Source organism: Rhodohalobacter sp. 614A (genome assembly GCF_021462415.1).
Lineage (GTDB): Bacteria > Bacteroidota > Rhodothermia > Balneolales > Balneolaceae > Rhodohalobacter.
Map to the genome: position 1 here is coordinate 220273 of NZ_JAKEDS010000001.1, position 57671 is coordinate 277943.

Sequence of the window (57671 nt, forward strand, 5' to 3'; positions counted from 1 at the left end):
TTTCGGGTTTCGGGTTTCGGGTTTCGGGTTTCGGGTTTCGGGTTTCGGGTTTCGGGTTTCGGGTTTCGGGTTTCGGGTTTCGGGAATGAAAATTATGAATCTTATTTGAAATCGATATTTTTGATTAACTGATTTCGATATCTTCTCACTGTTTCGTTTTCACTTTTCACTCAAATATTCATGAACATTCAACCTGCTTCCAATAACCAGTTAAAAAATTGGAAAAAACTGCAAATGGGAAAATACCGGAAGAAATCCGGGTTCTTTCTGGCTGAAGGCGTACGGTGTGTGGAACAGATTCTGGCAAATGGCCGGGTTGCCATTCACGAACTCATCATTCAAAAAGGATGGGATCTGAATCAAATGTCTGCCCAAAATGATCAGCCGATCTATGAGCTTGAAGCGGCCGATTTTGAATTGGTTTCGGATACGGATAATCCCCAGGGAATTATTGCCGTTTGTAAAATTCCCGAGGAAATTTCTGTTCATGAACTCTCTCAAAAAAAGGGAATTATTTTAGCTACAGATGCCATTCAGGATCCGGGAAATCTTGGAACTATTATCCGTACCGCCGCTTGGTTTGGGGTAGCAGGAATTCTTTTGGGAACGGGAACGGTGGATTTATTTCATCCAAAAGTGGTTCGAAGTACAGCAGGCGCCACGGGAGTCTTACCTTATATGACCGGGAATCTTGATGGTCACTTACAATCCCTTGAAAAAGAGCACTGGAAAACTTATCTGTTGGATGCCGGGGATAACTCAAAAAACCTTGGCGATATTTCTCCATCCAAAAAAAGCATTCTCGTTGTCGGTAACGAAGGAAACGGCATTGATTCAAACCTATTTGCTTCCACCAGGCAAGCGGTTCAAATAAGTGGAAAAAATTCAAACGTAGAAAGCCTGAATGCGGCCATTGCTACAAGTATCGTTTTACATTATTTCTCCTGAAACCCTTTTTCTCTCAACACCTCCATTTTTTTATTGACTTAAAAACTTAAAACAAAAACTTTATAATATTAAAAAATTAAATGCTTTATAAACAGATTATTTAAATAATCTAAGACACTAGTACTGTTTGGACATTTTTTTTATTCTTGTTACTGGTTTTTTATCTAAATATTTGATTTTTTATACGACTGAAAAAATTTTTGATATAAATCTATTCAATGGACAGAAAGCAGTTTTTAAAAATCGCAGGAATTGGCAGTGCGGGTGTAGCTTTTCTCCCTTTCATAAATGCTGAAATTTTTGCCCGGCAAATTCCTAAAAGTGAAAAGAAAAGACTTGCCGAAATTGCTCTTGAAACGGCACGACAAGCTGGGGCTTCTTATGCCGATATCCGCATTGGGAGATACCTGAACCAGTACATTTCAAGCCGTGAACAACGGATTAACAACATCACAAATACAGAATCGTTCGGTTTTGGCGTACGTGTTCTCGTCGATCAAACCTGGGGATTCGCAGCTTCCAATCAAGTCAATGAAAGTGCTATCCGCCAAACCACCAACCAGGCAATAGCCATCGCAAGGGCTAATCGAGGTATCCAATCCGAATCCGTTCAGCTTGCTCCGGTGGAAGGATATGGAGATGTAACCTGGAATACACCCATCGAAACCAATCCGTTTGAAGTGCCGATGGATGAGAAAGTGGATCTGCTGATGCAAATCAATGCTGCAGCAAACGATGCCGGAGCTGATTTCTGCTCATCCAATCTGTTTTTTGTGAACGAACAAAAATACTTTGCATCGACTGAAGGAACGTTTGCCGATCAAAATATCCATCGATGCTGGCCAACATTTACAGTGACCAGTATTAACAAGGAACAAGGCGGGTTTGAAACAAGAAATTCACTGGCTCAACCAATTGGGATGGGATATGAATATGTGAAAAATTTCGGTTTGGTTGAAGAGGCGCGCGAAGCGGCCGAACAGGCTATAGAAAAACACTCGGCAAAAAGTGTGGAGCCGGGGCAGTATGATCTTGTGTTAGATCCCACACATCTCTTTTTAACCATTCACGAATCGGTAGGCCACCCTCTTGAGCTGGATCGTGTGCTTGGATATGAGGCCAATTATGCCGGCACCAGTTTTGCAACGCTGGATAAATGGGAATCCGGTGATTTCCAGTATGGAAGTGACATCGTAAATATTTTTGCTGATAAAACACAGCCAAATGCTCTGGGAACCATCGGTTACGACGATGACGGTGTAAAAACAAAAGAGTGGGATTTAATTGATGACGGAGTCCTGGTGAATTACCAGGCAATTCGTGACCAGGTTCACATGATCGATCAAAACGAATCGCATGGTTGTTGTTATGCCGACAGTTGGTCGTCTATCCCTTTTCAACGGATGCCGAACGTTTCTTTAAGACCCGGCACTGAGGACCGTTCAGTAGAAGACATTATCTCAAACACCGAAGACGGTATCTATATCAAAGGACGCGGATCGTATTCGATTGATCAGCAGCGATATAATTTCCAGTTTGGCGGACAATTATTTTATGAGATAAAAAATGGTGAAATAACGCAGATGCTGAGTGATGTTGCCTACCAGTCCAACACACAAGAGTTCTGGAATTCATGTGCAGAGTTGGGTGGCCAGTCCACCTATGAACTGGGTGGAACCTTTTTTGATGGAAAAGGGCAACCATCACAGGTAAGTGCCGTAAGCCATGGATGCCCGACAACCCGTTTTGAACGTGTGAACGTTATTAACACGGGCCGAAACATCTAAATAATTGTTCGTTTTCACCAAAATACGGTTTGGTGAAAATGAGCGGGTACTCAAACAATAAAAAGGAGGTTACTTGAAAAGGAAAGACTTTTTGAAAATTGCAGGGTTTGGCATGGGGGGAATGATGATTCCTCTAACCGGGCGCACGGTAGATAAATTTACCTCGCTTGCATGGCTGCCAAACAGCGAAAAAAAACAACTTGCCGATACGGCGCTGAACGCAGCAAAAATGGATGGCGCAACCTATGCCGACATTCGCATAGGACGATATCTTAACCAATACGTCATTACTCGGGAAGACAAAGTACAAAACACGGTAAACACCGAATCCTATGGAGTTGGAATCCGCGTTATAGCCAATGGTACCTGGGGATTTGCCGCCACCAATGAAGTAACTCCGGAAGGAGTGGCCGCCGCCGCCAAGCAGGCCGTCATGATTGCAAAAGCAAATTCGAGCATCAATTCTGAGCCGGTTGTACTTGCTCCTGTTCAAGGCCACGGTGAAGTTTCCTGGAAAACCCCGATTCAAAAAAATGCCTTCGAAGTACCTATTGAAGAAAAGGTAGACTACCTTCTTGAAGTGAACGACACAGCCATGCAAAACGGCGCCCAGTTTGCAAGCAGCTTTCTGTTTCTGGTCAATGAACAGAAATATTTTGCATCCACCGAAGGATCTTACATCGATCAGGACGTTCACAGAATTTATCCTACCCTGAATGCTACCATTGTAGACAGAGCCAGTGGCAAGTTCGAATCAATCCAAAATTTGTCTGCCCCGGTTGGAATGGGTTATGAATACCTGGATGGAAACGCAGCAGATAAATACGATGGTATTGTAACACGATACGGCAACTCATATGATATGATTGAGGACGCCCGACAAATAGCTACTGCCGGTCAGGAAAAACTTACGGCCAAATCTGTAGAAGCCGGTCAATATACTTTGGTTCTCGATCCAACGCATTTATGGCTGACTATTCACGAGTCGGTTGGGCACCCACTTGAACTCGACCGGGTTCTGGGTTACGAAGCCAACTACGCCGGAACAAGTTTCGCCACTCTGGACAAATGGGAAGCCGGAGATTTTAATTATGGGTCCGAGTTGGTAACACTCTTTGCCGATAAAACCCAGCCCGGTTCTCTTGGATATGTTGGATATGACGATGAGGGAGTTAAAACCAAACAATGGGATCTGGTGAAAGACGGAACCCTCGTTAACTACCAGGCTATTCGTGATCAGGTGCACATTATCAACCAAAATGAGTCACACGGTTGTTGTTATGCCGATAGCTGGAACAGTGTTCAATTCCAGAGAATGCCAAATGTATCGCTTGCTCCCGGCAAACAACCACTGTCGGTAGATGATATGATTAAGGATGTGGAAGACGGTATTTATATCGTAGGTGATGGTTCGTACTCCATCGACCAGCAACGCTATAACTTCCAGTTTGGCGGACAGTTGTTCTATGAAATCAAAAACGGTGAAATTACCGGGATGCTCCGTGATGTTGCGTATCAATCCAACACACAGGAATTCTGGAATTCATGTTCTGCAATTTGTGATGAATCCGATTACAGGCTTGGCGGATCTTTCTTTGATGGAAAGGGCCAACCCGGACAGGTGAGTGCGGTTTCTCATGGAAGTTCTACCACCCGTTTTGACGGAGTTAATGTGATTAACACAGCCCGAAATATCTAACCTTCTATCAATAAACACGAAAGACATTATACGATTATGGCCATTCTTACAGAAGATCAAGCTCGCGAAATCATGCAGAAAGTTGTTAAACTTTCAGAAGCAGATTTCTGTGAAGTGAACCTAAGCGGAAGCAAGGGCGGCAACATCCGCTACGCCCGTAATACTGTAACAACCAGCGGCGAAGAAGATAATACCTCTCTGGTCGTGCAATCCTCGTACGGGGAAAAAACGGGAACGGCAACCATCAACGAATTTGATGAGGCTTCCCTCGAGAAAGTCGTTCGCCGTTCAGAAGAGTTAGCCGAGCTGGCTCCAGAGAACCCGGAATTTATGGAACCTCTTGGACCACAGGAATACAAGCAATCAAATACCTGGTCTGATTCCACAGCAAACATCAGCCCGGACTATCGCGCCGAAGCTGCTGCAAACAGCATCAATCCAAGTAAAAATCAAGACCTCGTTGCAGCCGGATTTTTAGAAGACGGCGCCGGTTTCAGCGCTATCATGAACAATAAAGGGCTTTTTGCCTACAATCGGGAAACAGATGTTGAATTTTCCGTAACAATTCGAACCCGTGATGGACGAGGGTCCGGCTGGGTTTCCCGCGACTTCAATGATGTAAGCAATCTTGATACGGCTTCCGCTTCTCAAATTGCCATCGACAAATCGATTGGTTCTGCCGATGCCGTAGCACTTGAACCCGGGCGTTACACAGTTATTCTTGAGCCACATGCTTCCGCAGGTCTGCTACAGAATATGTTCTATTCTTTGGATGCAAGATCCGCCGATGAAGGACGAAGTTTCATGTCGAAAGCCGGTGGTGGTTCCCGCCTGGGTGAAAAAATGTTCGACGAACGGGTTACAATCTATTCTGATCCCTTTGATCCAAATGTTCCCGAAACACCCTGGACCGGATCAGGCCAACCTGTTGAAAAAACCATGTGGATTGAAAACGGTGTGGTTAAAAACCTGTCCTACTCACGCTACTGGGCGAAAGAAAATGACCGGGAACCTCTGCCGGGGCCTGTAAACGGAATCATGCTGGGTGGAGATAAATCTACGGCAGATCTTGTTGCCGAAACCGAACGTGGTATTTTGGTTACCAGAACATGGTACATCCGGATGGTAGATCCGCAGTCTCTGCTGTTAACAGGACTTACACGTGACGGTACATTCTATATCGAAGATGGCGAAATCAAGCATGCCGTTAAGAATTTCCGCTTTAATGAAAGTCCCGTTATTATGCTGAATAATGTGGAAGAAATAGGCAAGCCGGTTCGAACAAGTGGAAATATGATTCCGCCCATGAAGATTCGCGACTTTACATTCAGTAGTCTGTCAGACGCTGTCTAAGAAAAAAATAAATGATTCATGAGCCACATTCGTTATCCGTTTGTGGCTCTTTTCATTCAGATACTATGAGAATCCTTATCTGATATCATGAACCATTTGTTTTAAAAACCGTAGTTCTTTATAGTCAATACTTCTTTGACTCTCCATTTATGCTTAACCGAAAAGAATTCCTGAAGAAAACTGCTCTATTTGGAGCTGGTGCAACGCTTATGCCGGTAGCGTCGTTTTTTGCACGAAATCATTCGGATTTCTTTTTTACACGAATTCAATATGAATCAGGCAACTGGTATGTGGATGAACGAATGCCCCGCAACCTGATGCATTCCCTGGTGGAATACACCACGCTGGATGTGGATACCGAAGAGCGTATCATTCCCCTGGCAAGTGATCGAATTTTATCATCTCCATTTTGCTACCTGACGGGCCACCGCCTGGTTCAATTCAACCGAAAAGAACAAGAGCATTTTGAGAAACTGGTATACAATGGCGGGTTTATTTTTGTAGATGATTGCAATCATGACATTGACGGACTCTTCGCAAAATCTTTTGAGGAACAAATGGCTGAGATTTTCGGGCCGGACGCTCTGAAGAAAATCCCCAATAATCATCCCATCTACTCTTCTTTTTTTGAATTTGAGGATGGCCCGCCAACGACCAGCGTAGAGCTGAATGGCTGGGGAGACGATCTGGTACACGATTACCTCAAAGCCATCGAAATCGACGGAAAAATCCGGGTTCTTTACAGCAATAAAGATTATGGTTGTGAATGGGATTATGACTTTAGAAATAAACGTTGGTATGCAAATGACAACACCAAGTTTGGCGTAAACATCATTATGTATGCTATGAATAACAAATCATCATTTAGCTAAACAAAGAAGTGCAGATACAAAAAGAGGATACTGAACAGCTGTTGAATAAGCTGGGTATGCTAAAAAAAGAAATAGGGAAAGTAATTGTCGGACAGGAGCAGATCGTTGAAGAACTCCTGATCACATTTTGTGCGGGTGGCCATGCTCTGCTCGAGGGCGTTCCCGGACTGGCTAAAACGCTAATGATCCGCACCCTCGCCGAAGCCATTGATACGGATTTCAAACGGATTCAATTCACCCCGGACTTGATGCCGACCGACATCGTAGGCACGGAAATCCTCGAAGAAGATCACGGAACCGGTAAGCGGTATTTCACCTTTCAGAAAGGGCCTGTTTTTACGAATATTCTTCTGGCGGATGAAATCAACAGAACGCCGCCAAAAACACAGGCTGCCCTGCTTGAAGCGATGCAGGAATACAGGGTTACCTCCGGTGGAAATACATTTAATCTTGAACGACCTTTTTTCGTACTGGCCACTCAAAATCCCATCGAACAGTCCGGAACATATCCACTTCCGGAAGCACAGCTCGACCGGTTTCTCATGTTTCTAAAGGTTGATTATCCTTCTGAAACCGAAGAGTTCGATGTTCTTAAAAAAACAACCTCAGATGAATTTACCGAAGTAAAACCCGTGATGAATGCTGAGGAGGTTGTTAAGATTCAGAAACTGGTTAGAAAAGTAATGATCAGTGATGATCTGATTTCGTATGTAAATTCCGTGGTCAGAAACACCCGTCCGGGCGAATCCTCCGTGGCTTTTGTTAACGAGTGGGTTGAGTGGGGAGCCGGCCCACGGGCAGGCCAGGCACTTATTTTAACGGCCAAAGCCAGAGCTCTGATCGATCAGCGTTACTCTGTAACATTGAAGGATCTTTCATTTGTGGCAAACGCCGTACTCAGGCACCGGTTATTACTTAATTTCAGGGCAGAATCTGAGGGGATAACCGCTGATCAGGTTACTAAAAATATCCTCAAAGAAATCCATCCGCCTCAAAGCAATATTTAAGCATTCGTTACTTTTTAAAACTCAAAACCGAATTGGTTTCTTTGAAGTTTTTGAAGGAAAATCATGAGCACTCTTTCGTCAGAAATAGAACTTTTAGCAGCCGGAAACAGGCTCTCCATCCTTGCAAAACACATTGTAGATGGCTTTCTGATCGGGATGCACAAAGGTACACGGCGTGGAATCGGCACTGAATTCAGCCAATATCGAAGTTATCAGCCAGGAGATGATATTCGACAGATCGACTGGAAAATGTATTCCAGGAGCGACCGCTACTATATCAAAGAATCGGATGTAGAAACGTCTGTAACACTGCGCTTTTTCCTTGATGCATCGGCTTCTATGTTATATGAAGAAAATGCGTATTCCCGTTTTAAGTACGCTTCTTTGGTAACTGCTGCATTGGGAACTTTTGCACACCGGCAAGGGGATGCATTTGCACTTCACATCGTGAATGATAAAAACCAAGAGCTTCTTCGGGAAAGCAGGAATAAACATCAGCTGAATCGTTTCTACCAGATGATTGAGTCGGCAGAGTGCAAAGGCAAATGGCCTGTCACAGAGGATTGGATTACAGATAATGTGAGTTCTCTTAAGCGGGAATTCTGGGTGGTTTGTTCAGATATGCTGGATAGTATCGATACATGGAAATCATTTGTAAAACTGGCTGAAACAATCGGAAATGAAGTCCATTTTTTTCAAATCCTGGGAGCAAATGAACTGAGTCTGCCTTCACGGGAGATTATGACGGTTAAAGATCCGGAATCAAACCAGGAAAGAAACATTCGAACGTCAGCCGTTCGAGAACAATATCAAAAAAATCTGGCCGCGTATTTGGATGAACTGAAGAGCAGCGTCATCAGCAGAAGAACCCACCTGGATTTGATTTCTATGGAAACACCGGTCACGGAAGCCCTGAGAAGTATTTTACAGCGGAGGCAAACCTCATGATACTGGGTAACACAATGTGGCTTTGGTTATTAGCCGCTTCACTGGTTCCGATTGCGATTCATCTCTGGCAGCGAAGATCGGGAAAACCGCAATTACTGGGAACGTTTCGATTTTTGCCCGACAAATCATTCGCAAAAGCTCAAAAGATTGAGTTGCACGAAGTCCCTCTTTTGCTCGTTCGGATTTTACTGGTTTGCTCCATCGTTTTATTACTCACCGATTTATTTTTTTTGAAGGAGACACCCGAAATCGAATCCGTCATCTTCACTGAAACAAATCAACCAGAGTGGCAGGAACAATTTCTGGACGGAAACCTGGAAATACAGGTACCTTCATCCCAAATTGAATCAATTGGCTGGTGGAATTTGGTTGAGCAGGCCGAAGCTGACCATCATCCCAATGTGATCTATGTGAATGGTGAACTAACCCAAAACTGGTTTTCCGGAAACCGCCCCGGTTTAGGTGCCGATGTTGAATGGAATGGCACCCAGACTCCGCCCGAAAAAGTGTCTGCCGTTTGGCATTCGGAAACCCATAGTTATTCTGCTCATATTCAGTTGAGAGATTCACTCGGAGTGCAGCATTCGATTCAACAAATTCCGGAACCGGCCATTCTCCAAAACTCACAAGCCGTGATCAAACAGGATACGGTCGCGTACGCCGGTTCTCTCCAGGTTTTAATCAATCAAAACATTCCGGGGCAAATCCAAAGCGGATTGGAATATGCTGCTGAATTTTGGAATGCTGATATTCAATTGACTGAGCAGCCCGAACAAATTTTATGTATCGTAATGACCGGAGATCAACAGTGGATTCTCAGAAATGAAACCGGGCGAAACGGCATCGAAGATGTGATTGAGACCGGATCACAAACGGGCGTTGAAATTAAAGTTACCGGACTTGATTCAAGCATTCAATCAACCCCAAATACACTTCTGCAAACAAAAAACGAAATTCCTGTACTATGGTTTTCTGAGGAACAGACCCTTCAGGTAAACGGAACTTTTCCAAATGAAATGGCTGCATGGTTTTATGCCGGCGTTGTCCATCAACTCATACAAAAAAGTCTTGGTATCGATCTTTTTTTGAGCCCTGAAATGCCGGAGCAGCAGAGACAAATCCGGCAAACTCAACAGCAATTGGCTGGAATATCTGAACGGAAATCTGCCCGAAATTGGCTTCTGCTTTTGTTGTTGATTCTTTGGGCCGCGGAACGATTCATTGCACCAAGGAGGGGAATGTAGTGATGAATATTGTTCAGGATCTTACAAATAAATTGCAGAGAAATCGCATTCTCAGTGCGATTTTTATCCTCCTTTCTCTTCTGATTTCAGGAGTTCTTGTGAGCCGATTTATTTTTACAGATTCTCTCTTTTTTTCCATCATTTCCGGTTTAATTTTATGTCTTCCGGGAGTAGGATTTTTCATTCAACAAGGATGGTTTAAAAAGCCTTCTCCCAGCCTTATTGTTCGATTTCTCGACCGAAATTATCCTTTTATGGAGGAATCGAGCAGTCTTTTCGTTCGGACTCCAAAAACAACTTTCGAAAGCTGGCAGCTTGAAAAAATTCAGAGTGAGGTCAAAAATCATCAAAAGCAAATTCAGCTTCCCAATCGTATTCTGATTAAATCCGCCGTTTTTTCTATAGGGATTTTGTTCTTTTCAACACTGATAGGCTTTGCCTTAAAAAATTCATTCCAGGAAATTTCGTCTGATTCTGATCTTATTCTTTCGGAACAGAACATCACAAATAATCCTGAAGAGAGAATTCCGGCCATTCAAAATATTGAGATTACGATCACTCCACCACGATATACAAATCTCCCCGCCGAAACCAAAAGCTTCGAAAACATATCCATTGCTGAGAATGCGGAATTAAAGTGGACGATTTCTGCCAATCAAGCTACAGATTCTGTTTGGATCAAATTTGGCAATCAATCCTCACTGAATCTGGAACCATCCGGTCTATCTTTTGAGGGAGAACTTTTGATTCGTAATAACCAGATCTATCAAATTGGTATTGCCAACTCCGATACCACTATTTTCACAGACTATCGTGCTATTTCAGTGATTGATGATTCACCTCCGCAATTTATTGTGGATTCTCCCCGAGAACTTCGCAGCATGGTTTCACCCGTCAACCGGGAATTTGATCTTGATGTAGAGATCATTGATGATTATGAAGTTGCAGATGCTTTTGTCCAGGCAACGCTTGCACGGGGAAGCGGAGAAAACGTACGCTTTCGTGAACGAACTCTGCACTTTGACACGATCTCCGGTTTGAACCGTTCACAAGCCCGTGGAAACCTAAAGTTAAATGTTGACTCGCTCGAAATGGAACCCGGCGATGAACTCTATTTTTACATTGAAGCTGTGGATAACCGTCCGAATCCTCAGTCGGGCAGATCGGAAACGTATTTTGTAATCTACCAGGATTCAACGGAAGCTGAAACGGCACCTTTCGGATCGATTGCGGTTGACCTTATGCCTGAATATTTCAGAAGTCAACGACAGATTATCATCGATACAGAAGAACTGCTCGAAGATAAACCGAATATTACCGAGCAGGAATTCAAACAACGCTCCAATACTATTGGCCAAAACCAGGCTCTTTTACGGCTTCGATATGGGGAATATCTTGGACTGGAAGATGAATCCGGCGGAATGAGCAGTTCCATTTCATCAAATTCCACAGATGAGTCCGAGACAGCCGATCATGAGCATGATCACCAACATGAAGAAGACATCAATGAACAGGGTTTGGCACGTTCAGAAAGTGAAGCAGCAGCGATTACTCCCGAGGAATTTTTGCATGATCATGGAGCCGCTGAGATGAATACCCTGTATGCCGACAGCCCCCGCGCAATGCTCAAAGAATCTCTGGCCAACATGTGGGATGCCGAACTTTACCTGCGTACTCATCGCCCTGAAACGGCCTTACCATACGAATACCGCGCTCTTGAATTGCTGAAACAGGTACAGCAGGCAAATCGGCAATATGTTCGAAAAGTTGGTTATGAGTTGTCCCCGATTCCGGTTGATGAAACACGGCTTACAGGAACCTATGATGACTTTGTAAATCCCGGAGAAGAGTTTTCTTCAGATTCTGAAAAGTCGGCATTGGCCAAACTCGAACTGATGATCCGTGAAGAAAACGTGGACAATATTGAGCAGGCAACGAACTGGGTGCAACAGGCAGAAATTTCAGATGCCGACAGGCTTTTTATTCTGAATAGATTAAGACAAATTACAGAAGAAGGATTTACAGAAGAGATCAAAAAAAATCTCCTGGAAAGGATCACCGGAATTGAAAATAACAGGGTTTACGATCCGGCTCCTGCCGCTCGTCCGATCCTTGGAGCATTGCCGGAGAACGAGTAGTATGGCGGTATTAACTATCATCGCAATCTGTTTGATTACCATCTTGGCAGCATGGTGGGATTTTAGAACCTACCGCATTCCGTTACGGTTTTTTCTGATGATTCTTTCCGGCTTGATGCTCTTGGGTTTTATCATCCAACCGAAAATTCTGCCTCCAGGTGAATCAGCAAATTATGCTCTGATAGCTGACGGAGCCGACATCTCCACACTCTCTGTTTCAAATTATGATTCGGTCTATTCCATTCAATCAAGAAAGGCATTCGTCAATCAAAGACAGCCGGAAAATGTGCACTGGTTAAGTTCTGTTTCTCTGATGGAAAGATCTCTGCCTGCCGGAAGTGCTGTTGAAGTCTTTGGATATGGAACAGATGAACTACTCAGCGAAAACTACATATGGATTGATAAACTGACTCCACCCGAGCGCGGGCTGGTTTTAAACAACGCCCCTCATGAAGCAGAGATTGGAAAACCGTTCAGTTTCAGTTTTCAAATAGAACCACTTTCTGAGAATGATTCCCTGGTTGTTTTAAAAGACGGGATGATGCTAACCACGGTTCGGGAGGATACTTCTGGTAAGATTGAAATCAGTGATCAACTTTCTTCAGAAGGTCCGGTCCATTATCAAATCGAATGGATTCAGGAAGATTCCGTGATTACTGAAAATTGGAATATCCGTGCAATTCCTCCCGAACGTCTCAGTATCGGGATGCTTTTGTACAGTCCGCTTTTTGAGATGAATTACCTGGCGGAATCACTGAGCGAAAGGAATCACTCCATAACTGTCAGAACAAGAATCGGGCAAAACCGCTTTCGATATGATGATCTGAACACGCCACAAATATCAGCCGAAAATATACTCTCAAATCCGGCGGCATTTGATTTATTAATCCTCGATGTCCGGGAATATCTGCAATTGCAATCATCAGAAAGGAATCGCATCCATGAAGCTTTGGTTTCCGGGCTGGACGTTCTTCTCATTCCACCCTCTGTAGAAAACCTGGATGAATGGACGCGTGCATTTGCGGATATTACTGAACAAGACATCACGTTCCGGGAACTGAACCGACTTGAAGAACGCTTGTGGTCACCGGACTTTGTAGATCCCAGTCTTGTTGAAATGAACCGAATTCCCTTGCTGAATCTTGATTTTCAGTCCCTTCCGGAAAATTCTTATGAGCTTCTTGAGTACCAGGGGGATCTGATTGCTATTCGAACCGATGTACAAAATGGTAGTGTATCCACACACTTGTTTTTCCAGAGTTATAACTGGCTTTTAGGCGGCCATCCGGACATTTATCACCGGTTTTGGGCTGACTATTTAAGCAACCTTATTACACTGGAAAAATCCTTTTTGAATGTAGCGACCCAAATTCCGCGGGTGGATCAACCGGTTACAATTACTTTTACATCCCAAAATAATCCAGTATCGGTTCAATCTGTAGTTGACGGAAACACCATAACTGTACCTTCTTCAAACAGGGTAAATCACCCTAATGTCGGATCGTCTATTTTTTGGCCCAAAAACAGTGGATGGCATGTTGTGCAGCAGGCAGAAAACCGAAGCTGGTTTTATGTCTATGACTCTGACTGGAGCTTTCACAAATCGTATCAAACATTCAGAACTACTCAACAACAAATCGAGAGCCAAAACAAAACCGATAATTTTTCCGATTCATCAAATAATAGAAAAGTGCCGGACTGGATGTGGCTTATCAGCTTCTTAGTTTTTCAGGGGATTCTTTGGGTTGAGAGGAAAATGAAGTAATTCCTTCATCAACCTAAATCTCTCTGTTGATTTGAAGTTAAATAATAAATGCTTACGTTTTACATTAGTATCATGAAACGTAAGTATCAATGATAAAAACTTTCAATGAGAAGGAGGCAGAGTTGATTTGGAATGGAATCCGATCCAAAAAATTATCTTCTGAAATTCAATCCAAATCTCGGCGTAAATTAAGGATGATCAATAATGCTCAAACCATTCATGATCTGCGAATTCCACCGGCAAATCGATTGGAAAAATTAAAAGGTGGTTTGGAAGATTTTTTTAGCATTCTAATCAATCAGCAATGGCGTATCATTTTCCAATGGAAAAATAACGATGCATACAACGTTGAAATTACCGATTACCACTAAGCATACATAAAGATGGAAAAGTTACCGAACATACATCCGGGTGAAGTTTTAAAAGAAGAATTTCTTGATTCCATGGGTATCAGCGCTTACCGCCTTGCCAAAGAAACATTTATTCCACAAACCCGCATCAGTCAAATCATAAACAAAAAGAGAAGTATTACTGCAGATACTGCTTTGCGGCTCTCCAGGTATTTTGGAACCAGCGCCAAATTCTGGCTTGGCCTTCAGGATGATTACGATCTTGAAGAAGAAGCTGAAAACAAGAAAAAGGAGTTGGAAAAAATAAAGATCATAGAAATAAATGCAGTTTAAGTTAGATGATTACTTATGATGGATATCCAATTTATTCATTTCCACTTGGTGAGGCTTTTTATATTCAGATAAATCTCTGAGTCCCCTCTTTTCTCTCACACTTATCAATAATATATTTCTTTCATAAAGAAGAAATTCTTTTCAAAAAGTGTGAACAACCAAATTGTAAAAGCCATGTTAAAAACCCTTCTCATTGCATGCTTTCTGATCGTACTGTTTTCAGGTTGTTTGGATGATCAAGCTCTTAATCCGGGCCATTCTGAAAATGAGATACCAGCTTGGTTGCAAGAGAGAATAAGTGAAATTTCTTCCGATCAACCTTATTCCTACTCAGAAGTGTATCGATACGAATGGGAAGAAAAAAATGTGTATCACATTCTGGTTCCGACACGTTCATGCGTTTTTTGTGAGTTGTATTCTGAAAATGGGAATGTGCTAAACCTCTCTGATGAAGAGTTTTTCGACTTTGTTGAGCATAAAAAAGATGAAATTCTGCTCTGGAAATGGCGGGATGATTAACTCATTGAACCTCATCTCCAAATAAACTATCTGTAAAATTTTCTCAGAGAATTGATTCTCTCTGATCGTTTGATTATTGTTGTTCTAATACATCACTACAGACCCTCATCTCAAATAATTTGTATGGCCTATGCCCAGACAAAAGAAAGCGAAGAAGATTTTCGTTCTTGACACCTCCGTTCTTTTATATGATTCTGAAGCTGTAAAAAACTTTGAAAAGCACGACATCGCCATTCCCATTACCGTGCTGGAAGAGTTGGATTCGTTCAAAAAAGGCAATACAGTCACGAATCTTCACGCAAGAGAATTCATCCGCTACCTCGACAGAATTACCGATGCCAACATGATCCAGAAGTGGATTCCACTGAATGGCAAATCTCACGGAAAAATTCGTGTAATTAGCGACGAAGGAAGTAAAGTAAATGCTTCTGATGTATTCGGCTCACAAAAAAATGATCACCGAATTTTAAATTCGGCCCTCAAACTTCGTGAAGAGGAACCAGACAAAAAAGTCACGTTGGTTTCAAAGGATATCAATCTCCGGCTGAAAGCACGTGCATTAAGCCTGGATGCTGAGGACTATGAGACGATTCGTATCAAAGACATCAATCACCTGTATCGCGGCAAGACTGATCTGAAATTTGAGGATAACACCCATATCAATGATCTGTACAAGAAAGGGCAAATTGATTATGATGAAATCGATCAAACCAACCCGGTCAGCAATCATTATTACATTCTGAAAAACCACTCCAGTTCGGCACTCGGATATTACAATCCTGCAAGCAAAAAAGTAGAGCTTGTAAAACAAATGAATGCCTACGGAATCACGCCACGAAATGCTGAGCAGACGTTTGCCATGCATGCCCTGATGAATCCGGAGGTACTGCTTGCAACAATCACCGGAGCAGCCGGAACGGGTAAAACATTGCTTGCCTTAGCCTGTGCTTTGGAACAGCGGAGTCAGTATCGCCAGATTTACCTGGCACGGCCGATTGTTCCACTAAGTAATCGCGATCTCGGCTATCTGCCCGGTGATGTGAAATCAAAAATTGATCCTTACATGCAGCCTTTATGGGACAATCTGAATATCATCAAAAATCAGTACAAAGAGACCAGCAAGCAATACAAGAAAATCGATGAAATGGTGCAGACCGAGAAACTCTCGATTGTGCCGCTGGCCTATATTCGGGGCCGTAGTTTGAATAATGTAATTTTCATTGTGGATGAAGCACAGAATCTTACTCCGCATGAAATCAAAACAATTATTACCCGCGCCGGCGAAAATACAAAAATCATTTTTACGGGTGATATTTTCCAGATCGACACGCCTTATCTCGACGCACAAAGTAACGGTCTCTCCTATCTTGTGGACCGCATGAACAACAACGATGTGTACGCACATATCAATCTTGAAAAAGGAGAACGTTCGGAGCTGGCAAATCTGGCGAGCAAGTTTTTATAATGTTGCAAAGTTATTCATTGGGTGAGTGTCGAAGGCAAAATCTTGGTTTTTTGCTTTTACTCATCCGATGATTTTTTCTCCTCTACTTGTTCCGAAGGTCTCCTTCGGATACACACATTCTTGAAGCTCTGCTTCAAATTTAATTGAGTAGGAGAAGCAGGGCTTCCGGCGGACATTCCGAAGCAGGAGCTTCGGAACGAGATTAATGGAATTTTATAAACCCAATATCTTATCCTCAAACGGAAGAAGAATATCTCTCTGATTTTGGATTGAATCCGTTCGGGTTAAATCAATATCAGGATTCACATACCGCTGGCTTCTTCGTCCGTTTAAAGTTATATAACTCTCAACGTAAATCTCCGGATCTGTTATCCCTTTCTCCTGGTAATGCTTCTCCAAAAAGTGAGCGTATTCCAAGATAAAATCCGGCTGAGTGGCCATCTCCTTTTCCTGGAAATCGGTTAGGAATTCCATGTTATCAACTATAAAGCTTTGGCTGGATACCGGATCAACGACTTTAAAATTTGCCCGACCGGCTTTTTCCATCAACATCACACGCCACGAAAAACGGTAGCCTTCTTCCGTCCAAAATAATTCATCAGGATAAAGAAGATATCGAAATGGAACCAGGATCTGGATAATAAAAAAAAGACCAACAGTTCCGATTGCAATATTTCTAGTCAAGCTCCTTGAAAACTCATAAATCTTTCCATTTTCAAACCGCTCTTTCTGAATATTTAAAATGTGCGAAATCCGGTTTAGAATCTTTTGATGAACGGAAGAATCAAAGAAAATAAGTGCACTCACAATCATGATGTAGGGAAACATTCCGATTGGAAATAGAAGGCTTGTCAAACCGTGAAAAATGACAACCAAACCGAAAGCCAAAACTCTTGTTCGCTTCATCAGTAACAGAAAAGGAATGGAAAGATCGTAGACGGCTCCGGCCCAGCTCATCAAATAATAGCTCCACTCCTGTTGAAAGAGATCGCCCAGAATGGGAATGGTATGATTGGCTGACAACCAAATTTTTAAAGGCATGGCATGCAGAAGCCAATCGGAGTTGAGCTTTGCCAGGCCGGCATAGAAATAAACCATACAAAGCAGCATTTTTAAGGAATGAATGGTCCACACCGGAACCTTCACGGATCGAAGTTTTTTATCCCGCCAGGCATCAACCGAAAACGTTACATGGGCGGGCAAAAAAATCATCAAAAAGCTGAGAATACTGATGAAATAATAGTGATTCAGATAGGTGGTTTTGTCCATCAGTTCGATATAAGTAAAGCTGAGAAAAAAACTGATGATGGCAATCCTGTATTTATATCCAAGGGAAACAAAAAGAGCGGAGAATCCACAGACAAAGAAAATGAGGTATGTCCATTCACCCATCGGTTTTACCCATTCAAATCCACTGTATGAGAAGAAAAAAACCGGCTCGATATACATCTCACGAATCCAGCCTTTTGCTGCAAAGCGAATCATACTTCCAGCCATCAAAATCCCAAACAAAATCCGGAAGACTGCCAGGGGAGCTGCATGAGTTGTTTTTGAAAAATAGGCGTTAATAGAACGAGTGTTCACTGTTCAATCATCTTATGTTTCTATGTGATTTTTCTCAGTGGTTTGAACGGGCCTTGTTGTCATCAAATAATCAAAAATTTGCGGGAAAAATTTACATAGAATAAATCTAAATTGATACAAAAAGCGCTTCTAATTCAGCAGAAAGGCCGAATGGGGGATAACCCTATATAAATTATTACCCGTAATGGATATCATTAAAAACAGTGGAAATTATAAAAGCCACTGTTTTAGAAAAGCATATTTTCAACTTATCATTTCTGTTGGTTATGTTGAAGAAATTTCCAGAAATGAAATAAAATCAAAAATATTCAAGATATGGACTTATCAAAACATGACATTACCGTCAAGAATATCATAAGAAATCCTTCTCCTTCACGATTTTATGAAGAAGCCATTAAGTTTGATCCGGGATCGGCTATCACAAACAAGGGAGCTTTGGTTGTTCGCTCAGGTAAAAGAACCGGACGAAGCCCTGCCGACAAGCGGGTTGTAAATACAGACGAAATCAAGAATGATATTTGGTGGGGAAGTGTCAATATCCCTTTGGATGAGCACACTTTCAACATTAACCACCAACGGGCTACCGATTATCTTAATACGCGAGAACGCCTGTATATTCTGGATGGATTTGCCGGCTGGGATCCAAAATACCGGCTAAAGGTTCGAATTATTGCTGAACGACCTTATCATGGACTGTTTATGCAAAACATGCTGATTCGCCCGACGGCGGAAGAGCTTGAGAATTTTGGAGAACCAGACTTTGTAGTCTACAATGCTGGTAAATTTCCAGCCAACAAGTACACCGAAGGCATGACCTCTGATGCCAGTGTGGATGTAAGTTTCCAACGAAACGAGATGATCATACTTGGTACGGAATATGCCGGTGAAATGAAGAAAGGAATTTTCACCGTCATGCATTATCTCATGCCCAAGAAAGATGTTCTCTCCATGCACTGCTCGGCCAATGAAGGTGAGTCACCCGATGACGTTGCCCTGTTTTTCGGATTGTCCGGTACGGGAAAAACAACCCTCTCGGCAGACAGCTCCCGAAAGCTGATTGGCGACGACGAACACTGTTGGAGTGAAGATGGCGTCTTTAATATTGAAGGCGGTTGCTATGCCAAAACAATTAACCTTTCTGAAGAAAAAGAGCCGGAAATTTTTAATGCCATTAAGTTTGGAACGGTTTTAGAGAATGTAGAATATGATCCCGAAACCCGGGAAGTAGACTATGATGATGTCTCCATCACACAGAATACACGTGCATCTTATCCGATTGACTATATCTCTAATGCCAAAATTCCGTGTGAAGCCGGCCATCCAAAAAACATTATATTCCTGACGTATGACGCTTTTGGAGTTTTGCCTCCGGTAAGTAAACTCTCACCCGAACAGGCAATGTATCATTTCATTAGCGGATATACAGCGAAAGTGGCGGGAACAGAAGTGGGTGTTACAGAACCGGAAGCAACATTTTCTGCGTGCTTTGGAGCTGCATTCCTTGTTTGGCCTCCAAGCAAATATGCCGAAATGCTGGCTGAAAAAATGAGAACACACAACGCCAAAGCCTGGTTGGTGAATACCGGCCTCACCGGCGGACCTTACGGAAAAGGAAGCCGAATTAATCTGAAGAATACACGTTCAATCATCAACGCTATTCATGCGGGTGGTTTAGATAATGTATCTACAGAAACTGATGAGGTCTTTGGATTTGAAATTCCGAAGGAATGTCCAAATGTACCCTCAGAGATTCTCTCTCCCAGAAATACATGGGACAGTGCTGAGGATTATGACAAACAAGCCAGAAAACTTGGCAGCCTCTTCAACAAAAACTTCGAAAAATATAAAGAAGAAAGCAGCGAAGAGATTATAAACGCCGGACCGAAGGTTTAAGCTTAAACACCTGTAGAAAAGGGTTTAGTCTGCGGTTTTGATATCAATTTCGCGGCCTATAAACCGTTCGGCAAGTTCCTGGAAACGCTGGGGGCGATCGCTGACATAACAGATCAGCTCGCCCCTTTTCCCGGATTCATTCAAAAGATTCATTTCTGAAAGAGTATTTTTTGCCATTTCAGCTACCGCTTCGGCTGAGTCGATGATATCAATCGGTTTACCGTCAAAATATTCAAGGATTGATTTCTTGAATAACGGGTAATGTGTACATCCCAAAATCAGCGCTTCTACTCCGTTGTTCTTAAACGGATGCAGATAGATGTCAATGGTCTGTTTGGCGATATCGTTATCTGTCCATCCTTCTTCTGCAAGCGGAACAAGTAGCGGGCAAGCCAGTGATTTTACAGTGAACTGATCATTCGCTTTTTTGAGAGAGAGTTCATAAGCACCGGAGCCAATCGTGCCAAGAGTTCCAATCACGCCAATATGTTTTTTCCCGGATCGTATGGCCGAAAGAGTTCCGGCATCAATCACATTCAAGACGGGAATTTCTTTTACGGTTTCCCGAACGCCATCATAGGCCGCTGCGGAAGCTGTATTACAGGCAATGATAATCATTTTCACTCCCTTCGCCTTCAAAAAATGACTGATCTCAATCGAATAATTTCGGATCGTCTGCTGCGATTTAATACCGTACGGTACACGAGCCGTATCACCGTAATAGACGATATCCTCACCCGGAAGAAGTTCGGAAACTGCTTTTGCAACGGTGAGACCTCCAAGACCGGAATCAAAAATACCAATGGGTGCTTCTTGCCTGAAATTCATAAACCTACATCCCCGTTAAAACAATTTTTCCAGCGTTGAGATTATTAGCCATTTTGGAGTGAGCTTTCTCAACATTGTTCCAGTCAAAAATGGAGTCGATAATCGGTTTAATTTTGCCGTCGGTAAAATAACGGAGGGCTTTATTTTCGAATTCTTTTGTAAGTCTCATTTTGTAATCATCGCTTCTGTTTCGCAGGGTTGAGCCTTTAATTGTGAGCCTTTTTCTCAAAATCGGAAGCAGGTTTATTTCATCGACTTTAACCCCTCCCAACATTGCCAGATAGATCAAACGTCCATCAAGATCAAGTATTTTGATGTTGTTATCCCAATACGGAGAACCCACAAAATCAACAATCACATCTACACTTTGCTTTCCAAAAGCCGATTCAATCTCGTCCGCAAAATCCTTCTCTTTATAATTGATCGATAACCCGGAACCTAACTCTTCACAAAGATTATTCTTTTGATCCGTTCCGGCAGTGGTAATAATTCTTGCATCAAACAGATGTTTCGCAAGCTGAATTGCGGCTGTCCCGACGCCACTCGCACCGGCATGAATTAAAATCGTTTCGCCATTTTGAAGTTCACCCAGCCAATCGATAGCCTGGTAAGCCGTAAGGAAAACTTCAGGAATGGCTGCGGCTTCTTCAAAAGAGAGAGCTTCCGGTATTTTCATCGCCATACCCTGTGAAATGGTGCAATATTCAGCATATCCGCCACCTGAAAGCAATCCAAAAACCCAGTCACCGATCTCAAAGCCGGAAACGTCAGACCCGGTTTCTGCCACTACACCAGCCATTTCCAGGCCGAGGATTGGAGAGGCACCTTCCGGCACCGGATACTTACCGGCTTTTTGAAGAAGATCGGCACGATTGAGTGCGGTTGCTTCGATTTTTACTAGTAATTCATTGGGGCGGGGATCAGGGGTTGGAAACTCACCTGTTTTCATCACAGGTTGTTCCGATTCCTCATCAATCAGTAAAGCTTTCATCGGTTTAATAGCTCCGGAAATATCCGTAATAATTCATGAAATTGGCAAAACGTTAAAGTAAAGCTTTAGCACAATAAATGTTAAGGGGAAATTATTGAATTTGAAGAGCATGTCTGTAGAATTTCAAGAAGATGTTGGTTTGCCTTCCTGTTTCGTGGTTTGAGGACTCAGAAAACCCCGGAGAACCCAAACTCTAAATTGAATCATAAATCCTGCTGCCTGGGTTTTACCTCGCACCAGGTATCCGATTGCCAGAATCAGGCTTCCTAAAAACTTAATGAGTTCGCTGCCAATTTTTTTTGCAATCTCGGATTTTGATTGGTTCATTCGCATTCGCTCACTCCTGCCAATTCCAATAGACTGCTCTCTCAGGTATTCTTCCTCAAGCCGGTTTGGGCCAATGCGGTGTGTTAGTTCAAGATTCGCCCAATAATGAAGTTCCACACCGTTTTTCCGGAGTTGTTCAAAAAAATGCTTTTCTTCACTGCCAAGCAGTTGGTTTCCTTTTCGGCCCAGGTGCGGATCAAAATATCCGAACGCTTCAAAAATCGATTTACGAATCATCATATTTCCGCCCCGGGGAAAATTCGAAGACGGATAGAGTTTATCATGATCGCCCAGATCATGCAGACCAAACATGGGCATGAGTTCTCCGGGAATCCAGTCTGGTTCTGTACCGTCAAAACAAACCTGGATTCGCCCGCCAGCACACATTGTTGAAGGCCTGTTTGAAGCATATTCTACTGCCGAGTACACAAAATGGCGGGGAAGTTTTACATCGTCATCAATAAAAAGAAGCACAGAGGTTTGGGCTTCCCGGACGGCTCGGTTTCGGGCATACGACAATCCCTGTTTCGTTTCCTTAACGCATCTGAACGGATGATCCGGATGGGTTTTAGCAAAGATTTCGCAAACGGTCCCGGTTCCGTCTTTGCTGTTGTTGTCAATAACCAGAATCTCGAATTGATCCGGTTTCATATTCTGTTCGGCCAAATCATCCAGCGTATCTTTCAAATACCCGGCACGATTGTAGGTACAAATGGCGATTGTTATTTGAGGATCGCTTGGCATTCGTTTTTCAGAGCGATATGGTTAACATCATTTACATTCCATTGAGTGTCACGGGAATTGTTTATCTCACAAAGAATTTCCGGATATCAGACACAGACTTATCGACAAGATGGTTCAGGTCTTTTGATATATTCATGGCCAAAATCGGGGCCAGGTAGATAACAGTAATCACGGCGGACCTTACGACAATATCAAGATAAATATTCCCTATTGTATCTACCTGGAAACTTAGAAACAAAATCAGTGCGCCGATGGCAATAACAAACAACATCTGCCACTCAAACGGCTGCATGGATAATCGTATCCACACAAAAACCACTTTAATCGAATTGTATAGAAATATGGCCGTTGCTGTTCCAATCGCTGCACCAAGTATTCCATACTCCGGAATCAATAAATAGTTCAGCAAAACGGTGATAATTATCAGAAAGATTGTTGAATAGAGATCAAACCGATAATGTTTTGAATTTAAAATTATAGCGCTGTTTAAACCGGTAGACATATCAAAAAGGTTTGCAGCGGCAATTATAATAATGACGATTGCTCCTCCGGCATAGGCTTCGGGCAACAGACTCATCAGGTTATCCAAATTTGCAATCACACCACAGAACAAAAGCCCTCCCCCAATAATCTGGTTTAATGAAGATCGCTTGTAAATATCCTGAATGAGTTCGTGGTCTTCATCCTTAAAAGCAGAGGATATGATGGAGGCTGATATTTTATAAACAGAAGACCGAATGACAAGAATTACCGAACCCACATAAAAGGCAATGGCATAAATACCAGTTTCATCAAGCCCGGCAAGGGAGCTCAGCATAATAATGTCGATGTTGGTAACAATAATGGAAGCCACTCCGCCCCAAAATGCATAGAGCCCATAACTGAATATATCTTTAAGAAGCGGACGGGAAAGGAAATTAAAGTCGGGCCGAAGAGAGATGTTTTTATAAAAAAGAGTGTATAAAAAAAGAGCGGTGGTGATGACCCCGTAATTCACAACAAATATGATCATAAACTGCTCGAAGGTAAGCCAGCCCATCAAATAGGCTACGAGAAGAATGGCTGTAAGTACACGAATTAAAACTTCATTAAGAAATGAAGCCATCACCGTATCGTAAAGAGCCCTGGTAAAGTAATTCAGAACGTTAAAAAAGAGAATAAACAATGTAAGGGGAAGCAGGTACCAATAATAATCAACAAGCAATGCAGAACGCTCAACAAAAAGATTGGTGATACTATCCCTGAATAGAACAAACAGAGCTCCAAAAAATATGAAACCGCACAGTGGAACGATTAAAGTAAGGAAGAGGAATCCATGATGATTTTCCTCCTTATCTTTGAAATAAGGGAAAAACCGAACAACAGTATTGTTAATCCCAAGATTGGAAAACTGGGTTCCAACCACCGCCAGTGACAATAACACCCGGGTTAATCCATACTGCTCGGTCGTCAATATTTTTGGAACCATGATAATGGTAATTACAAACCCCAGAGCAATCCCCACATAAGAGATAATTGCATTCTGTACACTTTGGCGTATAATTATTCCCAAGTTATCGACATATTAAATTGTAAAAGAGTGAAGGTAATAATATTCTCCGTGCATTTTTTTGATTTAATAGTGCAATTCATATTCATAGAAAGAAATATTTTACAAGCATCAAATTGTTGATACCTTTGGAACTCATTATGATTGCCCCGGAACAAACATGTGATTTTTTAAAATGAGTCTGCCGTTTAATAAACCCTACACTGGAACCGAAGAAGAACAAGCTCTGAGCGAAGCGTTGAGAAAAGGCCACCTGAGAGGAGACGGACCATATACAAAGCGTGTACAAGAACAAATGGAAGAATGGCTTGGCGTGAAGCATGTACTGCTGACCACTTCTTGCACTCATGCGTTGGAAATGGCGGTTATTGTACTCGGGATTGGTCCGGGCGATGAAGTAATTATGCCCGCCTTCAATTTTGTATCTTCGGCAAATGCGGTTGTACTACGTGGTGCCACACCTGTTTTTGCTGATATCAAACCGGAGACGATGAATATCGATCCAGCGGATATTGAACGGAAAATAACCAATCACACAAAAGCCATTATTCCGGTTCATTATGCGGGTGTTAGCTGCGATATGGATGCTATCATGAATATTGCCAAAAAACATAATCTTTTTGTGATTGAAGATGCAGCACAAGGGGTTGATGCATTTTACGAAGATAAACCGCTGGGTTCTATCGGGCACATCGGCTGCTATAGCTTTCATGATACCAAAAATATCACCTGCGGCGAAGGAGGAGCTTTTTTGACCAATGATGATGAAATCGCCCAAAAAGCAGAAGTGATTCGGGAAAAAGGAACAAACCGGGCAGCATTTATGCGGGGTGAAATTGATAAATATACCTGGGTTTGGGAAGGAAGCAGTTACATCCCTTCAGACCTTCTTGCGGCAATGCTTGAAGCGCAATTGAAGAAAAAGGATGGGATCAAACAAAAACGAAAAGAGCTTTGGGAACTCTATAGAGAAACACTGGCGGATTGTGAAAAATCAGGAAAAATCATACTGCCTGAAATTCCGGCTGGCAGGAGTTCAAATTATCATATTTTCTATTTTTTCAGCCGGACTAAAGAAGAACAAGATCTGCTGCTAACACAATTTAAGAAAGCTGAAATTCCGGCCGCATTTCATTACGTGCCTTTGCATTCTGCTCCTTTTGCAAAAGAGTTTTTGAACACTACAAATTTACCAAAAACAGACGAATACAGTAATCGGCTCATTCGTCTTCCTCTTTATCCGGATCTTGAATTGACGGAGACTTTTCTTCAAAAAATTGTGGATGTTATCCATTCAACGATCTCAAACCGCTAACCAGTTTGCATGATCTACATTTTAGGAACAGAACGCTCTGCATCCACGTGGGTGGCCAACATTCTTGATCACCATCCCCGACTGGATGTATGTATGGAGCCGCTGTCTTCCTATAATTCCCGGTTTAAAAACTGGCCGGATCGTTTTACAAAAATGGATCATCCCGGGAAAAAAGCCGCTGAATTTGAGTGTGAGTTTGAAATACTCAGGAAACATCGCAGGTTTTTATTCACACGATTCTCGGATTCTCACTTTGCATGGAAAACAGATCTGAATTGGGCTCAGTTTTTAGCCAGAAAAAATATCGCACCAGATGCTGTTTCAGATTTCCTTGAACTGAATTTCCACCGAAAAAACCGATCAATAACGGTTAAGAAAAAGGAACCACTACAAACCGTCATCAAAGAAGTACGTTTGAATTTCAACGCTTCATTGATTTCGGCAATGGATAAAAATCCCAGGGTGATTGTAACGATACGGGAAATGGCGTCCTGTATACGTTCAATATCAAACTTCATTGACGAGGGAAGTTTGACGGATCTGAAGAAAGATCTTCAGGCTCATTACGGTTCAATAACCCCGCAAACGTTATGCAATTATTGGTTTGAAAGTTACTCGGTTTTACTGGATTCTCTTGAAAATCACCAAATTCCATATAAAATTGTGAGTCATACAGAGTTGCTCAAAAATCCGCGTGCAGTGACAGAAGAGATTTTTCGTTTCCTGGATATTTCTGTTGAACCTGATATTATTAAATTCCTGGAAACCTCTGATAGATCCGGATCCGGGAAACATTCCACAGAACGTAGCAGTGATCAACTTTTGGAACAAATCATAAATGACCGGAAGCGCATGTATCCGCTTTTGAGTAAAGAACTGGATACCATTCAGAACCATCCTGTTTTGAGAAAATTTGCCGGAGGTTTATGAAACCATCTGTCGCTCACTTTTCACTCTATTATTTTGAACTCAGCGAAAACTGGATTCACACCCAGATTAAATATTCGAAAGAATGGAATCCAACAGTCTTTACAAATCATACCAAAAATTTGGACTCCGTTGATTGGTCGCCACCGATTTATAATCGCAGCCAGGAACTGTCCCTCCCCGTCCGGCTGGCCGACAGCATCGCCATGAAACTGATTGGTTATTATCCCAGTTTTTATTCGCACTTAAACAAAGAGAACTTTCAACTTATCCATGCGCATTTTGGCCCCATGGGATATTTGTGTTCTGGAATAGCGAAACGTCTGAATATCCCTTTAATCACAACTTTTTATGGGTATGATGCATCGCTTCTCCCGAATGAAAAGCCGCAATGGAAATCCAATTACAGAAAACTTTTTGAGCGTGGAAGCCGATTTCTGGTAGAAGGACCGGCAATGGGAAAAAAGCTGGAAGCATTGGGCTGTCCGCCAGAAAAAATTGTGGTTCAACATCTTGGCGTCGAAATCAACAAGTATAAACCAAAAGAGGACTACCCGGCGACTGAAAATTTACGGCTGTTAATGGTCGGACGGTTTGTTGAAAAAAAAGGATTTATTTATGGTCTCCGGGCATTTCACCAATTCCTAAAAAAAGGAGGGAATGGGATTTTAACCATCTATGGAGACAGTAACGGCACAAAAGAATCAGAACAGGTAAAAGGTGAATTGCTCCAATATGTAAAGGATCATGGATTGCAGGAATCCGTTTTTCTTCCGGGTTTGATTCCGCTTGAGAAACTACAGGAAGAGTATCACCATCACGATATTTTCCTGGCCCCGAGTGTTTTATCTACAGACGGAGATGATGAAGGCGGTGCACCGGTGACGATTATTGAAGCAAGTGCTTCGGGATTGCCGATCATAGGAAGCCGCCACTGTGACATTTCTGAAGTTGTAGTTGATGAAAAAACAGGTCTTCTTGCTGATGAGAAAGATGTTGAAACATTATCCGAACACTTGGTTCGGCTCCATCAAAATCCGGAACTTCAAAAGAATCTTGGGAAGAGTGGTGTAGTTCATATCCAGGAACATTTTGATGCTTTTAAACAAGGCAAAGTTTTATCCTCCATTTATCGTGATTGTATAAACAACGAAGAACGATCATGAAATCCGAACCATTTGTTTCCGCAATCATTACTACAAAAAACAGGGCGGATCTTCTGCCGAGGGCGCTGGATTCTGTCCTGAATCAAACCTATCCAAACCTAGGGGTTATTGTGGTTGATGACGGTTCAGATGACGACACTCCTCAAATTATCGAACGGTATCAGGAAAAGCATTCTATCATTTGTATCAGAAATGAACAGTCTTTGGGAGCCAACAAAGCCAGGAATGCAGGAATCGAAAAGGCGAAGGGAGAATTTGTAGCCGGACTTGACGACGACGATGAATGGCACCCCGAACGTATTTCGCTTCTGTTGAAAAATTATGATGATTCTTATGCGTGTATTACATCTTTTGACCGAATCATTTCTTCAAACCGATCAGTAGTTTGGCGTAAGAAATTGAAGGTTACGTTAGAGGATTTGTTGTTTTCAAATCATGTTGGAAACCAGGTTCTCGTTAAAAGGGAAAGAGTGCTGCAAGTTGGCGGATTTGATGAATCGCTTGCGGCCGGCCAGGATTACGATCTGTGGATCCGCTTGTGTGAGAAGTTCGGTCCGATTAAAATCGTGCAAGAGCCATTGCAAAATATTTACCAGGAAAATTTTAAAGGAAGAATATCAAATCCCAAAACTCAGCTTGATGGTTATCTTTCTGTATACCAAAAACATAAAATCAAGATGAACCGGGATCAGAAAAAATATCATCTTTACAACATTCGGCTGGCCCAGGGAAAAGTATCCTCCATTTTTGAAGTGATGGGTTGGGTGCCCAAAAACAGAGTCTTCAAAGAGATGAAACGCTGGGTTGCCAACCGCTATTTAATCAACAGATAAATCCTGGTCTTCACTTTTCCCCTTTCCTGAAAACCAAGAAAAGCCCAAAACCTCCGGCAGCAAATAACAGCAGGTTTCCAAAACGTGCAATCCAGGTTCCGGTTGTATACCATGCCGGTTCAAGAGTCATTTCAAAAGTGTGATCTCCGGCGGGAATCTCAAAACCCCGTAAAATGTAATTAGTTCGGTACATGTTGATTTCTTTGCCGTTGAGAGCTGCCGTCCACCCCTCCGGATACCATATTTCGCTCAATACCATAAATCCGGGCGTTGACCTGGAAATATCAACTGAAATATGATTGGGATTGTATTCCGTAACAGTGGCAGTTGCCATTGAATCCTGCTGAATTTCCAGGGAAGGTTGCTCTGTTACATAAGCAACTTCAGCCGGATTAAAATTCCGGGCTGAAAGCTGAGCCAAAGCCTGTGTCTGATCATCCAGTACCACCAAAGAATCCACGAAAAATGCTTTTGGCAGCACATTCATGTTCTCCATTACAACCCCAACATCTGTGGGAAACACATTCTCAAAACCCGGTGCAGAGAACGGCTGCGGAAAGGTTACATACTTCACATTAAGCATGTCGAGAACGCCGGAATTGATGGACGCTCCCTGTGCCGAATACAGTTTGCCAATAAATTCACGGAAATAGCCCTCAATCATATCGTGGTAATAGCCGAGTTTGGCCCCTGAGTATCCCCCGACAGACGGATAAAAATAAGCCGGAACAGCATTATTGAAGGGATCATCCAGAATTGGAAAAACACGATATTCCCAGCCTTCCCCGGATCCGATATTTTCCACTAAAAACCGATCCAGCTCCCGTTCCCGCTGCTCTATAACATCCGCAGGATCAAAATTTTGATCCACAAGTGAGCCTTCATTCATGTAACGTGAATCCACACCGATCAAATCATATCCAAGAATCAAACAGAGTGAAATAGCCCCGGCTGATACCGGAATTTTTCGAGTCCCCATGGCCCAGATAATTACTCCGCCCACAACAAAGATCAGCACGAATCGAAATGCATCTTTTTGTGCCATATCTTTTCGTTCGGGAATCAGGCGTGTCTGAATAAGGTTTGAGACGGTTTGCGAAATTCTTGGGTCATCCATTGAAATACCATTCTGAATGGCAAGCCTTTGGGCAAATTGCTGGCGCTCTCCGGGTTTTTCAAAACGCAAAAATTGTAACGTAATAAGCACGGCAACCACGGCAATTCCGGTGGCTACAAAAAGAGGTGTTTTCCATTCACTTTTTCCGTGCGGATTCTTTATCTCACCAATCAGCCAGTCGATTCCAAAAACTGAAATAACGGAAAAGCAAAATAGCGCCATGATGAGCCACGTTTCGGGCACACGGAATTTGTCGAAAAGAGGAAAATATTCGAACATCAGGTTGTTCAGTAATCCAAAATTTTCGCCAAGAGAAAAAAGCAGCGCGGCAATACCCGGCCCAAGAAAAACATATTTTAGTTTGTTGTTTGATTTCATGCAACCAACCACAAAAAACAGAAATGCCAAAGCGCCGAAATAGTGCGGACCACTGGTAAATGACTTGGGTCCCCAGTAAAATTGTGAACCTCCGTAAGAACCGGGAATCAACAATGTCAGAAGCTCGCCCCAGCCCTGAGACCAGCCAAAAGCATAATTTCGTGCCAGTCCATCCGTACCGGCAGCCGCTGTTCCTCCACGCATGCTGTAAGGAGAATATTCAATTGTGCTCCAGTACATCTGGAATGTAATCAGGATAGCAACAAGGCCGGCTGCAACCAGCCATCCGGTATATTTCAGGTATTTTTTTGATTCATCTGCCTGAATGGCTTTTACCCAATCATAAATAAAAAGGGTGCCGAGTGGAAAGAGGAAATAGTAGGTGATCTGGGGATGATACGCCCGGAGGTGAAGCGTTAGTGCAAGTGCAAAAATAAAGAAAGAAAGCCACTGATTCCATTTCGAACGGGTTAGCATCAGGTACCCAACATAAAGCCAGGGTATATAAACATAAGCTACAAATTTGGCTTTATGGCCCGCTCCGATAATGAGTGCAACATACGTTGTAAATCCAATGATGATTGCCCCAAAAACTGCGGAAAGTGGCCGGTTTCCCAGCAAAATAAACATCAAATAGGCGCCGGCAAGAAGAATCCACATCTGAACTGCCGGATAAATAAAATCCAATGAACGGATGAGTGTGTTATCCAGATTCATCACCTTCGGCGGATGGGAAATGGTATTGGCAGGCATTCCGGAAAACATGTTGGTTACCCAGTGCGCTACGTTACCGGTATCTTCCCTGTATTCAATGATGGATTCCGCACCGGCCCGCCACTGAATAACGTCGGTGCCCATATATTGCTGGCCGCCGAGAATAGTAGAATAATGTAAAAAGAGTGGCAGTAAAAAAAGAAACAGCAAAGCGAGCAGATGCTGCTTACCTGGTGAAAGAGATTCCCAAAAATCCGGTGACGGCTCCGACGCTTTTCCCTTTTTTTTTGCCATACCTTATTCGATCACTCTTGGAACACGGAAATAATCAGAATCGGCATCCGGTGCATTTTTAAGGGCATCTTCGTGGCTGAGAGGTTCTTTTGCCTGATCCTTCCGGAACTTACTCGCCGTAATTTCGGTCACATGCTCCAACGGGGCTACATCGGTTGTATCTAACTCATTCAACTGATCGATATAGCCCAAAATTTTATTCATATCCTCTTTTAAACCTTCGGCTTCATCATCACCTAATTGCAGGCGTGCGAGGTTGGCTACGTATTGAACATCATCTTTAGTTACGGACATCTTTCATTCTGCTAAATTCTTGTGGAAATAATTCTGTTATATTTCAGAATACTGCTTTCAATCGGCTTACAAATGGTTCCGATTGCTAAGCGGACAAGTTAACAAAGATTTGATAAAAGCATAAGCTCAAACCTGTACAGTTATGAATATGGGAATTTGTTCAGATTCACACGACCATGTTGAGAACATCAAAAAGGCAGTATCGTTTTTCAAGGAAAGAGAGGTAGAACGCGTGATTCATGCCGGCGATTATTGCAGCCCGTTCACCATACCACTATTTGAAGGACTGAATCTTCATGGTGTGTTTGGGAATAACGATGGCGACAAATTCCTTTTGATGAAAAAGTTTGATGAAATTGGAGCATCACTTTATGGCGATTTCTTCAGCTTTGAAGCTGATAATGTGAAGTTTGCCGTCTACCACGGAACCTACCCGGAAATTACCCAAAGCCTGGAGCTATGTGGAAAATATGATGTGGTGATATCCGGCCACACCCACGAACCAAAACTGGACACCATTGAAGATACAATTTCCATCAATCCGGGAAGCGTAAACGGGTTCGACGGCGATGCAATGGTTGCAATTTTCAATACGGAGACCCGAAAAGTTCAATTTAAAGAATTGGGTTGACCCTCTTTATACTTTATTGATTCTGTCGGTTATGATCGAATACAACTGTTCCGCCTGAACAACGCCGGACTGTTGCCATAGAATGTGTCCTTTTTGGAAAAGGATCAGCGTAGGAACTCCCCTCACCTGGTACCGAATGGCCGCAGTCGGATTTTTCTCCGCATCAATTTTAATAATATTGATCTGATCTCCCATCCGGTTTTTGAGCTTCTTCAGAATGGGAACCATCATTTTGCAAGGGCCGCACCAATCGGTATAAAAATCAACAAGAACCGGAACTTCTCCTTTTATCATTTCGGAGAATGACTGATTACTTTTTGCTTCCATCTCTGCCTCACTCTTTTTATTTCGAACAATAACGAAGTTCTCTCTGGTTCAGTACGCCGGGAGTCATCGGATGAGTAAACGTAATGCAGCCATTGTTGCTCATCCGATAACTTTATGCTAAATAATCGTCACCGGGTATCAATCATCAAAAAAATTGTGAATTACTTTGATTTGGGTACTACAATACTGGTCGCTACAACGGAATACTCTTTCTGTTCACCCGAAATTTGGTCAGGATTATCGCCGGCATCTTCGGCATAGTGTTTGGCTTGTTCTTCACTTAATGTCTCGACAGAAAAATCTCCGATCAGTACAACCTCTTTGCCTTGTGAATCTGTAGGAATGAAAAATCCATAATCTTTAAACGTCACCCGTGCGCTGTAATTTTCATCTTGCGCCATAAAGAAACAACCTTTTTTCTGGCAAACCTGGGCAACAGAAGTTACCAATGTGACGGGGCCTTCTTCCTGGCCAGAATTAATGATCTCAGCCAGAGTGGAAGGAGATTGAAACTCACTTTGATCCACATCAGCACCAAATACTTCGAATTCAGCCGTTTCCTGTACCGGTTCCGAAAGCCGAATAACTTCGCTGGATGCCTGGGCAAAAACCGATGTGCTGAATAACATCAAAATAATAGTGAATAGTAATTTCTTCATAAGGGGATTATTTATTTTTTCTTTCTTCGGGATAATAATACCAATTTTATACGAAAAGATTTATCATTGCACGAAGTTGTTAATCAATAAAAAAACATGCAGGTATATTTAAACGGATCATTTCTTGATCACACAGAAGCAAAAGTATCAGTCGTCGACCGTGGTTTTATTTTCGGCGATGGAGTTTATGAAGTAACAAGAGTCATTAATGGCGAACCGTTCAGAGAAAAAGAGCATCTCGCCCGACTCGATAAAGGCTTGAAAGCCCTGAAGATCAATCTTGAAACCGAGGTTCGCGAATCCATTCCGGATATACACCGGGAGATCATTAAGCGGAATGACCTTTTGGAAGGCGAAGCCTCCATTTACCTGCAAATTACGCGAGGGGCTGCGTGGCCGCGAACTCATACTTTCCCGGAGCAGCCGATTAAATCTACAATCTTTCTTTCGGCCGCTTCATTTGAGCCTCATACCGAGTTGCACAAAACAGGTGTGGATGTAATTACGCTTTCTGATATTCGCTGGACCCGATGTAACATCAAAACCGTTCTTCTGCTCCCGAACACCCTGGCAAAACAGCAAGCTCATGAAGCCGGGGTAAACAGTGCCCTGTTGATTCGCGACGGTGTGGTTACCGAGAGTCCTAATGCCAATATTTTTGCCGTAAAGGATGGCGCGCTCTATACCTATCCCGAATCGAATTATATTTTGAGCGGAATCACCCGAAGCGTTGTACTTGAAATTGCTGAAAAGCTGGAGATCCCCGTCCATTTCACACCTGTTCGTGAAGAAGAGATTTTTGATTTGGATGAGCTGTTTTTCTCCGGAACGACTACGGATATTCAGCCGGTTACCGTTATTAACGGCAAAAATCTGGGAACCGGAAAACCTGGCCCTGTTGTACATGCCATCCAGGAAGAATATGGAAAACTGTTGTATGGCAAATAATTCTTGTCTGTAGACCGGTACATTTTTGTTGTATTTGTGGGATATTCAAAATCGTTGAATATCCCTTTTTTTTTAGATGACTCAGGGTTCCTTCAACCCATTGTGTCCGAAGGTTCGGAGAACTTTCTTCCTTTCTATTCAAGCATAACTTTTTAAAACAATTGTATAGCTTGACTTTCTTCCGGCTCCAAACCAAATTATAGCTTGCGTTAAACCAAAGTTATTGGATATCCATCATCTCAAACAAAACAGAATACCATGAAATCAGACAATCGTTATTCAAGGAAAAAATTTCTTAAAACCCTGGGAGTTGGCAGCATGTCAGCTTTTCTCGGTTCATCATACCTTCTAACCGGTTGCAGTTCCAGAGAAAATGAGGCGGCCCAGATGGGGGAAGCCGCTGCTGAGACGGAACCCCTTCATACCATTTCCGTTCAGCTCTATACTTTCAGAAACCAATTAAATGAGGATATCCCCGGAACTCTTCAACGAATTGCCGATTTAGGTTATAAATATGTGGAAACTTATGACTTTTCCGAAGACATGAACTATGAAGAAGTCGGACAAATGCTGAAAGATGCCGGGCTTTCCGTCAGTTCGATGCACAGTGAAATTCCACTCGGGGAAACCGGCGAGAAAGCCTTGAGAAGAGCCGAAGCGTTTGAGAACGATAAAGTGATCTGGCACGGATGGCCGGAAGACGAACGGTATCAAACCGAAGAAGGAATTAAAGAACTTGCCGGTATTTACAATGAAGCCAGCCAGTTTTTACAATCAAACGGGTTGCAGTTTGGTCTGCACAACCATTGGTGGGAAATGAGAATGAATGAAAACGGGGCCTATCCCTTCGAGACATTAGTTGAGCACATTGATGACAACATTTTTTTTGAAATTGATACCTATTGGGTAAAAACAGCCGGACAAAGTCCTTCGGACATCATCAGCAAGTATGGTGACCGGGTTGAGTACCTGCATATAAAAGATGGCGCAGCCGAATGGAGCGAAGATCTGGGTGAAGGCCCGCACGACCCGATGGTTCCCGTCGGTCAGGGCTCACAGGATTTCAATGTAATTGTTGAAGCTTGTGGTGATACGCATACCTGGATGGTCGTAGAGCTGGACGAAAGTGCTATTGATGTATTTGATGCCGCCGAACAAAGCCTTGACTATCTGATTGAAAACAATATGGCAAAAGCCGATCGGTCTGCTGTTTAATTTTCAGAGAGTCCTAAAATACCAAATCCCGTTACTTCCTGGTGGCGGGATTTTTTATTTCAGCCAGTTCAAAATATCTCATCTTTCTCGTTTTATAAATAAGCTAAATTCTGCGGTGCTATTCCTGCGAAAAGCCTGTAACAAAATGCTAGCCAAGTAAAAATGGACTTGTCTGTCAACCGGCTCTGTACCCCTTCCTGACTACATCCTATTGTCAGATATCCCCATTCCTTTCTTCCTAAAATCCTCACTCAGGCCTCTTTAGGTCATATACTCAGGCTACGTTAAGGGATTCCCTGATTACGGTGGGGTTCAATATTTGCTATTCTTTATTTAAATAATTGAACAACTACATAACCCCAAGATGATGAAAGAAGTTTTAAAAAAACCACCGACAAGAGATGAACTTAAAACTGTTCTGAGTGAAACGGAGCTTGCATACTTCGAAGCCCTGATAATACAGAAGAGAGAAGATACACAAAAGGAACTCGAATTCCTTTTAAATTCACTTGAAGAACAACGCTCCGCAGATGACGATGACGCTTCGTCCATAGATCACCATATGAGTGATATGGGGAGCATTGAAGAGAGCTTAGACCTGACTAACCGATTAATAGAGAGAAACAAAAAATTTATCAATGAGCTGAACAGAGCTCTGGAGAGAATAGAAAACGGAACCTATGGAATCTGTCGGGCAACCGGGCAACCCATTGAAAAAGAACGCCTTGAATTTGCCCCACACACCAGGTACAGTATTGCCGCTAAAAACAGCGGATTAGATAAGAGAGTCGTAATGTCCTGACACAAACAAAAAAGAGAGAAATAATCAAAGAGAAGAAAGTTCCGGCAGGGGTTCCGGAAATAAAAAAAGCCCGTCTTGGAATAAGACGGGCTTCTTTGTTTTAATAATCTGAAAAAATTATTCGTAAGTCAGGCTACGTACTTCAACTGCGCTCAGTCCTTTCGGTGTCTCTTCAACATCGAATTCTACTTCTTCTCCATCTTCAAGACCTTGATTGGGTCCTAAGTTCTCTACGTTATTTCTGTGTACAAAAATATCTTTGCCGCCGTCGTCAGGCTGGATAAATCCATAACCTTTTTCAACGTCAAACCATTTTACTTTTCCTTGTTGACTCATTGTAATGTATTAATAGGTATTAAATTAAATAGTACTGTTAGTGCACCTGATAAAGATTCAAAAGAGATGAGTTGGGGTACTCGATATTCCTGAGAAAGGCTTTACAAAGGTGTTATGTTGAAATGAATATATAAGTTCTTTTCGTAAATTGCTATAATCTGGCCGAAAACCATCTTTTAAACAGCTGTGACAATGATTACCATGTCATCGCGAACAAAGTGAAGCCATCTCCAATTATTGATATTGAAAGCAAGCTAAACTACGTTTGGAGATTGTCGCGGTCGCAAGAAAGCTCCCTCGCAAAGACTGGTTCAATCGTGAAAACCGTCATCGCGAACGGAATGAAGCGATCTCCCTTTCGTGAAAAATGATTCTACTGTAATTACGTTCGGGGATCGCCACGCTACATTCCATCAGTTCGTTTCGCTCGCTATGACATCATTACGCACGGGAATTAACAAACTTTACCTGATCGCGGATCAATATAACAACCGTCCCCTGTCAGTGAGCGCTGCCAGTTTAGTTCTCCTTCCAGTTCCCGAAGCCAGGTTGCAATCTCCTTATCCCCTTCAATTTTCTGATCGCCGTCCACGATAAACGGTCCGGATTCATCCTCCGGCAGTGTTTCCACACGATAGGCCAAAACGAGATCCTGGAACTTCTGTTCAATCTCTTCGGCTTTGGGATTGGTTTTATGCCTGTGAAGTGTGATCATGGATTTAAAATATTTTGATGATGAAAGTACTAAACTAATATCGATTTAGTTTAAACAAAATTCAGTAGATCACTCATCTGATGACTGGAAAAACTTGATATAGATTCTGCTGAAAATACTCATGGTTGACTTACTCTTTCCAGAATGATTCATTTCATAAATTCCCTTATCGTTGAAGAAATTTATCCTAAATAATCTTTTCACTTATGAGTGAACCCATAAAAAGCCTCCAAGGCACCATCCGATTGTTTGAATATTACAAATCACTGACGGAGAAATCGATCGGGCAAATTTCTGATGAACAGATTCATGAATCGCCGCAGGCCGGCCAAAACTCCATCGCCATTTTGATGAAACACCTGGCCGGGAATATGATTTCCCGCTGGACGAACTTTCGCACCGAAGACGGCGAAAAATCGTGGCGAAACCGGGAGACGGAATTCGTTGATGATTTTGAATCCAAAAAAGAGCTGATGGAATATTGGGAAAAAGGCTGGGCCGTTTTGTTTGAAGCGTTGAAATCCGTCAAAGAAGAGGAGCTGGATTTAATCATTTATATTCGTAATGACGGACATTTGTTGATCGAAGCCATCGAGCGGCATCTCGCCCATGTAGCTTATCATACCGGGCAAATAGTTCACCTCGCTAAACTATTTGCCGGTAAAAACTGGCAAAGCCTATCCATCCCCAAAGGAAAAACTGAGGAGTACAACCGAAAGAAATTCAGCCAGGAAAAAGGGAGAGGTATATATACGGATCGGAATTGATACTCTCCCCTCTTGAGAGGGGATTTCATCTATCGAAACTCATTCCCAATTCCCCAAAACTTTCACAAATCTCCCTTATTTAAGCAAGCATAGAGCAGTGATGCTTTGTAAATTGTCTTTAATGTAGATTTGAATTTTCCCAAAAAAATGGGATACTGATTCAATTTAATTAACAATCTAATTAACCGGATGGATATGAAAACACAAGAAGACGCAGCAGTGGAAGGAAGCGGAAATGTCGGACGGGTACTATTCCTATCTCTCGTTGCTGCAATTGGAGGCTTTTTGTTCGGTTTTGACAGTGGAGTTATCAATGGTACGGTTGATGCACTTCAGCTTGCATTTAATTCAGATGCAGTTGGCACAGGTTTTAACGTAGCTTCAATGCTACTTGGCTGTGCGGTGGGTGCATTCTTTGCCGGTACTCTGGCTGACAAATTTGGACGTAAACCCGTCATGATTGCTACTGCCATAGCTTTTATTATTAGTGCCTGGGGCTCGGGTATTGCCGGAGGCTCTTTGCAGTTTGTAATGGCCCGTATTATTGGTGGGTTTGCCGTTGGCGCTGCCAGTATTCTCGCACCGGCTTACATCAGTGAAATTGCTCCTGCCAAAATTCGCGGCAGTCTTGCAACCCTTCAACAATTAATGATTGTGATTGGCCTTTTTATGGCATTCCTCAGCAACTACTGGCTGGCGGGAATGTCTGGTGGAGCGACAGAGCTTCTCTGGGGTGGATTCCAAACCTGGCAATGGATGTTCTGGATGGAAATCTTCCCCGCCGCACTCTTTTTGCTCATGCTTTTCTTTATTCCTGAATCACCGAGATATCTTGTAGCTGCAAATAAAATTGATGAAGCAAAAGATGTTCTCACCAGTCTTTCTGATGCCGTTGATGCAGAAAACAAAGTGGCAGACATTAAATCAACTCTGAGAAAAGATCACCGCCCCAGCATGCGTGATATCATTGTTGAATACACCGGCAAGGTTCATCCGCTGGTTTGGGTAGGTGTTGGCCTTGCGGCATTGCAACAATTTACCGGTATCAATGTTGTGTTCTACTACGGAGCTACACTCTGGCAGGCGGCCGGATTTACCGAAGCCGATGCCCTGCTTCAAAACGTAATCACGGGTTCAGTAAACATACTTTTTACGTTTGTGGCTATTGCACTTGTTGATAAAGTCGGCCGGAAACCACTTCTCGAAATCGGGGCTATTGGTCAGGCCGTTATGCTTGGAATTCTTGGTTTGATTTTCGGAAGTGCCGGAGTAGATGCCGCCGGGAATCTTGTACTGGAAGGAAACATGGGTATTTATGCCCTGCTTTCTGCAAACGCCTATGTAGCATTCTTTGCCTTCTCTTGGGGGCCAGTAATGTGGGTAATGCTTGGAGAAATGTTCCCCAACCAGTTCCGCGGAGCCGCACTGGCTATTTGTGGATTGGTACAATGGGTATCCAACTTTGCCATTACCATGACCTTCCCCATTTTGCTCACGGGAATTGGCCTTGGTCTTTCATACGGAATTTACGCCTTCTTCGGTGTGGTAGCCTATATTTTCGTTAAGAAATACGTTCTTGAAACCAAAGGTAAAACACTCGAAGATATCTCCCGCGAAGCAGCAGCAGAATTCGAAGGACTTTAATCCTTTACATATTTCTAAAAATTGAAGCCCGGTGATTCAAAATCGCCGGGCTTTTTTATTTGATATTTATGGGAGGGTGCAATCAAACCTTTGAGCTTTTGCAGAAAAATGATCGGTATTTCTTTTCCATTTTTTTGGCTACTTGTATATATGGTCGGGGTTTACAGTAAGATCATTCCTTATTAAACCTGTGAAGCGGAGGATAAAAAGTAATGTTATACCCTGTGAAGTAGAAAAACCGTATCGGTAATATGTAAAACGAAAAATGTAAGATAAAAAGACATAAGTGTGATACTTATGCCTTTTCAAATCATACACTTAAGATTTAAAGCTATCCTGTACTCTGCATTGCGGCAGCCACGCCATTGATACTCAAAAACAGGGCATGCCTCAGTTCTTTAATCTCATCTTCATCTGTATCCTCACTAACATCTTTCCAGCGGTTTAGCAACTCTACCTGCAACAGGTTTAGCGGATATGTGAATACATTTCTGAACTCAATGGAGTTCTGGATGACTTTCCGCATATCAAGGATATCTTCCTGATCGGTGATTTCAAGAACCATATCTCTGGTTTTTTCATAGTCATCCATAATTGTTTTATGAAGACGTTTATCCTGGTCTTTCGCATACATTTCTGTAGTCAACTTGTGAGTTCGCGCAAGTTCTCTTTGGGCATTATCAACAATGGTTCCGAAGAAACTCCACTCATTGTACCATTTCTTCAGCGTTTCCATCACGGACGGATCTTCCTCAATAATAGGACCAAGTGACGCACCGAGTCCGTACCAACCAGGCACGTTGTACCTGACTTGCGTCCAGCCAAATACCCAGGGTATTGCCCGTAAATTTTCGAAAAGTAATCCCTGATCGCCTCCGCGAGAAACCGGTCTCGATGCAATTGGCAGATTTCCAATATGTTCTACCGGGGTGATGGTCTTAAACCACTCCCAAAAATCCGGATCGTCAATCAGGTTGCGATAGGCCTTCATGGTTCCATCCGAAATCTTATCCATGATTACTTCGGTTTCATCTCCTTTTTTGATCTCTTTCTGGCCTTCTCCTCCAGTTACACGCGCAACCGCATTCACAATCTGTTCGAGATGGCGACGGGTAATTTCTGGAAGTGAGTAACGGAAAGAGATAATCTCACCCTGCTCCGTAAACCGAATTCTCCCGTTATTGCTAATAGAAGGTAACGCCAGAATCGCCCGATTCGACCGGCCTCCGCCACGGCCAACAGTTCCGCCGCGTCCATGAAAAAGCCGGAAATCAACCCCATAATCACGTAGCACACGGCCAAGTTCCATCTGGCCTTTCTGAAGAGCCCAGTTGGCCATCCAGTAACCGCCGTCTTTATTACTGTCGGAATAACCCAGCATAATTTCCTGGAAATTATTTCGTGCTTCCAGCTGCTGTTTGTAAAGATCATTCGTAAGAATCGTTTCGACAAGCTCAGCGCCTTTATCGAGATCTTCAATGGTTTCAAGAAGTGGAACAATGTCGATCTTGCTCTCTACTTTTCCATTTTCTATCCACCATAAGCCAGTTTCTTTGGCAAGAAGTGCCACTTCCAGCATATCGCTTACGCCGTGCGTCATACTGATGATGTAACTGCCAAAAGCATTCTCATCCAGTTCCCGAATCTGTTTAATCAGCCCAAAAACATCCAGCAATTCAACTGTAGCTGATTTCAATTTTGCATGCTTCGGAGCAAGCGGCCGCGGATTCCTCAATTCCTGCATCAGGATGTCTACTTTTCCTTCTTCATCCAGACCGGAGTAATCATCATGAACATTCGCTACAGAAAGCAAATCTTTTACTGCATTTTCGTGTACACCGCTATGCTGGCGTATATCCAGTGCGGCGAGATGAAATCCAAATGTATTGGCTCGAATTTTCAAATCATTGAACTCGCCAAACTTGGCAATATCACTCAATCCGCTTTCCACAAGCGATTCTGCAATGAGATCCAGATCTTCAATAAAATCGGTCGGACGATATGCTTTTGAGGATTCCAGAACTTCCTGCTCGCTGCCTTTCAAATCGTTCAGCATGTCCCGCATGCGGTGCATGATGTGTGTAATCTTCCGGCGATACGGTTCATTTTTGTAATGCCGCTTGTAATGAGGCGTCAGCGGAGCTTCTTTTTCATCTTTCTTCAATGATTTGAGAAGCTTATCAGAAACCGGAACCAGGTTATGTGAAATGGAAAGATATCGCCGTGTGATTTCCAATTCATTCAGGTATAATTTCAATGCACTTTTCCGATGCTCCACCAACGTATTCCAGGTTATATCTCGCGTAACATTCGGATTTCCATCGCGGTCGCTTCCAATCCAGGATCGATATTTAAGAACTATGGGTAAATCCGGCGTTTTGTTGTACTGCTGTGCAAAAGCGGAACGAATGTCATCATACAGCCGCGGTACCGTACTCCAGATTGAATTTGTAAAATAATAGAGCCCGTTTTCCACTTCATCTTCAACAGTCAGGCGCTCGGAACGTACTTCATCCGTAGAAATCAAAAGTGCAATTTCGTTGATGATCTGCTTCAGTTTTGAATCCCGCTCGTTGGGTGTCAGCCGTGGATCATCCACATCCCCGATCATGGCTGTAATATTTTCCTGTTTGTTGAGGATACTGCGGCGGCGTGCTTCCGTCGGGTGAGCCGTAATCGTTGGCTGAATGTCCATCTTATTGAAAAGATCGAGGGCATCTTCGTAACTGAACCCTTTTTTCTTGAAAAACTGCAAAGCATCCGCAATACTTTCGGGCCGTGGATGCTCTATGTCAATTTTCTTTGCCCGCTCCCGGTTGATACGAATAATTTCGTGCTGTTCCAGCGAGTTCACAAGATGAAAAAAGATGGTTGTTAGCCGAAGCAAATCACGGATTTGCTCCATATCCATTTCGTTGATCCGTTTGATCAACTGCTGGTTCGAGCCTTCTTCTGATTCAGCAAATGCTTTGGCCGAAAGTTCGGGCAGCTCGGCGGATAATTCCTGAAGCGTTTTCTCATCTCTTTGTTCTAAATATTCTTCAAGAAATCCGGTAAGGGTAATAAGGTTTTTTGTTAAGGGGTCACTAATATTGGCAGACTCTGCGTAATGTCTTATCGTTTCTTTCCAGGTCATCATAACTCATTTTTTGTTTGGTAGAGCTATAGATACCCATTATTGCTCATAAAATCATCATCCATTTCGAAATTTGACAAGCCGGAAGCGCTTTTATTACAATTACATAACCCTTGTCGGGCAAACTTCAATTGTATCAACCGTCTTCTTGCCTCATTTCAAGAAAGGAAAGGATTTTTTTTGACAACCATTTTCGAAACTCCGGAGTGGTTGGGGGCGAGTGTTTACAATCTTTCATCAGGTATGTTTGAATGTCCGGATTGTTGATTTTCAATTTCTGAACCATTGGTTTTCCGGGGAAGGAGATATCTTCTTCGGCAGCAAAAACGTAGGTGGGAATGTCCCATTCTTTTAGTTCCTCATCAGAAATAAGAGGTGGAATTCTAAAATCGGGTTTAAATAAAGTAAATGAATCCCCGATGTAATGGCCCCAGTCATCATCCCAGGTAGAAAGAAGCGGATCTACGAATTTCTTCAGGCGCTCTTCGGTTTGATTGAATTGATACAACATAGATGGAATTGCCATTTTTCGAATACCCTCCCAGGTAGAACCACGCACAATTCCTGCCGGCACAATCAAAACAAGGTGTTGAACTTTTTCCGGATGATTTTTTGCAAATTGAAGGGCTGCAAAACCTCCCAGGCTAACCCCCAGCAGATTGATTTTCTCCAAACCCAGGTTATCGATGATTTCAAGAAGCCAATCTGCAAACGAATTATCACTATAAGAAAATCGAGTTTCCAGTCCCCGAACAGATTGTCCCGGCAGATCGGGCGCAATGATGTAATAGTGTTTTAATAATCGCTGTATTTCGGAAACCAGGTGGGCTGAGCTTGTCAACATGGAGTGCAAACAAACCAGAACAGGCTTCGATTCATCACCCGCTTTGAGCACGTGATTGGACCCAAATGAAGTTTCGACATGAATGGATTCTGTTGGAGCATCAATTTTCTTATGGAATGTTTGATACCACTCTTCAAGTTTCTCTTTTGCTGATTCACTTCGAAAAATTTTATTCTTCATAGGAGTGCATGCTGGTTGTTATGGCCGACAATAATGTAGGTAAATCAGAAATTAGAATCTTCTTCAGATCACGTAAACAATCTATAATTTTCAGTAAGTTAGACGAAATATATATTTTAAAGCAGATTGTTCTCAACTCTAAAGCTCAAAGACTATGGCTAACACTATTTCAAGAAAAACATTCCTAAAAATAAGTGGGGCAACTTTAGCTGTTTCGGCAATCGGATTTCCCAACATTCTTATTCCTCAAAGCAAAGAAAAACTTGGAGTGGCGTTAGTCGGCCTTGGAAGTTACAGCACCGGCCGCTTGGCACCCGGACTTCAGCAAACCCGGCACTGTGAATTGCGGGGAATTGTAACCGGTTCACCCGAAAAAATACCTGTTTGGCAGGAACGGCATGGAATTCCCGACAGCAATGTGTATAACTATGAAAACATGCACGAAATTGCTGACAATGATGATATTGATATTGTGTATGTGGTGGTGCCGACCGGACTCCATGCCAAATATTCCATCATCGCTGCCAAAGCCGGAAAGCACGTTTGGTGCGAAAAACCAATGGCTATGAATGTAGAGGAATGCCAGGCGATAATTGATGCGATGGAAAAGGACAAGCAACTGGCAATTGGCTACCGGTTACAGCATGAACCAAATAACCAGGCGATTATTCGCTATGCAAAAGAACAAACGTACGGCGCAGTTACAAAGATACGGACGGGTGCCGGTTACGACGGCTACCATGAAGATGGAAACTGGCGGAAAAATGCAGAGCTCGGTGGCGGAGCTTTATATGATATGGGGGTTTACAACGTAAATGCCATACGATATGCTACAGGAATGGAGCCGGTAGCGGCCCGCGGTGTTCAAAGTGTGGTTCGAAAAGATGTCTATACAGAAGTGGATGAAATGACCCGCTTTGAACTTGAATTCGAAAACGGCATGACCTGTTTTGGTGAAACCAGCTTTGGTAAATCCGTGAATTATCTTGAAGCTGAGTACGAAAATGGATGGGCCTATTTGAAACCGTTTCAGAATTATTCCGGCGTTCAGGGAAGAACAAGTGATGGTACGGTTTTACCGGAAGATCCCGGACACCAGCAAGCCCGCCAAATGGATGACAATGCACTCGCCATCAAAAATAATCAGCCTAATATTGCTCCCGGTATTGAAGGATTGAAAGACATCCGGATTATCGAAGCGATCATGGAAAGTTCGAGGAAAGGAAACGTAAGGATTGAGATTTAATTAACATTATTACTTGTTCCGAAGCTCTGCTTCGAAATACACCACTTTGAAGCTCCGCTTCTATAAAAAAAAGTGTAAGGTTTTTGCCCAATTAAGTTCATACTATAAAGAACTGTTGTTATGGGGCGAAGCCGTTACAAAATTTACGAAACGGAATATCTACACTTCCTTACCAGTAGTATTGTTGATGGAATTCCGTTATTTGCCAATCCAGAAATTGTAAATTTAATACTCGAAGGGCTCCAATTCCTTCAGAAATCAAGAAATGTTGATCTGTATGCTTATGTGATTATGGAGAATCATCTCCATTTCATTGCAAGCATGAAGGTTTAACTAAGAAGTTGAAAAATTTTAAATCATTTACAGCTCGTCAAATCATAAATTTTCTTGAGAACGGAAGCCATCATCGATTGCTGAAACAATTCAAACAAGCAAAGCTAAAGCATAAAAACCAGAGTAAATACCAGATTTGGCAGGAAGGGTTTTATGCAAAACAGATTACTACTGCTGATATGATGGTGAAAAGATAGAATATATTCAGAATAACCCAGTTAAACGTGGATATGTTGATGAGCCCGAGCATTGGAGATATTCTTCTGCTCGGAATTATTTAGAATTGGAGAGCTTCATTCCAATTACAGTATACAAATGGTGAATGGAAGCAGAGCTTCCAATGTGCGTTCCGAAGGGGACCTTCAGAACGAGTAAAAACTATCTTAAACCTACTTAGATTAACGGTGTAAAAAATTTCCTGAAAAGATCCTTTCTTTATCTGAAACAGCCTGATCAAACAGGTAAATCCAAGCCCGTATTTTTTCGCCACTTTCTAATAGAACGGATTTCACCCTTCGTATAAATTCATGCGGCTCAGGGTCATGAGAAGAGCATCCTTCATATTGATCCAATTGACTCAAAAGAACTTTCTGATTTTTGATTTGATACACTTCGCCAATCACTTTATCACTTGAATCATCGGATTCTATCACGCCGGGATACCATTCAATCATATACAGTTTTCCCTGAAAAGTGGCTTTTCCAATGAACTCCGCGTGGTCTTGCAATACGGACTTTACAGGTGAATCAAATTCACTTCGAAGAGAACCGTACACGAAAATATAATCGCACGTTTTATCCACCCGATGGAAATGAAGGATGATTCATAATTCCCTGCATCTGCCGGATGTGATGTGCAAGATGCGTTTCCATAAATTCGAGAGTCTGCTTCATGTTTATCATTCCCACCCGTGGATGATTGAAAATCTCGCTTTTCATTGTTGATTCATCCAGAGAATGGATCAGTTCTTTTAAATCGGCTCGTACGCTTTTCCAGTCAGCCTTAAGCTTGTCATAATCCGGATTTATTCCTGTAGCATCGGTTCGTTTTGGCGCTTTAAATTTCAGGGATGAATTGAGAGCGAGCTTCAAAACGATCATACGAAACGCTGATTTGAACCCTGACTTTGAAAAGTCTTTCTGCGAATTCACCTTTCTTTTAATGCTTATAACCGACAACCGTTCCGCCGTCATCACATGAAAAGCAATCTGAAGCGGATTCCATTTTCCCGGTTCGGAACTAAAATGCAATTGATCGTCTGACAGAGAATCCAGCAAAGCAACCATTTTATGACGCTGTGCTTCAATTTTCTCAAATATTTTCAGACAATCATTTCTCATAAGCCAGGTTCGGGCCCATCCATTTTTCGATCTCTTCTACACTCATACCTTTTCGTTTGGCGTAATCCTCAACCTGGTCTTTTTCGATATTGCCAAGATTAAAATACTGCGAATCAGGATGAGCAAAATAGAGACCGCTAACGGATGATGCCGGAGACATTGCCAGATGCTCCGTCAAAGTAATATCTGCCGATTTTTCCACATCCAGCAGATCAAACAGAATTGTTTTTTCAGTGTGATCGGGCTGTGCAGGATAACCGGGCGCCGGACGAATTCCATTGTATTCTTCACGAATCAACTGATCGTTGTCAAGATCTTCGTTCGGAGAATATCCCCAAAGATTGGTTCGCACTTCACGATGCAGATATTCCGCAAAAGCCTCTGCCAATCGATCAGCCAAAGCTTTCACCAGAATAGCGTTGTAATCGTCATGATCTTTTTCAAAATCCGCAACCAATTTATTTACGCCATGGCCGGTTGTAACTGCAAATGCTCCCATGTAATCCTGAATTCCGGTCTCTTTCGGAGCCACAAAATCAGCCAAAGCCTTATTGGGCTGCCCACTGCGTTTCTTGGATTGCTGACGAAGTGTATGGAAAACCGCCTGTACTTCTTTTCGGGATTCGTCCGTATAAATTTCAATATCATCGCCTACACTATTTGCAGGGAAAAGCCCTAAAACTCCATTGGCCGTCAACAGGTTTTCGTTGATGATTTTATCGAGAAGCTGGTTGGCTTCATCAAAAAGTTTTCGTGCTTCTTTCCCGGCTTTTTCATCTTCCAGAATGTCAGGGAATTTTCCTTTCATTTCCCAGGCAATGAAGAATGGTCCCCAGTCAATAAACCGGCGGAGTTTAGCCAACGGGAAGTTTTTGAAGGTAGTGATTCCGAGGTTCTTCGGAGCTTTTACCTTCGTATCATTCCAGTCAATAACTGTGCGATTTTTGCGGGCATCCCCGATTTTCAGATACGTTTTTTTTCGTCCACGACTGCTGTACTGTACGCGCAAGCCTTCATATTCTGCACGGATTTCATCCAAAAATCCCTTTTTCAGTGTTTTGGAAACCAGCCGGTTTACCACAGTCACACTCCTGGATGCATCCAGAACATGAATCACCGGATTTTCATACGATGGTGCGATCTTCACGGCTGTATGCATTCTGGATGTTGTTGCGCCACCAATCAGCAAGGGCGTTTCAAAACCTTCCCGCGACATTTCGCTGGCTACATGTACCATTTCATCCAGCGATGGCGTGATCAATCCGCTAAGCCCAACCACGTCCACGTTATGTTCTTTGGCTGCGGCCAGAATTTTCTCCGACGGATTCATCACACCGAGATCAATCACATCGTAATTGTTACAACGCAGAACTACAGCTACAATATTTTTTCCGATGTCGTGCACGTCTCCTTTCACTGTGGCCAGCAATACTTTAGCTTTGGGTTGCGAGTTTTTGGCTTTAGCTTTCTCTTTTTCAATAAAAGGAATGAGAATGGCCACGCCTTTCTTCATCACACGGGCACTTTTTACTACCTGGGGCAAAAACATTTTACCCGCTCCGAAAAGATCACCCACCACATTCATTCCGTCCATCATTGGCCCTTCAATTACCTCCAGCGGATGCGGATATTTCTGGCGGGCCTCTTCCACATCATCCTCAATATAGTCCGTAATACCTTTTACAAGGGCATGTTTGATGCGTTCTTCAACAGACTCTTCTCGCCAGACATCTTTTTTAACTTCAATCTCTCCGCTGTCTCTTTCTTTGATTTCATCCGCATAATCCACCAGCCGCTCGGTGCTATCATCACGGCGATTCAGAAGAACATCTTCTACCAGTTCCTTTAGTTTGGGCTCAATCTCTTCATACACTTCCAGCTGACCTGCATTGACAATGGCCATATCCAAACCGGCATTAATCGCATGATAGAGAAATGCCGAGTGCATCGCTTCCCGAACTACATTATTTCCGCGGAACGAAAACGAGATATTACTGAGTCCCCCGCTTACTTTTGCCAGCGGCAGATTTTCTTTGATCCACCGAACAGTGTTAATAAAATCAACGGCGTAATTATTGTGATCCTCAATTCCGGTAGCTACTGTTAAAATATTGGGATCCATAATGATATCCTGCGGCTGGAAACCCACTTCTTTGGTTAGAATATCATACGCCCGCTTGCAGATTTCTTTCCGGCGTTCCAGCGAATCGGCCTGACCTTTTTCATCAAATGCCATCACAACCACGGCCGCTCCAAAATCCAGAATGCGTCTGGCATGCTCTTTAAATGCTTCCTCTCCTTCCTTCAGACTGATGGAATTCACCACGCTTTTGCCTTGTGTGGTTTTCAGTCCCGAAAGAATCACGCTCCATTTTGAACTGTCTACCATAAACGGAACTCGTGCAATATCAGGCTCAGCTGCCATCAGGTTGATGAAATTTTTCATCACTTTTTCAGAATCCAGAAGGGCCTCATCCATATTAATATCGATGATTTGTGCACCGCCTTCTACCTGATCGCGCGCTACCGACAGAGCTTCTTCATGCTCTTCATTTTTGATAAGCCGTTTGAATTTGGCCGAACCGGTCACATTGGTCCGTTCGCCGATATTTACAAAATTTGTTTCCGGCCGAACCACCAGCGGTTCCAGTCCGCTTAATCGAAGATAGGGTTTGGGCTGCGGTCGTTTTCGGGGTTTATGAAGTTGGGCTTCTTCTGCCATTGCACGAATATGATCTGGTGTGGTTCCACAACATCCGCCCACAATATTTACAAATCCGTTTTCGGCATAGTCCTTCATCTGCTGCCTCATAAAATCAGGAGTCTCATTGTATTCTCCCATTTCATCGGGCAGACCCGCATTGGGATACAGACTTGTAAAACAGCTTGCGTGGCTCGAGAGCTCCTGTATATACGGCCTCATTTGCTTCGATCCCAGCGCACAGTTCAAACCAATACTCAAAAGCGGATTGGCATGTGAAACCGAAATCCAAAACGCCTCGGTAGTTTGGCCGGAGAGCGTCCGCCCGCTTTGATCCACAATGGTTCCCGAAATCATGATGGGAATTTCCCGGTCTATGTTCCGGCAATAATTGTGCACCGCATAAATGGCAGCTTTACAGTTCAGCGTATCAAAAACCGTTTCAATCAAAAGTGTGTCCACACCGCCATCTACCAATCCGCGAATTTGTTCGGTATAAGCATCCACCAAAGCATCGAATGTGATGGCACGAAATCCGGGATCTTCTACATCGGGTGAAAGAGAAAGCGTTTTGTTTGTGGGACCAAGAGCTCCGGCCACAAAGCGAGGCTTATCGGGATTTTGTTTGGTGAAGGAATCGGCTGCTTCCCGCGCAATAGTAGCCGAAGCCAGGTTCAGGGCGTACGTCGAATCCTGAAGGCTGTAGTCTGCCTGGGAAATCGGATTTGCATTAAATGTATTCGTTTCAATAATATCCGCCCCGGCAGAGAGGAAATTGGAATGAATTTCCCGTATTATATCGGGTTGAGTAATGCTGAGAAGATCGTTGTTCCCTTTTTGATCATCCGACGAATCGGCAAACTGGGTGCCTCTGTAATCTTTTTCAGAAAGTTTGTACTGCTGTATCATCGTGCCCATGGCACCATCGAGTACAAATATTCGTTCTTGCAAAAGTTCAAACAACGGATGTTTGGAACGGCTCATATCAATAATCCTATTAGACTGAAATTCTTAACACTAAAAAAACTGTTTCGAAATTTGAAAAATAAAGCGATTCCTTCTGCATATTGGTTATCTTGTAATGCTTGTTTGCAGCAGGATGCTTTTTAATTTTTTTTACAGGAATCTAAAATCATTCTTCTTCCGAAACAGTTTCATAAAATCTACATTTTACGCGTCAATTACAGCATTTTTTTATGAAAGTTATTGAACATTACGAGAACGCTTCTGAACCACTGATTTCATTTGAAATCCTCCCTCCAAAACGAGGCGATTCCGTTCAATCCGTATTTGAAGCCCTTGACAAAGTGGTTAAAGTAGCGGATCCTCCTTTTATTGATGTAACCTACCATGCGGCAGAATCTTATGTTGAAGAACGCCCCGATGGTTCTTTGAAACGGGTTGTACGCCGAAAACGCCCCGGCACGATTGGTCTTTGCGCGGCTATTTTACACCGTTATGGTATTGATCCTGTGCCCCATCTCATTTGCGAAGGATTTACAAAAGAAGAGACGGAAGATGCCCTTATTGAGCTCAATTATCTTGGCATCCACAATGTCCTGGCCATTCGCGGAGATAATACCGGTTCGCAGATTTCTCTTAATATGAACGGAACGGCCAACAAGTTCGCGATTGATCTTGTAAAGCAAATTAAGGATATGAATCACGGGCAATATCTCGAAGAAATCACGAATGGAGAGTCGACTGATTTTTGTGTTGGAGTTGCCGGATACCCGGAAAAACATTTTGAAGCTCCCAATCTGGATTGGGACATCAAAAAATTAAAAAAGAAAGTAGATGCCGGGGCAGATTATATCGTTACTCAAATGTTCTTTGATAACGACGCCTATTTCAAATTCGTAAACAAATGCAAAGCCGCTGATATTCATGTGCCGATTATTCCCGGTTTAAAAATTTTGACGACCATGAATCACCTGAAAAGTCTTCCAAAGTTTTTCTACCTGAATATTCCTGATGAATTGACGGCTGCTGTAGACTCAGATCCGGGTAACGTAAAAAATATCGGGATTGAGTGGGCGCGGCAGCAATCTCTCGAATTGTTGGAAAAAGGAGCGCCGGGAATTCATTATTATATTATGGGAAATCCCCAACCGGCACTGGATGTGATTGATTTTTTAAAGGCGAAGTGATTTTTGAGTGAAAAGGCAGAACGTAAAAGTGAAAAGTGATTACGTACTTTTCTAAGTATAAATGGATAGTGCGTGTGTCTCGTTTGTGACTTTATCGAATGGTACAAGTCTGGAGATCTGCGCCAGCCCACCGTCTCTTTTGCCTTTTCACTTCTCACTTTTGACATTCTACCATTAACATAATTCCGTTCTATGACCTACTTGATTGCCGATAGTGGAGCAACCAAAACCGACTGGCTGTATGTAGACGGTGACGATATCACTCAAATTCATACCCAGGGTTTGCATCCATCCAATATCCAGATGATGAGCGACAGCATGGATTTAAAACTTCAAATTGGCACTTTGAAGCCGGATGTTATCTATTTTTTTGGCGCGGGTTGCGGCAACCCCGTTTCCGATGAAATTGTAATGCGCTTCCTTCAATCCATTTTTCCTCAAGCCCAATTAAAAATCAAAAGTGACCTGAATGGTTCTGGAAAAGCTTTTTTTGGGAAAGGTGATGGAGTTGTAGTTGTATTCGGCACAGGGGCGATCAGTGCTAAAATAGAGAATGGAAATGTTGTACAGAAATCAGCCGCTTTGGGATTTGCTATCGGCGATGAAGGAAGTGCTGCCGACCTGGGACGCAGAATCTTAAAAATGTACTTCCGGAAATCCGGGAATCCTGAAACACTTCATTTTCTACAGGAAAAACTCCATGATGTCGGCTATTCCGAAATGATGAATCAAATATACCGCGCCGGCAAACCCAATCGCGAACTTGCAGCTGTTGCCGGGAAAGTTTTGAATCCGCCTCTCCCTCCTGAACTGGAATCATTAATACGAGACGGATTTACCGATTTCATCAATCAACAACTCTCAACCTTGAAACTAACCGGCGAAGAGCAAATTGTTTGTACCGGAAAAGTGGCCAAAGTACACGAGTCTATATTAGTCCCACTATTCAATCAGTTAGGGTATAAAAATGTTGAGGTTCGTTACCCGGTCATCGCCTCCTATCGAAATCGAATTAAATCCGGCGAAAATCTTTTTGATTAAGATTGAACTCTCCTTCGAAGGGGAAGTTTTAATGCTTATCTTGCATTTTTCACTCAGAAGAATGTAGTCTATTGATTCTCACAGACACCCATTGCCATCTCTATCTCGATCAATTCAAAGACGATTTAGAGGACGTTCTAGATCGATCATCAAAAGAAGGAATTACTCGCATATTTCTACCGGCTATTGATTGGAATTCGATTGAGCAGATGGTCCGGCTTTCTCATCCCGAAATCACCTTTTATAAAATGGCGGGAATCCATCCATGCAGTGTGGAAGACAACCTACCAGTTGATGAAGAAAAACTGCTCGAATATTGCCAGTCAGATGAATTTGTAGGAGTCGGAGAAACCGGACTCGACTATTACTGGAGCACTGATTTTGTAGATGAACAGAAAAAAAGCCTGCACATGCATTGCCGGGTTGCAAAGGAAACCGGGAAACCGATTGTCCTTCACAATCGGGAAAGCACCAAAGATCTGCTTGATTTGATTGAAGAAGAACAAGATGGATCTTTGACGGGAGTTTGGCACTGTTTCACCGGAACCGAAGATGAAGGAAAACGAGCGCTTGATTTGGGACTCTATCTCGGAGTTGGTGGAGTGTCCACATTTAAAAATGCGGGGGTTGATAAAACCATTGCTAAAATGCCGATGGAAAAACTTATTCTTGAAACGGATGCGCCTTATCTCGCGCCTGTTCCCCATCGCGGAAAACGAAATGAGCCGGCCTTCATTAAAAACATTGCCGAAAATTTAGCGGAATTGAAAAATCTGACGCTTGAAGAGATTGCCGAAAAAACGACGCGAAATGCTTTCCAACTTTTTGGGATTCAATAGCCTTGAACCCAGAAAAACCTTCAAGCGTGCGGAATGAAATGGAGCTCCTTGAAGCGTTGTGTATTTTGGCAATCCAACACCGCCACGCTTCAAGGTCCAGGGACGCTTGAAGGTGCCCCTGAGGCAAACCTGAATCAACCAAAAATTTTTATCTCTTCGGGTAATTTATCTCGGTTTGAGTATTGACCGATCACTGTCCTGAATTCAAATCGAGTTGAAGTATTCGATCTCAAATCAGCAAACTTTTGCCCTTTCTCGTCAGCTGACAAACCTATCAACTTCCTCAACTCCTGATCATAAAAATCGATCTTATGATTTTTCCAGAGAAAATCCGCAAATGTTAGTCTTTCAGGATCAGCCAAACTTGAATTCTCAGGTAGTTCATTCTGATTTGGTGGAGAATACGGTTCGCCAAAAAATTCAACCATTGTTCGAACGACTATTTCGCTCGCTTTCCATTTAGCTTCTCTGGAGTATCCGGCGATATGAGGTGTTGCAATGAGCGCCTGATCAGCAATTTTACCTGAAAACAGGGGCTCATTTTCCCACACATCAAGAATAAAATCCCGAACCAAACCTAATCGCTTTGATTCGAGAAGAGCTTTTTCATCCACCACTCCACCGCGGCTGGCATTGATAATTAGTTTAAAACTATTTTCCAGCCACTTCTCATTACAGATGTGATAAGTTGAATGAACTCCGTTGTTGGTCAGAGGCGTGTGAAATGTCAGAACATCACACGACAATAATTCATGCAATTCTGCCGAAGTAAACTTTTCTTCTCTATCGGCTTTGGGAGGATCATACGGCACGTATTCAATTCCAAGTTTTCTCAAATAGCCGATCAGTGATCCACCTGTATTTCCGCAACCAATCACTCCAATTTTCAAATCCTCGATTTGTTCATCCCGAAGTTGTCCCCATCGGTACAAAGCTGTAAGCATATATTCGGCCACGGCGTTTGCATTGCATCCCTCCGATCGGGCAAATTCAATCCCAAGCGACTTCAAATGATTAATATCTACATGATCAAATCCGGCGGTGGCTGAGCCCACAAATTTAAGATTGCCGGATTTCGGGAGTGTTTCAGAGTTTAGTTTCGTGACCGTTCGGATCAGAAGTGCATCATAGTTGGTCACACCTTCTGGAAATCCTGACTCCGGATCATAGGTTTTTAACTCAGCATCATTGGGAACCAACTGCTCCAATGCATATAGGTGTTTGTCTGCGAGAACTTTCATATCTGTGAATGATAGGAAAATGGATGGAGAATATTGGAATTCTATCTCCAAACAATTTGTGGTATCAAAAAGCGTCTTTTTTAAGTTATATTTAAGGTTTAAAACAATTTTAAACGATGTCCAGTCCATCATTCAATACAGTATCTCTGATCAGAAAAAAGCGGGAAAAGAATCCCCTGACGGAGGACGAAATTCATTATCTCATTCAATCTTATACGGAAGGTGATATTCCCGATTACCAAATGAGTGCTTTTTTAATGGCTTCATTTCTGAACGGATTGAATACGGAAGAAGCCGCCGCTCTCACAGATTCCATGCTTCACAGCGGAATTGTTGTGGATCTGAGTGAGACCCCCGGCACCAAAGTCGACAAGCATTCTACCGGTGGCGTGGGCGATAAACTCTCATTGATTCTCGCGCCGATTGTAGCTTCGTGCGGAGTTCCTGTACCGATGATTTCCGGTCGAGGATTGGGGCACACCGGCGGTACGCTGGATAAACTCGAATCCATCCCCGGATTTTCGGTGGATATGGATTTGGATCGGTATAAAGAAATCATCAACAAACATAATCTGGTTTTGGCGGGTCAGACCGAAGAGATCGCTCCTGCCGATAAACTGCTTTACGCCCTTCGGGATGTGACTGCAACGGTTGAATCGATTCCTTTGATCGCCGGAAGTATCATGAGCAAAAAACTGGCTGAAGGCATTGATGCTCTTGTTTTGGATGTGAAATTTGGCTCAGGCGCTTTCATGAAAACCCGTGAAGAAGCCACCGAACTTGCCAAAACTCTCGTTGGAATTGGTGAACAGTTTGGAAAGCGAACTATCGCCTATCTTACAAATATGGAACAACCGCTGGGAAATGCCGTCGGGAATTGGCTGGAGGTGAAAGAAAGCATCGATTGTTTGCATGGAAACGGACCCAAAGATGTAATGGAGATCACACATCTTTTGGCCGGAACGATGATTTATCTGGGTAAAAAAGCCGATTCGGTTGAAGAAGGAATTGAGAAAAGTAAAAACTCTGTTGAAGATGAATCCGCTTTTCAAAAATGGGTGGATATTGTAGAAGAACAAGGTGGTGATATCTCCGTTATCAAAGACCCTGAAAAATATGAACCTGCTGAATTTCAGGAAGAGGTTACTTCTGACAAAGAAGGATTTATCACCGAAATGGATGCCTTTGCGATGGGCATGGTTTCGGTAGAAATCGGTGCCGGTCGCCGGGAAAAAGAGGATAATGTTGATCCAAAAGCCGGATTTATCCTTCACAAAAAAATAGGTGAGCGAATTGAAGCGGGTGAAACATTTGCCACGATATATACGAACAAGGAGGAAACCATTCATGCTGCAAAAGCCGGTATGGTGGATGCCATCTCTGTTGAGAAAAAGGCACCGAAGCCTTTGAATCTCATCACACATCGTGTGGATAAAAACGGGGTTCATGATTTTAGGGCATAAACAATTGCGAATAAAAAGAAAACCATTAACTTTATATGATGCGAAAAGCATCTGGGCATAAACTTCAATAAGGTAAAACACCATGTTTAAACGATTTATAAGAGCGATCAAGTCAATGTTTGGCGGATTTGTCAGTTCAATGGAAGACCCGAAATTGATTCTTGAACAAAACATTCGGGAACTGAATGATCAAATTCCGCAAATGAATGAAAATATTACCACTGTTAAGGCCAACGCCATGATGCTCAAAAAGGAGGTGGACCGATATGAAAAATCCATTTCCGAAATCACGGCTAAAATTAAATCAGCGATAGAAGCTAACCGGGATGACCTCGCTGAAGGCTACGCTCTTCAACTCGAAAAAGCGAAAGAAAATCTTGCTCAATCCAAGCAACAGTTGAAATATGCTGATCAGGCTTACGAAAAAGCTTTAAAAGTAAAGCAAGCTTTCATGCGCGAAAAAGATCGCAAGATCAAAGAAGCGCGAGAAGCTCTTCGGGCCAGCGAACGCGCTGAATGGCAGGCTAAAGTTGCCGATGCTTTGGAATCGTTTGAAATGGGCGGCCTGGATCAGACTCACACAGAAATGGTAAATCGTTTAAACGAACAGACCGCAAGAAACGAAGCTCGTATGGAACTTGCTCTCGAAAGCGTGGATACCGAAACCATGGAAATCGAAGCCAATGCAGAAAAGCTTCGTGCCAAAGAGCTGGTTCAACAGTTTAAAATGGAAATGGGCAAGGATTCTGCAGCCAAGGAAGACAATGCCATTGACATCGATGAGCCGGCCGAAAAAGAAAAAGAGTCTCAAAAAACGATAGGCAAAGAACGAACCAAGTCTTAACCAGAAGAAATGAGCACCAATAGCGAACAGGAACGGGAACGCCTCAAGGAGGAATACAAAGATCACTACCGCAAAATCCGGGATGCCAAGGAGAAACTGCGCCGTTCGAAATATGTCCAGAATGTAAATGAGGCTCTTCATCAAATGAATGCTGATGAGTTGCTCGCTTCCGTTGATGAATTCCTTGGAAAAGTTCGCACCAAAATGTCGCTTATTGAAGCCCGGCTTGATGTTGCCATGGAACAGGTTCTGGATCAGCCCGATGATATTTCCGAACTTGATGAAGAGTTGAAGAAAGAAAAAGCCCGAGAAAGTCTTAAGAAAATCAAGGCAGAAATGGGGCTTTTGTACCGGGAAATTGAAAAACAGGCAGCTGAGCTTCATGCTGAAAAAACAATTGGGCCCGGTAATCGCCATAGCTCTTCAGATTCACCAAAAACAGAAACTGACAGCGATTTAGCTTAACACAATGGCTAAGGATAAAGAATCATCAATCAATTTTGCGAAAGAGGCTTTTCTGCATCCGGTAAATCTTGTATGCCTGCTTGTGGGAACGGTTGCCGCCCTTGTACTTAACGATTTCGGGTTGATATCAAACGCGATTTTAGGGTTTGCCTTCGGAATGGAACTGATTTACCTGGGAATTGTACCGAAGCTTCCCGCTTACCAGAAAAGTGTAAAACTGAAAAAACGAAAAGAGCAGAGCGATGAATCCAACGACAAAGTGATTTTTTACCAGCTCGACGCGCGCTCTCAAAAACGATTTCTCGTTCTGAAACACATCACCAAAGAAGTAGAGCAAAATTTTGATACGCTCCCCTACACTTCCAAGGGGATGCTGGAACACATCCAGAAAAAAATGGAAGATTTGCTGTCTACCTATCTG

The 57671-nt window shown here is 42.8% G+C and carries 51 protein-coding genes (1 of these 51 running past the window's edge); 34 read left to right on the forward strand and 17 right to left on the reverse strand.

What is annotated here, in order from left to right; all coding sequences use genetic code 11:
• The first annotated feature begins 180 nt into the window (after positions 1 to 180).
• The 14 genes from L0B18_RS00810 (at position 181) to L0B18_RS00875 (ending at position 16428) form a co-directional block, all read left to right on the forward strand.
• Positions 181 to 948 (forward strand): TrmH family RNA methyltransferase, encoded by a 768-nt coding sequence (locus L0B18_RS00810; protein ID WP_234567203.1) that lies wholly within the window; start codon positions 181 to 183, stop codon positions 946 to 948.
• A gap of 218 nt (positions 949 to 1166) precedes the next feature.
• Positions 1167 to 2735 carry a TldD/PmbA family protein gene (locus L0B18_RS00815; protein ID WP_234567204.1) on the forward strand — a complete coding sequence of 523 codons (1569 nt, stop codon included), beginning with the start codon at positions 1167 to 1169 and terminating at the stop codon, positions 2733 to 2735.
• 73 nt (positions 2736 to 2808) lie between these two features.
• Positions 2809 to 4434, forward strand: a complete 1626-nt coding sequence (locus tag L0B18_RS00820; protein ID WP_234567206.1) for a TldD/PmbA family protein — start codon at positions 2809 to 2811, stop codon at positions 4432 to 4434.
• A gap of 36 nt (positions 4435 to 4470) precedes the next feature.
• On the forward strand, positions 4471 to 5787 hold the full coding sequence (locus tag L0B18_RS00825; protein WP_234567207.1) for a TldD/PmbA family protein: 1317 nt from the start codon (positions 4471 to 4473) through the stop codon (positions 5785 to 5787).
• A gap of 209 nt (positions 5788 to 5996) precedes the next feature.
• Positions 5997 to 6659, forward strand: coding sequence for a DUF4159 domain-containing protein (locus tag L0B18_RS00830; RefSeq protein ID WP_370647516.1), 663 nt, complete (start codon positions 5997 to 5999; stop codon positions 6657 to 6659).
• A gap of 56 nt (positions 6660 to 6715) precedes the next feature.
• Positions 6716 to 7666, forward strand: a complete 951-nt coding sequence (locus L0B18_RS00835; RefSeq protein WP_234567210.1) for an AAA family ATPase — start codon at positions 6716 to 6718, stop codon at positions 7664 to 7666.
• Between the two features lie 63 nt (positions 7667 to 7729).
• Positions 7730 to 8614: a DUF58 domain-containing protein gene (locus L0B18_RS00840; RefSeq protein ID WP_234567211.1), complete on the forward strand. Its 885-nt coding sequence runs from the start codon at positions 7730 to 7732 to the stop codon at positions 8612 to 8614.
• A 14-nt stretch (positions 8615 to 8628) separates the two neighbouring features.
• Positions 8629 to 9858 carry a BatA domain-containing protein gene (locus L0B18_RS00845; protein WP_234567212.1) on the forward strand — a complete coding sequence of 410 codons (1230 nt, stop codon included), beginning with the start codon at positions 8629 to 8631 and terminating at the stop codon, positions 9856 to 9858.
• Complete coding sequence (locus L0B18_RS00850; RefSeq protein ID WP_234567213.1) at positions 9789 to 11996, forward strand: hypothetical protein; 2208 nt, start codon at positions 9789 to 9791, stop codon at positions 11994 to 11996. The genes L0B18_RS00845 and L0B18_RS00850 overlap by 70 nt, the downstream gene beginning before the upstream one ends.
• Before the next feature lies 1 nt (position 11997).
• Positions 11998 to 13761 (forward strand): hypothetical protein, encoded by a 1764-nt coding sequence (locus tag L0B18_RS00855; protein ID WP_234567214.1) that lies wholly within the window; start codon positions 11998 to 12000, stop codon positions 13759 to 13761.
• An 89-nt stretch (positions 13762 to 13850) separates the two neighbouring features.
• Positions 13851 to 14132 carry a type II toxin-antitoxin system RelE/ParE family toxin gene (locus L0B18_RS00860; protein WP_234567215.1) on the forward strand — a complete coding sequence of 94 codons (282 nt, stop codon included), beginning with the start codon at positions 13851 to 13853 and terminating at the stop codon, positions 14130 to 14132.
• A 12-nt stretch (positions 14133 to 14144) separates the two neighbouring features.
• The gene (locus tag L0B18_RS00865) at positions 14145 to 14444 is read left to right on the forward strand and encodes a HigA family addiction module antitoxin (RefSeq protein ID WP_234567216.1); all 300 of its coding nucleotides are present in this window, start codon (positions 14145 to 14147) and stop codon (positions 14442 to 14444) included.
• Between the two features lie 174 nt (positions 14445 to 14618).
• A complete protein-coding gene (locus L0B18_RS00870) occupies positions 14619 to 14963 on the forward strand; it encodes a hypothetical protein (RefSeq protein WP_234567217.1) in 345 nt (114 codons plus the stop codon).
• 130 nt (positions 14964 to 15093) lie between these two features.
• Complete coding sequence (locus L0B18_RS00875) at positions 15094 to 16428, forward strand: PhoH family protein (RefSeq protein WP_234567218.1); 1335 nt, start codon at positions 15094 to 15096, stop codon at positions 16426 to 16428.
• Between the two features lie 213 nt (positions 16429 to 16641).
• On the opposite strand, the gene L0B18_RS00880 is transcribed toward L0B18_RS00875, so the two are convergent.
• Positions 16642 to 18012: an HTTM domain-containing protein gene (locus L0B18_RS00880; protein WP_234567219.1), complete on the reverse strand. Its 1371-nt coding sequence runs from the start codon at positions 18010 to 18012 to the stop codon at positions 16642 to 16644.
• A 315-nt stretch (positions 18013 to 18327) separates the two neighbouring features.
• On the opposite strand from L0B18_RS00880, the gene pckA reads away from it, so the two are divergent.
• On the forward strand, positions 18328 to 19905 hold the full coding sequence (pckA, locus tag L0B18_RS00885; RefSeq protein WP_234567220.1) for a phosphoenolpyruvate carboxykinase (ATP): 1578 nt from the start codon (positions 18328 to 18330) through the stop codon (positions 19903 to 19905).
• Between the two features lie 24 nt (positions 19906 to 19929).
• Here pckA and murI read toward each other — a convergent pair whose 3' ends face one another.
• From murI to L0B18_RS00905, 4 genes are all read right to left on the reverse strand, one after another.
• On the reverse strand, positions 19930 to 20733 hold the full coding sequence (murI, locus tag L0B18_RS00890; RefSeq protein WP_234567221.1) for a glutamate racemase: 804 nt from the start codon (positions 20731 to 20733) through the stop codon (positions 19930 to 19932).
• Positions 20734 to 20737: 4 nt separating this feature from the next.
• Positions 20738 to 21724 (reverse strand): NAD(P)H-quinone oxidoreductase, encoded by a 987-nt coding sequence (locus tag L0B18_RS00895; RefSeq protein ID WP_234567222.1) that lies wholly within the window; start codon positions 21722 to 21724, stop codon positions 20738 to 20740.
• A gap of 123 nt (positions 21725 to 21847) precedes the next feature.
• Positions 21848 to 22795 (reverse strand): glycosyltransferase, encoded by a 948-nt coding sequence (locus L0B18_RS00900; RefSeq protein ID WP_234567223.1) that lies wholly within the window; start codon positions 22793 to 22795, stop codon positions 21848 to 21850.
• A 61-nt stretch (positions 22796 to 22856) separates the two neighbouring features.
• Entirely contained in the window at positions 22857 to 24347 is a 1491-nt protein-coding gene (locus tag L0B18_RS00905) for a lipopolysaccharide biosynthesis protein (protein ID WP_234567224.1), read from the reverse strand.
• 172 nt (positions 24348 to 24519) lie between these two features.
• Here L0B18_RS00905 and rffA point away from each other — a divergent pair, with 172 nt between their 5' ends.
• From rffA to L0B18_RS00925, 4 genes are read left to right on the forward strand one after another with little or no spacing between them, the layout of a single operon-like run.
• On the forward strand, positions 24520 to 25659 hold the full coding sequence (rffA, locus tag L0B18_RS00910; RefSeq protein ID WP_234567225.1) for a dTDP-4-amino-4,6-dideoxygalactose transaminase: 1140 nt from the start codon (positions 24520 to 24522) through the stop codon (positions 25657 to 25659).
• Between the two features lie 9 nt (positions 25660 to 25668).
• Positions 25669 to 26589, forward strand: a complete 921-nt coding sequence (locus tag L0B18_RS00915) for a sulfotransferase (RefSeq protein WP_234567226.1) — start codon at positions 25669 to 25671, stop codon at positions 26587 to 26589.
• Positions 26586 to 27752, forward strand: coding sequence for a glycosyltransferase (locus L0B18_RS00920; protein WP_234567227.1), 1167 nt, complete (start codon positions 26586 to 26588; stop codon positions 27750 to 27752). Before L0B18_RS00915 ends, L0B18_RS00920 begins: the two co-directional genes overlap by 4 nt.
• On the forward strand, positions 27749 to 28585 hold the full coding sequence (locus L0B18_RS00925; RefSeq protein WP_234567229.1) for a glycosyltransferase family 2 protein: 837 nt from the start codon (positions 27749 to 27751) through the stop codon (positions 28583 to 28585). Before L0B18_RS00920 ends, L0B18_RS00925 begins: the two co-directional genes overlap by 4 nt.
• Before the next feature lie 10 nt (positions 28586 to 28595).
• On the opposite strand, the gene L0B18_RS00930 is transcribed toward L0B18_RS00925, so the two are convergent.
• On the reverse strand, positions 28596 to 31088 hold the full coding sequence (locus tag L0B18_RS00930; RefSeq protein ID WP_234567230.1) for a YfhO family protein: 2493 nt from the start codon (positions 31086 to 31088) through the stop codon (positions 28596 to 28598).
• A 3-nt stretch (positions 31089 to 31091) separates the two neighbouring features.
• On the reverse strand, positions 31092 to 31382 hold the full coding sequence (gene gatC, locus L0B18_RS00935) for an Asp-tRNA(Asn)/Glu-tRNA(Gln) amidotransferase subunit GatC (protein ID WP_234567231.1): 291 nt from the start codon (positions 31380 to 31382) through the stop codon (positions 31092 to 31094).
• Positions 31383 to 31530: 148 nt separating this feature from the next.
• Between gatC and L0B18_RS00940 the strand changes: the two genes are divergently transcribed.
• Positions 31531 to 32013 carry a metallophosphoesterase gene (locus L0B18_RS00940; protein WP_234567232.1) on the forward strand — a complete coding sequence of 161 codons (483 nt, stop codon included), beginning with the start codon at positions 31531 to 31533 and terminating at the stop codon, positions 32011 to 32013.
• 6 nt (positions 32014 to 32019) lie between these two features.
• Here L0B18_RS00940 and trxA read toward each other — a convergent pair whose 3' ends face one another.
• Together trxA and L0B18_RS00950 are read right to left on the reverse strand one after the other, a co-directional pair.
• The gene (gene trxA, locus L0B18_RS00945; protein ID WP_234567233.1) at positions 32020 to 32340 is read right to left on the reverse strand and encodes a thioredoxin; all 321 of its coding nucleotides are present in this window, start codon (positions 32338 to 32340) and stop codon (positions 32020 to 32022) included.
• Positions 32341 to 32501: 161 nt separating this feature from the next.
• A complete protein-coding gene (locus L0B18_RS00950; RefSeq protein ID WP_234567234.1) occupies positions 32502 to 32999 on the reverse strand; it encodes a DUF4920 domain-containing protein in 498 nt (165 codons plus the stop codon).
• Between the two features lie 96 nt (positions 33000 to 33095).
• On the opposite strand from L0B18_RS00950, the gene L0B18_RS00955 reads away from it, so the two are divergent.
• The 3 genes from L0B18_RS00955 (at position 33096) to L0B18_RS00965 (ending at position 35964) form a co-directional block, all read left to right on the forward strand.
• The gene (locus L0B18_RS00955; protein ID WP_234567235.1) at positions 33096 to 33947 is read left to right on the forward strand and encodes an aminotransferase class IV; all 852 of its coding nucleotides are present in this window, start codon (positions 33096 to 33098) and stop codon (positions 33945 to 33947) included.
• 258 nt (positions 33948 to 34205) lie between these two features.
• The gene (locus L0B18_RS00960) at positions 34206 to 35162 is read left to right on the forward strand and encodes a sugar phosphate isomerase/epimerase family protein (protein WP_234567236.1); all 957 of its coding nucleotides are present in this window, start codon (positions 34206 to 34208) and stop codon (positions 35160 to 35162) included.
• Between the two features lie 364 nt (positions 35163 to 35526).
• Positions 35527 to 35964: a TraR/DksA family transcriptional regulator gene (locus L0B18_RS00965; protein ID WP_234567237.1), complete on the forward strand. Its 438-nt coding sequence runs from the start codon at positions 35527 to 35529 to the stop codon at positions 35962 to 35964.
• Between the two features lie 117 nt (positions 35965 to 36081).
• On the opposite strand, the gene L0B18_RS00970 is transcribed toward L0B18_RS00965, so the two are convergent.
• Together L0B18_RS00970 and L0B18_RS00975 are read right to left on the reverse strand one after the other, a co-directional pair.
• A complete protein-coding gene (locus L0B18_RS00970; RefSeq protein WP_234567238.1) occupies positions 36082 to 36300 on the reverse strand; it encodes a cold-shock protein in 219 nt (72 codons plus the stop codon).
• A 454-nt stretch (positions 36301 to 36754) separates the two neighbouring features.
• Entirely contained in the window at positions 36755 to 37015 is a 261-nt protein-coding gene (locus L0B18_RS00975) for a hypothetical protein (protein WP_234567239.1), read from the reverse strand.
• A 206-nt stretch (positions 37016 to 37221) separates the two neighbouring features.
• On the opposite strand from L0B18_RS00975, the gene L0B18_RS00980 reads away from it, so the two are divergent.
• On the forward strand, positions 37222 to 37782 hold the full coding sequence (locus L0B18_RS00980) for a DUF1572 family protein (protein WP_234567240.1): 561 nt from the start codon (positions 37222 to 37224) through the stop codon (positions 37780 to 37782).
• 189 nt (positions 37783 to 37971) lie between these two features.
• Complete coding sequence (locus tag L0B18_RS00985) at positions 37972 to 39426, forward strand: sugar porter family MFS transporter (protein WP_255695541.1); 1455 nt, start codon at positions 37972 to 37974, stop codon at positions 39424 to 39426.
• Between the two features lie 331 nt (positions 39427 to 39757).
• On the opposite strand, the gene ppc is transcribed toward L0B18_RS00985, so the two are convergent.
• Together ppc and L0B18_RS00995 are read right to left on the reverse strand one after the other, a co-directional pair.
• Entirely contained in the window at positions 39758 to 42565 is a 2808-nt protein-coding gene (gene ppc / locus L0B18_RS00990) for a phosphoenolpyruvate carboxylase (RefSeq protein WP_234567242.1), read from the reverse strand.
• A 133-nt stretch (positions 42566 to 42698) separates the two neighbouring features.
• Entirely contained in the window at positions 42699 to 43586 is an 888-nt protein-coding gene (locus L0B18_RS00995) for an alpha/beta fold hydrolase (protein ID WP_234567243.1), read from the reverse strand.
• Positions 43587 to 43740: 154 nt separating this feature from the next.
• Between L0B18_RS00995 and L0B18_RS01000 the strand changes: the two genes are divergently transcribed.
• A complete protein-coding gene (locus tag L0B18_RS01000; protein WP_234567244.1) occupies positions 43741 to 44832 on the forward strand; it encodes a Gfo/Idh/MocA family protein in 1092 nt (363 codons plus the stop codon).
• Positions 44833 to 44952: 120 nt separating this feature from the next.
• Positions 44953 to 45165 carry a hypothetical protein gene (locus tag L0B18_RS01005; protein WP_234567245.1) on the forward strand — a complete coding sequence of 71 codons (213 nt, stop codon included), beginning with the start codon at positions 44953 to 44955 and terminating at the stop codon, positions 45163 to 45165.
• Positions 45166 to 45563: 398 nt separating this feature from the next.
• On the opposite strand, the gene L0B18_RS01010 is transcribed toward L0B18_RS01005, so the two are convergent.
• Genes L0B18_RS01010 through metH form a run of 3 tightly spaced genes read right to left on the reverse strand, consistent with a single transcriptional unit; the run spans position 45564 to position 50191 of the window.
• Positions 45564 to 45968, reverse strand: coding sequence for a gamma-glutamylcyclotransferase family protein (locus L0B18_RS01010; protein WP_234567246.1), 405 nt, complete (start codon positions 45966 to 45968; stop codon positions 45564 to 45566).
• Positions 45961 to 46506 carry a DinB family protein gene (locus L0B18_RS01015; protein WP_234567247.1) on the reverse strand — a complete coding sequence of 182 codons (546 nt, stop codon included), beginning with the start codon at positions 46504 to 46506 and terminating at the stop codon, positions 45961 to 45963. Before L0B18_RS01015 ends, L0B18_RS01010 begins: the two co-directional genes overlap by 8 nt.
• Entirely contained in the window at positions 46496 to 50191 is a 3696-nt protein-coding gene (gene metH, locus L0B18_RS01020; protein WP_234567248.1) for a methionine synthase, read from the reverse strand. The genes L0B18_RS01015 and metH overlap by 11 nt, the downstream gene beginning before the upstream one ends.
• Before the next feature lie 212 nt (positions 50192 to 50403).
• On the opposite strand from metH, the gene L0B18_RS01025 reads away from it, so the two are divergent.
• From L0B18_RS01025 to L0B18_RS01035, 3 genes are all read left to right on the forward strand, one after another.
• Positions 50404 to 51357: a methylenetetrahydrofolate reductase gene (locus L0B18_RS01025; protein WP_234567250.1), complete on the forward strand. Its 954-nt coding sequence runs from the start codon at positions 50404 to 50406 to the stop codon at positions 51355 to 51357.
• Between the two features lie 192 nt (positions 51358 to 51549).
• Positions 51550 to 52398 carry a hypothetical protein gene (locus tag L0B18_RS01030; RefSeq protein WP_234567251.1) on the forward strand — a complete coding sequence of 283 codons (849 nt, stop codon included), beginning with the start codon at positions 51550 to 51552 and terminating at the stop codon, positions 52396 to 52398.
• Positions 52399 to 52469: 71 nt separating this feature from the next.
• Positions 52470 to 53237 carry a TatD family hydrolase gene (locus L0B18_RS01035; RefSeq protein WP_234567252.1) on the forward strand — a complete coding sequence of 256 codons (768 nt, stop codon included), beginning with the start codon at positions 52470 to 52472 and terminating at the stop codon, positions 53235 to 53237.
• Between the two features lie 134 nt (positions 53238 to 53371).
• Here the strand turns inward: L0B18_RS01035 and L0B18_RS01040 are convergent, their stop codons facing one another.
• The gene (locus L0B18_RS01040) at positions 53372 to 54478 is read right to left on the reverse strand and encodes a 4-phosphoerythronate dehydrogenase (RefSeq protein WP_234567253.1); all 1107 of its coding nucleotides are present in this window, start codon (positions 54476 to 54478) and stop codon (positions 53372 to 53374) included.
• A gap of 116 nt (positions 54479 to 54594) precedes the next feature.
• Here L0B18_RS01040 and L0B18_RS01045 point away from each other — a divergent pair, with 116 nt between their 5' ends.
• The 4 genes from L0B18_RS01045 to L0B18_RS01060 form a co-directional block, all read left to right on the forward strand.
• Positions 54595 to 55941 (forward strand): thymidine phosphorylase, encoded by a 1347-nt coding sequence (locus L0B18_RS01045; RefSeq protein ID WP_234567254.1) that lies wholly within the window; start codon positions 54595 to 54597, stop codon positions 55939 to 55941.
• An 82-nt stretch (positions 55942 to 56023) separates the two neighbouring features.
• Entirely contained in the window at positions 56024 to 56785 is a 762-nt protein-coding gene (locus L0B18_RS01050; protein ID WP_234567255.1) for a PspA/IM30 family protein, read from the forward strand.
• A gap of 9 nt (positions 56786 to 56794) precedes the next feature.
• Positions 56795 to 57250 (forward strand): hypothetical protein, encoded by a 456-nt coding sequence (locus L0B18_RS01055; RefSeq protein WP_234567256.1) that lies wholly within the window; start codon positions 56795 to 56797, stop codon positions 57248 to 57250.
• Between the two features lie 4 nt (positions 57251 to 57254).
• Positions 57255 to 57671, forward strand: partial view of a hypothetical protein gene (locus L0B18_RS01060; protein ID WP_234567257.1) — the 5' portion only. The gene runs 468 nt beyond the window's last position; only the first 417 of its 885 coding nucleotides appear in the window; its start codon is at positions 57255 to 57257; the stop codon falls past the right edge of the window.

What these genes read in the sequence shown, in the direction of transcription:
- L0B18_RS00810 (WP_234567203.1), top strand. Translation starts at nt 181, where the DNA reads ATGAACATTCAACCTGCTTCCAATAACCAGTTAAAAAATTGGAAAAAA.
- L0B18_RS00815 (WP_234567204.1), top strand. Translation starts at nt 1,167, where the DNA reads ATGGACAGAAAGCAGTTTTTAAAAATCGCAGGAATTGGCAGTGCGGGT.
- L0B18_RS00825 (WP_234567207.1), top strand. Translation starts at nt 4,471, where the DNA reads ATGGCCATTCTTACAGAAGATCAAGCTCGCGAAATCATGCAGAAAGTT.
- L0B18_RS00830 (WP_370647516.1), top strand. Translation starts at nt 5,997, where the DNA reads ATGCCGGTAGCGTCGTTTTTTGCACGAAATCATTCGGATTTCTTTTTT.
- L0B18_RS00835 (WP_234567210.1), top strand. Translation starts at nt 6,716, where the DNA reads ATGCTAAAAAAAGAAATAGGGAAAGTAATTGTCGGACAGGAGCAGATC.
- L0B18_RS00840 (WP_234567211.1), top strand. Translation starts at nt 7,730, where the DNA reads ATGAGCACTCTTTCGTCAGAAATAGAACTTTTAGCAGCCGGAAACAGG.
- L0B18_RS00845 (WP_234567212.1), top strand. Translation starts at nt 8,629, where the DNA reads ATGTGGCTTTGGTTATTAGCCGCTTCACTGGTTCCGATTGCGATTCAT.
- L0B18_RS00855 (WP_234567214.1), top strand. Translation starts at nt 11,998, where the DNA reads ATGGCGGTATTAACTATCATCGCAATCTGTTTGATTACCATCTTGGCA.
- L0B18_RS00860 (WP_234567215.1), top strand. Translation starts at nt 13,851, where the DNA reads ATGATAAAAACTTTCAATGAGAAGGAGGCAGAGTTGATTTGGAATGGA.
- L0B18_RS00865 (WP_234567216.1), top strand. Translation starts at nt 14,145, where the DNA reads ATGGAAAAGTTACCGAACATACATCCGGGTGAAGTTTTAAAAGAAGAA.
- L0B18_RS00870 (WP_234567217.1), top strand. Translation starts at nt 14,619, where the DNA reads ATGTTAAAAACCCTTCTCATTGCATGCTTTCTGATCGTACTGTTTTCA.
- L0B18_RS00875 (WP_234567218.1), top strand. Translation starts at nt 15,094, where the DNA reads ATGCCCAGACAAAAGAAAGCGAAGAAGATTTTCGTTCTTGACACCTCC.
- pckA (WP_234567220.1), top strand. Translation starts at nt 18,328, where the DNA reads ATGGACTTATCAAAACATGACATTACCGTCAAGAATATCATAAGAAAT.
- murI (WP_234567221.1), bottom strand. Translation starts at nt 20,733, where the DNA reads ATGAATTTCAGGCAAGAAGCACCCATTGGTATTTTTGATTCCGGTCTT.
- L0B18_RS00895 (WP_234567222.1), bottom strand. Translation starts at nt 21,724, where the DNA reads ATGAAAGCTTTACTGATTGATGAGGAATCGGAACAACCTGTGATGAAA.
- L0B18_RS00900 (WP_234567223.1), bottom strand. Translation starts at nt 22,795, where the DNA reads ATGCCAAGCGATCCTCAAATAACAATCGCCATTTGTACCTACAATCGT.
- rffA (WP_234567225.1), top strand. Translation starts at nt 24,520, where the DNA reads ATGAGTCTGCCGTTTAATAAACCCTACACTGGAACCGAAGAAGAACAA.
- L0B18_RS00915 (WP_234567226.1), top strand. Translation starts at nt 25,669, where the DNA reads ATGATCTACATTTTAGGAACAGAACGCTCTGCATCCACGTGGGTGGCC.
- L0B18_RS00920 (WP_234567227.1), top strand. Translation starts at nt 26,586, where the DNA reads ATGAAACCATCTGTCGCTCACTTTTCACTCTATTATTTTGAACTCAGC.
- L0B18_RS00925 (WP_234567229.1), top strand. Translation starts at nt 27,749, where the DNA reads ATGAAATCCGAACCATTTGTTTCCGCAATCATTACTACAAAAAACAGG.
- L0B18_RS00930 (WP_234567230.1), bottom strand. Translation starts at nt 31,088, where the DNA reads ATGGCAAAAAAAAAGGGAAAAGCGTCGGAGCCGTCACCGGATTTTTGG.
- gatC (WP_234567231.1), bottom strand. Translation starts at nt 31,382, where the DNA reads ATGTCCGTAACTAAAGATGATGTTCAATACGTAGCCAACCTCGCACGC.
- L0B18_RS00940 (WP_234567232.1), top strand. Translation starts at nt 31,531, where the DNA reads ATGGGAATTTGTTCAGATTCACACGACCATGTTGAGAACATCAAAAAG.
- trxA (WP_234567233.1), bottom strand. Translation starts at nt 32,340, where the DNA reads ATGGAAGCAAAAAGTAATCAGTCATTCTCCGAAATGATAAAAGGAGAA.
- L0B18_RS00950 (WP_234567234.1), bottom strand. Translation starts at nt 32,999, where the DNA reads ATGAAGAAATTACTATTCACTATTATTTTGATGTTATTCAGCACATCG.
- L0B18_RS00955 (WP_234567235.1), top strand. Translation starts at nt 33,096, where the DNA reads ATGCAGGTATATTTAAACGGATCATTTCTTGATCACACAGAAGCAAAA.
- L0B18_RS00960 (WP_234567236.1), top strand. Translation starts at nt 34,206, where the DNA reads ATGAAATCAGACAATCGTTATTCAAGGAAAAAATTTCTTAAAACCCTG.
- L0B18_RS00965 (WP_234567237.1), top strand. Translation starts at nt 35,527, where the DNA reads ATGATGAAAGAAGTTTTAAAAAAACCACCGACAAGAGATGAACTTAAA.
- L0B18_RS00970 (WP_234567238.1), bottom strand. Translation starts at nt 36,300, where the DNA reads ATGAGTCAACAAGGAAAAGTAAAATGGTTTGACGTTGAAAAAGGTTAT.
- L0B18_RS00975 (WP_234567239.1), bottom strand. Translation starts at nt 37,015, where the DNA reads ATGATCACACTTCACAGGCATAAAACCAATCCCAAAGCCGAAGAGATT.
- L0B18_RS00980 (WP_234567240.1), top strand. Translation starts at nt 37,222, where the DNA reads ATGAGTGAACCCATAAAAAGCCTCCAAGGCACCATCCGATTGTTTGAA.
- L0B18_RS00985 (WP_255695541.1), top strand. Translation starts at nt 37,972, where the DNA reads ATGGATATGAAAACACAAGAAGACGCAGCAGTGGAAGGAAGCGGAAAT.
- ppc (WP_234567242.1), bottom strand. Translation starts at nt 42,565, where the DNA reads ATGATGACCTGGAAAGAAACGATAAGACATTACGCAGAGTCTGCCAAT.
- L0B18_RS00995 (WP_234567243.1), bottom strand. Translation starts at nt 43,586, where the DNA reads ATGAAGAATAAAATTTTTCGAAGTGAATCAGCAAAAGAGAAACTTGAA.
- L0B18_RS01000 (WP_234567244.1), top strand. Translation starts at nt 43,741, where the DNA reads ATGGCTAACACTATTTCAAGAAAAACATTCCTAAAAATAAGTGGGGCA.
- L0B18_RS01005 (WP_234567245.1), top strand. Translation starts at nt 44,953, where the DNA reads ATGGGGCGAAGCCGTTACAAAATTTACGAAACGGAATATCTACACTTC.
- L0B18_RS01015 (WP_234567247.1), bottom strand. Translation starts at nt 46,506, where the DNA reads ATGAGAAATGATTGTCTGAAAATATTTGAGAAAATTGAAGCACAGCGT.
- metH (WP_234567248.1), bottom strand. Translation starts at nt 50,191, where the DNA reads ATGAGCCGTTCCAAACATCCGTTGTTTGAACTTTTGCAAGAACGAATA.
- L0B18_RS01025 (WP_234567250.1), top strand. Translation starts at nt 50,404, where the DNA reads ATGAAAGTTATTGAACATTACGAGAACGCTTCTGAACCACTGATTTCA.
- L0B18_RS01030 (WP_234567251.1), top strand. Translation starts at nt 51,550, where the DNA reads ATGACCTACTTGATTGCCGATAGTGGAGCAACCAAAACCGACTGGCTG.
- L0B18_RS01040 (WP_234567253.1), bottom strand. Translation starts at nt 54,478, where the DNA reads ATGAAAGTTCTCGCAGACAAACACCTATATGCATTGGAGCAGTTGGTT.
- L0B18_RS01045 (WP_234567254.1), top strand. Translation starts at nt 54,595, where the DNA reads ATGTCCAGTCCATCATTCAATACAGTATCTCTGATCAGAAAAAAGCGG.
- L0B18_RS01050 (WP_234567255.1), top strand. Translation starts at nt 56,024, where the DNA reads ATGTTTAAACGATTTATAAGAGCGATCAAGTCAATGTTTGGCGGATTT.
- L0B18_RS01055 (WP_234567256.1), top strand. Translation starts at nt 56,795, where the DNA reads ATGAGCACCAATAGCGAACAGGAACGGGAACGCCTCAAGGAGGAATAC.